Source organism: Caballeronia sp. LZ035 (genome assembly GCF_031451175.1).
Lineage (GTDB): Bacteria > Pseudomonadota > Gammaproteobacteria > Burkholderiales > Burkholderiaceae > Caballeronia.
Window position 1 is genome coordinate 1,329,405 of the sequence record NZ_JARUXS010000001.1, and the last position, 57,671, is coordinate 1,387,075.

Annotated in this window: 44 protein-coding genes and 1 pseudogene (1 of these 45 only partly in view); 21 read left to right on the forward strand and 24 right to left on the reverse strand. The window is 65.8% G+C overall.

Annotated elements, in window-relative coordinates:
* Positions 1-117: 117 nt before the first annotated feature.
* Positions 118-240 (forward strand): annotated as a pseudogene (locus QCE88_RS06290) (CorA family divalent cation transporter); the annotation flags it as partial.
* 29 nt (positions 241-269) lie between these two features.
* Here QCE88_RS06290 and QCE88_RS06295 read toward each other — a convergent pair.
* Together QCE88_RS06295 and QCE88_RS06300 are read right to left on the reverse strand one after the other, a co-directional pair.
* Entirely contained in the window at positions 270-4,013 is a 3,744-nt protein-coding gene (locus QCE88_RS06295) for a DNA translocase FtsK (protein WP_409018102.1), read from the reverse strand.
* A 198-nt stretch (positions 4,014-4,211) separates the two neighbouring features.
* A complete protein-coding gene (locus QCE88_RS06300) occupies positions 4,212-4,820 on the reverse strand; it encodes an META domain-containing protein (RefSeq protein ID WP_309900177.1) in 609 nt (202 codons plus the stop codon).
* Positions 4,821-5,157: 337 nt separating this feature from the next.
* Between QCE88_RS06300 and purT the strand changes: the two genes are divergently transcribed.
* From purT to QCE88_RS06320, 4 genes are all read left to right on the forward strand, one after another.
* Entirely contained in the window at positions 5,158-6,420 is a 1,263-nt protein-coding gene (gene purT / locus QCE88_RS06305; RefSeq protein ID WP_309900179.1) for a formate-dependent phosphoribosylglycinamide formyltransferase, read from the forward strand.
* A 56-nt stretch (positions 6,421-6,476) separates the two neighbouring features.
* On the forward strand, positions 6,477-6,635 hold the full coding sequence (locus QCE88_RS06310; protein ID WP_309903429.1) for a DUF6726 family protein: 159 nt from the start codon (positions 6,477-6,479) through the stop codon (positions 6,633-6,635).
* A gap of 92 nt (positions 6,636-6,727) precedes the next feature.
* Complete coding sequence (locus QCE88_RS06315) at positions 6,728-7,102, forward strand: MliC family protein (protein WP_309900181.1); 375 nt, start codon at positions 6,728-6,730, stop codon at positions 7,100-7,102.
* Positions 7,103-7,768: 666 nt separating this feature from the next.
* A complete protein-coding gene (locus QCE88_RS06320; RefSeq protein WP_309900183.1) occupies positions 7,769-9,268 on the forward strand; it encodes a DEAD/DEAH box helicase in 1,500 nt (499 codons plus the stop codon).
* 57 nt (positions 9,269-9,325) lie between these two features.
* Here the strand turns inward: QCE88_RS06320 and gluQRS are convergent, their stop codons facing one another.
* Positions 9,326-10,204 carry a tRNA glutamyl-Q(34) synthetase GluQRS gene (gene gluQRS / locus QCE88_RS06325; RefSeq protein WP_309900185.1) on the reverse strand — a complete coding sequence of 293 codons (879 nt, stop codon included), beginning with the start codon at positions 10,202-10,204 and terminating at the stop codon, positions 9,326-9,328.
* 9 nt (positions 10,205-10,213) lie between these two features.
* Positions 10,214-11,077 (reverse strand): sulfurtransferase, encoded by an 864-nt coding sequence (locus QCE88_RS06330; protein WP_309900187.1) that lies wholly within the window; start codon positions 11,075-11,077, stop codon positions 10,214-10,216.
* A 210-nt stretch (positions 11,078-11,287) separates the two neighbouring features.
* Here QCE88_RS06330 and dnaE point away from each other — a divergent pair, with 210 nt between their 5' ends.
* Positions 11,288-14,842 carry a DNA polymerase III subunit alpha gene (dnaE, locus tag QCE88_RS06335; protein WP_309900189.1) on the forward strand — a complete coding sequence of 1,185 codons (3,555 nt, stop codon included), beginning with the start codon at positions 11,288-11,290 and terminating at the stop codon, positions 14,840-14,842.
* On the forward strand, positions 14,842-15,915 hold the full coding sequence (locus QCE88_RS06340) for a glycosyltransferase family 4 protein (RefSeq protein ID WP_309900191.1): 1,074 nt from the start codon (positions 14,842-14,844) through the stop codon (positions 15,913-15,915). The genes dnaE and QCE88_RS06340 overlap by 1 nt, the downstream gene beginning before the upstream one ends.
* 15 nt (positions 15,916-15,930) lie before the next feature.
* Here QCE88_RS06340 and QCE88_RS06345 read toward each other — a convergent pair whose 3' ends face one another.
* Positions 15,931-16,692, reverse strand: coding sequence for a glycosyltransferase family 2 protein (locus tag QCE88_RS06345; RefSeq protein ID WP_309900193.1), 762 nt, complete (start codon positions 16,690-16,692; stop codon positions 15,931-15,933).
* Positions 16,693-16,746: 54 nt separating this feature from the next.
* Complete coding sequence (locus QCE88_RS06350; protein WP_309900195.1) at positions 16,747-17,742, reverse strand: glycosyltransferase; 996 nt, start codon at positions 17,740-17,742, stop codon at positions 16,747-16,749.
* 168 nt (positions 17,743-17,910) lie between these two features.
* Between QCE88_RS06350 and QCE88_RS06355 the strand changes: the two genes are divergently transcribed.
* The 4 genes from QCE88_RS06355 (at position 17,911) to QCE88_RS06370 (ending at position 21,891) form a co-directional block, all read left to right on the forward strand.
* Positions 17,911-19,188 carry an O-antigen ligase family protein gene (locus QCE88_RS06355; RefSeq protein WP_309900198.1) on the forward strand — a complete coding sequence of 426 codons (1,278 nt, stop codon included), beginning with the start codon at positions 17,911-17,913 and terminating at the stop codon, positions 19,186-19,188.
* Between the two features lie 177 nt (positions 19,189-19,365).
* Positions 19,366-21,084 carry a lipid A export permease/ATP-binding protein MsbA gene (gene msbA, locus QCE88_RS06360; protein ID WP_409018103.1) on the forward strand — a complete coding sequence of 573 codons (1,719 nt, stop codon included), beginning with the start codon at positions 19,366-19,368 and terminating at the stop codon, positions 21,082-21,084.
* A 112-nt stretch (positions 21,085-21,196) separates the two neighbouring features.
* A complete protein-coding gene (locus QCE88_RS06365) occupies positions 21,197-21,421 on the forward strand; it encodes a hypothetical protein (protein ID WP_309900202.1) in 225 nt (74 codons plus the stop codon).
* A 179-nt stretch (positions 21,422-21,600) separates the two neighbouring features.
* Positions 21,601-21,891 (forward strand): hypothetical protein, encoded by a 291-nt coding sequence (locus QCE88_RS06370; RefSeq protein ID WP_309900204.1) that lies wholly within the window; start codon positions 21,601-21,603, stop codon positions 21,889-21,891.
* A 120-nt stretch (positions 21,892-22,011) separates the two neighbouring features.
* Here the strand turns inward: QCE88_RS06370 and QCE88_RS06375 are convergent, their stop codons facing one another.
* From QCE88_RS06375 to upp, 10 genes are all read right to left on the reverse strand, one after another.
* On the reverse strand, positions 22,012-22,170 hold the full coding sequence (locus tag QCE88_RS06375; RefSeq protein ID WP_309900206.1) for a hypothetical protein: 159 nt from the start codon (positions 22,168-22,170) through the stop codon (positions 22,012-22,014).
* A 121-nt stretch (positions 22,171-22,291) separates the two neighbouring features.
* Complete coding sequence (rng, locus tag QCE88_RS06380) at positions 22,292-23,761, reverse strand: ribonuclease G (RefSeq protein WP_309900209.1); 1,470 nt, start codon at positions 23,759-23,761, stop codon at positions 22,292-22,294.
* Between the two features lie 7 nt (positions 23,762-23,768).
* Complete coding sequence (locus QCE88_RS06385) at positions 23,769-24,386, reverse strand: Maf family protein (RefSeq protein ID WP_309900210.1); 618 nt, start codon at positions 24,384-24,386, stop codon at positions 23,769-23,771.
* 66 nt (positions 24,387-24,452) lie between these two features.
* Positions 24,453-24,923: a 23S rRNA (pseudouridine(1915)-N(3))-methyltransferase RlmH gene (gene rlmH / locus QCE88_RS06390; RefSeq protein WP_309900212.1), complete on the reverse strand. Its 471-nt coding sequence runs from the start codon at positions 24,921-24,923 to the stop codon at positions 24,453-24,455.
* A gap of 40 nt (positions 24,924-24,963) precedes the next feature.
* Positions 24,964-25,413 (reverse strand): ribosome silencing factor, encoded by a 450-nt coding sequence (gene rsfS, locus QCE88_RS06395; RefSeq protein WP_309900214.1) that lies wholly within the window; start codon positions 25,411-25,413, stop codon positions 24,964-24,966.
* Positions 25,414-25,426: 13 nt separating this feature from the next.
* Positions 25,427-26,155 (reverse strand): nicotinate-nucleotide adenylyltransferase, encoded by a 729-nt coding sequence (locus QCE88_RS06400; protein ID WP_309900216.1) that lies wholly within the window; start codon positions 26,153-26,155, stop codon positions 25,427-25,429.
* Positions 26,146-27,105, reverse strand: coding sequence for an oxygen-dependent coproporphyrinogen oxidase (gene hemF / locus QCE88_RS06405; protein WP_309900218.1), 960 nt, complete (start codon positions 27,103-27,105; stop codon positions 26,146-26,148). Before hemF ends, QCE88_RS06400 begins: the two co-directional genes overlap by 10 nt.
* Positions 27,106-27,243: 138 nt before the next feature.
* Positions 27,244-28,530, reverse strand: coding sequence for a phosphoribosylamine--glycine ligase (gene purD / locus QCE88_RS06410; RefSeq protein WP_309900221.1), 1,287 nt, complete (start codon positions 28,528-28,530; stop codon positions 27,244-27,246).
* A 288-nt stretch (positions 28,531-28,818) separates the two neighbouring features.
* Entirely contained in the window at positions 28,819-29,547 is a 729-nt protein-coding gene (locus QCE88_RS06415; protein ID WP_309900223.1) for a YebC/PmpR family DNA-binding transcriptional regulator, read from the reverse strand.
* 351 nt (positions 29,548-29,898) lie between these two features.
* Positions 29,899-30,552, reverse strand: coding sequence for a uracil phosphoribosyltransferase (upp, locus tag QCE88_RS06420; protein ID WP_309831436.1), 654 nt, complete (start codon positions 30,550-30,552; stop codon positions 29,899-29,901).
* Positions 30,553-30,868: 316 nt separating this feature from the next.
* Between upp and QCE88_RS06425 the strand changes: the two genes are divergently transcribed.
* From QCE88_RS06425 to QCE88_RS06445, 5 genes are all read left to right on the forward strand, one after another.
* Positions 30,869-31,648 carry an SDR family oxidoreductase gene (locus tag QCE88_RS06425; protein ID WP_309900225.1) on the forward strand — a complete coding sequence of 260 codons (780 nt, stop codon included), beginning with the start codon at positions 30,869-30,871 and terminating at the stop codon, positions 31,646-31,648.
* 53 nt (positions 31,649-31,701) lie between these two features.
* Complete coding sequence (locus QCE88_RS06430) at positions 31,702-32,091, forward strand: methylglyoxal synthase (RefSeq protein ID WP_309807847.1); 390 nt, start codon at positions 31,702-31,704, stop codon at positions 32,089-32,091.
* 29 nt (positions 32,092-32,120) lie between these two features.
* Positions 32,121-33,095, forward strand: a complete 975-nt coding sequence (locus QCE88_RS06435) for a quinone oxidoreductase (protein WP_309900226.1) — start codon at positions 32,121-32,123, stop codon at positions 33,093-33,095.
* Positions 33,096-33,138: 43 nt separating this feature from the next.
* The gene (gene kdpE / locus QCE88_RS06440; RefSeq protein WP_309900228.1) at positions 33,139-33,837 is read left to right on the forward strand and encodes a two-component system response regulator KdpE; all 699 of its coding nucleotides are present in this window, start codon (positions 33,139-33,141) and stop codon (positions 33,835-33,837) included.
* Positions 33,838-33,999: 162 nt separating this feature from the next.
* A complete protein-coding gene (locus QCE88_RS06445; protein WP_309900230.1) occupies positions 34,000-38,058 on the forward strand; it encodes an enterotoxin A family protein in 4,059 nt (1,352 codons plus the stop codon).
* A gap of 63 nt (positions 38,059-38,121) precedes the next feature.
* On the opposite strand, the gene QCE88_RS06450 is transcribed toward QCE88_RS06445, so the two are convergent.
* From QCE88_RS06450 to QCE88_RS06470, 5 genes are all read right to left on the reverse strand, one after another.
* On the reverse strand, positions 38,122-41,457 hold the full coding sequence (locus QCE88_RS06450) for an efflux RND transporter permease subunit (RefSeq protein ID WP_309900233.1): 3,336 nt from the start codon (positions 41,455-41,457) through the stop codon (positions 38,122-38,124).
* A gap of 3 nt (positions 41,458-41,460) precedes the next feature.
* Positions 41,461-44,583, reverse strand: coding sequence for an MdtB/MuxB family multidrug efflux RND transporter permease subunit (locus tag QCE88_RS06455; RefSeq protein WP_309900235.1), 3,123 nt, complete (start codon positions 44,581-44,583; stop codon positions 41,461-41,463).
* A gap of 27 nt (positions 44,584-44,610) precedes the next feature.
* Positions 44,611-46,002: an MdtA/MuxA family multidrug efflux RND transporter periplasmic adaptor subunit gene (locus QCE88_RS06460; protein WP_309900237.1), complete on the reverse strand. Its 1,392-nt coding sequence runs from the start codon at positions 46,000-46,002 to the stop codon at positions 44,611-44,613.
* A 352-nt stretch (positions 46,003-46,354) separates the two neighbouring features.
* Positions 46,355-47,188 (reverse strand): IclR family transcriptional regulator, encoded by an 834-nt coding sequence (locus QCE88_RS06465; protein ID WP_309900239.1) that lies wholly within the window; start codon positions 47,186-47,188, stop codon positions 46,355-46,357.
* A 512-nt stretch (positions 47,189-47,700) separates the two neighbouring features.
* Positions 47,701-48,000 (reverse strand): hypothetical protein, encoded by a 300-nt coding sequence (locus QCE88_RS06470; protein ID WP_309900241.1) that lies wholly within the window; start codon positions 47,998-48,000, stop codon positions 47,701-47,703.
* A gap of 393 nt (positions 48,001-48,393) precedes the next feature.
* Between QCE88_RS06470 and QCE88_RS06475 the strand changes: the two genes are divergently transcribed.
* Together QCE88_RS06475 and QCE88_RS06480 are read left to right on the forward strand one after the other, a co-directional pair.
* Positions 48,394-48,870 carry a hypothetical protein gene (locus tag QCE88_RS06475; protein ID WP_309900243.1) on the forward strand — a complete coding sequence of 159 codons (477 nt, stop codon included), beginning with the start codon at positions 48,394-48,396 and terminating at the stop codon, positions 48,868-48,870.
* Between the two features lie 145 nt (positions 48,871-49,015).
* Positions 49,016-51,697 (forward strand): mechanosensitive ion channel family protein, encoded by a 2,682-nt coding sequence (locus QCE88_RS06480; protein WP_309900244.1) that lies wholly within the window; start codon positions 49,016-49,018, stop codon positions 51,695-51,697.
* Positions 51,698-51,727: 30 nt separating this feature from the next.
* Here QCE88_RS06480 and QCE88_RS06485 read toward each other — a convergent pair whose 3' ends face one another.
* A complete protein-coding gene (locus tag QCE88_RS06485; RefSeq protein WP_309900246.1) occupies positions 51,728-52,351 on the reverse strand; it encodes a cysteine dioxygenase family protein in 624 nt (207 codons plus the stop codon).
* Between the two features lie 92 nt (positions 52,352-52,443).
* On the opposite strand from QCE88_RS06485, the gene QCE88_RS06490 reads away from it, so the two are divergent.
* Positions 52,444-52,914, forward strand: coding sequence for an Lrp/AsnC family transcriptional regulator (locus QCE88_RS06490; protein ID WP_309900248.1), 471 nt, complete (start codon positions 52,444-52,446; stop codon positions 52,912-52,914).
* Positions 52,915-53,037: 123 nt separating this feature from the next.
* Positions 53,038-53,244 (forward strand): hypothetical protein, encoded by a 207-nt coding sequence (locus QCE88_RS06495; RefSeq protein ID WP_309807862.1) that lies wholly within the window; start codon positions 53,038-53,040, stop codon positions 53,242-53,244.
* A gap of 30 nt (positions 53,245-53,274) precedes the next feature.
* On the opposite strand, the gene QCE88_RS06500 is transcribed toward QCE88_RS06495, so the two are convergent.
* Complete coding sequence (locus QCE88_RS06500) at positions 53,275-55,815, reverse strand: FUSC family membrane protein (protein ID WP_309900250.1); 2,541 nt, start codon at positions 55,813-55,815, stop codon at positions 53,275-53,277.
* A 1,087-nt stretch (positions 55,816-56,902) separates the two neighbouring features.
* On the opposite strand from QCE88_RS06500, the gene arfB reads away from it, so the two are divergent.
* A complete protein-coding gene (gene arfB, locus QCE88_RS06505) occupies positions 56,903-57,316 on the forward strand; it encodes an alternative ribosome rescue aminoacyl-tRNA hydrolase ArfB (protein ID WP_309900252.1) in 414 nt (137 codons plus the stop codon).
* 26 nt (positions 57,317-57,342) lie between these two features.
* On the opposite strand, the gene QCE88_RS06510 is transcribed toward arfB, so the two are convergent.
* A protein-coding gene (locus tag QCE88_RS06510; RefSeq protein ID WP_309900254.1) for a hypothetical protein crosses the window boundary here: on the reverse strand, positions 57,343-57,671 show its 3' portion. 199 nt of this gene lie beyond the right edge of the window; only the last 329 of its 528 coding nucleotides appear in the window; its start codon lies beyond the right edge, outside the window; it ends in the stop codon at positions 57,343-57,345.

Below are 57,671 nucleotides of genomic sequence, written 5' to 3' on the forward strand. Positions count from 1 at the left end.
ACGGCATGCGCCGCCGTTACGATCTTCCTGCTGCGCCGGTTGCGGCTGTGGTGAGGGTTCAGGCCCGCGCCCGGATGCAGACCTTACTCGCCCGGCCCCAGCGGCGCGAGCAGTTTCGGCATGAACGTGGCGGGGCTGCCGGGCACGAAGGACCCGGCGTCGTTCTGGGTCGTGGTCGGCGTGATGACGGCATGCGCCGCCGTTACGATCTTCCTGCTGCGCCGGTTGCGGCTGTGGTGAGGGTTCAGGCCCGCGCCCGGATGCAGACCTTACTCGCCCGGCCCCGGCGGCGCGAGCACTTCGCGATTGCCGTTGCTGCCCATCGGCGAGACCAAACCGGCGCTTTCCATTTGCTCGACCAGCCGCGCCGCGCGGTTATAGCCGATGCGCAACTGCCGTTGCACCGACGAGATTGACGCGCGCCGCGTCCGCACGACGAAGGCCACGGCTTCGTCGTAGAGCGGATCGGCTTCGGCGTCCGGCGTCTCGCCGAACAGGTCCTGGTTGCCGCCGCCTTCCGAAGCGGGACCGGAGAGAATGCCTTCCTCGTACTCCGGCTCGCCGAACTGCTTCAGATACTCGACCACGCGATGCACTTCGTCGTCGGCGACGAACGCGCCATGCACACGCTGCGGATAGCCGGTGCCGGGCGGAAGGAACAGCATGTCGCCGGCGCCCAGCAGCGATTCCGCGCCCATCTGGTCGAGAATCGTGCGCGAATCGATCTTTGATGACACCTGGAACGCCACCCGCGTCGGAATGTTCGCCTTGATGAGGCCGGTGATGACATCGACGGACGGGCGCTGGGTGGCGAGAATCAGGTGGATGCCGGCCGCGCGCGCCTTCTGCGCGAGCCGCGCGATCAGCTGCTCGATCTGCTTGCCGGCGACCATCATCAGGTCGGCCAGCTCGTCGATGATGACGACGATGAGCGGCAGCGTCGAGAGCGGCTCGGGCGCGTCGGGCGTGAGCGAGAACGGGTTCGACAGCTTCTTGCCGGCGGCTTCGGTGTTGCGGATCTTCTGGTTGAAGCCCTGCAGGTTGCGCACGCCGACCGCCGACATCAGGCGATAGCGCTTCTCCATCTCGCCGACACACCAGTTGAGCGCGTTCGACGCGAGCTTCATGTCGGTCACGACGGGCGCGAGCAGATGCGGAATGCCTTCGTAGACCGAGAGCTCCAGCATCTTCGGATCGATCATGATGAGGCGCACGTCCTCGGGCTTCGCCTTGTAGAGCAGCGAGAGGATCATGGCGTTGACCGCGACCGACTTGCCCGAGCCGGTCGTGCCCGCGACCAGCATGTGCGGCGCCTTCGCGAGATCCGTGACGACCGGATTGCCGACGATGTCCTTGCCCATCGCAATGGTCAGGTTCGACTTCGACGCGCGATACACCTCGTCGCCGAGAATCTCCGAGAGGCGGATCATCTGGCGCTTCGGATTGGGCAGTTCGAGGCCCATGCAGGTCTTGCCGGGAATCGTCTCGACCACGCGGATCGACGTGAGGCCGAGGCCGCGCGACAAATCCTTCATCAAGCCGACGATCTGGCTGCCGCGCACGCCAAGCGCCGGCTCGACCTCGAAGCGCGTGATCACCGGCCCGGCCGATGCGCCGACCACCGTCACCGGCACCTTGAATTCCTGCAGGCGTTGCTCGATCAGCTGGCCGGTTTCGAGCAGACGCTCCTCGGACACGGGCTCGCTTTCGTCGGCGGCGGGTTCGAGCAGGTCGAGGCCCGGCAATTCGACGGGCGACGCGTGCGGTGCATGGAACTCGAATTCAGTCGACGTGAAGCCGCGCACGGGCGCACGCGGCCCGGCGGGGGAGGGCGGTGCGGCGGTTGCTGCCGCTGCTGCCGTTGCTGCCGTTGCTGCCGTTGCTGCCGTTGCTGCCGCCAGTGTGGTTGTCGTCGTGATGGGGAAGCGGACAACGTTCGAGCGCGACGCCCATTCGTCGCCCGCCACCTGGCGTTGATCCTCATCCTGCTCGTCTGCCAGCGCGTCCTCGCGCGGCGCGTCGTGCGTGTGCAAGCGCGGCGGCGCGGGCGGCTCGATGCTATCGACCGCGGTTTCGGGTAATTCCAGCCACGGCGGCGTCTGGTTGGCGTCGCGCAGGGTTTCGTCGACCGGCGCTTCGTCGAGCGGTGCCACGGACGGAGCAGGCTCGCTGATTTCGGGCAGCGGCGGTTCCGGCGGCAGGGCTGCTTCCGGCGGCAGTTCGACCGGCGGTGCGTCGATTTCAGGTTCCGGCGGCGCGGGCGGTTGGGTAACCAGCGGGGTGTCAAGCGAAGCATTGAGCGCAGGCGGCATGACGGGCAGCGCCGATGCCGGCGGCTCAGGCGTGCGCATCTCGAACAACGGCGCAGGTTCGACGAGCGCAGGCGCGATCAGATGCGCGTCGATCAGCGGCGTGTCGTTGAATCCGGCGTCTTCGCGATTCGTGTGCGGTTCCTCGGCAATTGTCACGTGCTCCAGATCAGGCTTGCGCGATCCGTACGGATCGGACTCGGCTTGAGCGGGCGAGACTGGGCCCGGCGCCGTGTCGGCGTATCCGAGGTCCCCGCGATGCGTGTGCGGTTCCTCGGCAAATCCCACGTGCTCTGTATCAGGCTTGCGCGATCCGTACGGTTCGAACGCGGCTTGAGCGGACGAGATTTCATCGTTCGACGGCTGTCCTGACTTCGCCATGGCCACGTGTCCGCGCGCGAGACTCGCGCCGGCGAGCGATGTCCACAGCGCGGTTTTCTCCTCGATGGAACGCAGCGTCGCCTGAATCGATTCGGGTGCGGGCGGCGGGCCGGCCGGTGCGGGTGGCGTCGCCGGGCGAGAAAAGGCGGGCGCGGTGAGCGGGGCGGCGGTGAATTCGCGTGCGGCAGGGGCAGCGCCCGGATTCAGCGGAGCGCGTCTGACGCCACCGGATGCAAGCTGCGAGCCCATGGCCGGGCCGCCTGCAGCGACGCGCGCGCCTGCGGCGGCCGTCGCCAATGCGCTCACCGATTTTGCAGCCGCCGCGGTGCGCTGTGCAGGCATCGACGTGGCTGTTCCGCGCGGGCGGTCGAGGCCAGGATTCACGCCCGGGTTCATGGGAGCGGGCTTCGGGCTGGCAGGCGCGTTGGCGGCAATGGATGCCCGCAACCCCGAACCCGACGCTGCGAACGCGGACGCCTGGCGCGCCGGATAAGGCGAACGGCCGTCGCGGGCGGCGGCTGACGACGGCGCACCGGGTTTCAGCCAGCCCGCGGGCGCGACCGGTTCGCTGGGCTGCGGCCGATGCACGACGTCGCCCGCGTCGAGGCCTGCGCGCGGCGCATGGCCTTCGGCGCCGCCGTTCGCGTGCCGCGTGGCGCTCTTGCCCACGGCGGGCGGGCGCCATGGCGTCGGCCGTTGATAGCGGCTGCCGCGCTTCGCCGTAGGCAGGCCGAGCGTCGGTTCGTCGGGCGCGACGCGCGACGTCGGCGCGTCGAAGCGCTCAGCGCGGACGCTGCGCTCCTGGACCTCGCGCGGGGGGCGCGCGCTGCGGGCCTGCGCGCGGCGCTCGAACCAGCCGGCCGACTTGTCGCGGGCCGATTGGGTGGGTTGACCGCGGCCTTCCCGGGGCCGCGCTTCGGCGGGACGTTCGCGGGGCGTGAGCCAGCCTTGCGGCAGGCCGAAGCCAAAGGCCTCGTCGGCCCAGGCGAGTACGCTACGCCAGCTGAACTCGACCAGCCATGGCAGGAAGATGGCCAGTACCAGCGCGGCCAGCGCGCCCGCGCCGGACGGATGAGCCAGCTCGCTCAGGGCCGACGCGAGCGCACGTCCGCCTCGATTGATGTTCCATTGCGTTTCGAGCGAACGCGCAAGCGTTCCTTCCAGGATGCTGCTTGCGAGCAGCACGGCGACGAAGCTGAGCCAGAGGCGGATCGTGCCGGGGCCGCGGCGCGCGTCGCCGCCCGGCAGCGCCAGCCTGACGAGGCGCCAGAGCAGGAAGCCGAACCAGATGACCGATGCACCGAACCAGCCGAGAACTACCATGTGCATGCCTGAGATTGAACCGATGTTGAATGAGACAGGGAGTGCTGCCTGGCCGTGTGTGTTGCGCGAGGAGGCCGGGCGGTTGGACCGAGCAGTTTAACGGGTGGCGCGTCTGCCCGACGCGCCTGCCGCAAGCACGCAACACATGCGTTCATGGCTTTGCCATGTGCGCTGCGTTCATTGCGTTCCTCATTGCAGTCATTTGGCGCGCGGCGCGAAGACCAGCACCTGGCCGTCCTCCAGCGTGAGCTGCAGCGACTGCGGCGGATTCATCTGCACGCCGCTTCGGGCGACATGCGCGAGTCCGTCGAGATAGGGCTGCTCGAGCGCGGCGCCCGTGCCACCGGCGCAGGCCATGCGCGTGCCCGCCAGCGGACCGAAGCTGAGCTTGCCGTCCTTCAGGTCGTACGTGCCTGCAAAGCGGTTGCAGCCCGCGAAGCCGCTCGCGCGCCTGCGGCCGCTGGCAGTCGAGAAGTCGAGTGTGAGCGGCTGACCGGCACTCGCGGCATCTGCTTGAGCCGTTCCTTGAGCCCCGCCTTGAGCGCCGCCCGGCAGCGCGCGCGTCTGGCCGTTCGGATCGGTCCAGCGCGCCAGTTGCCATTGGGTGTCGTCGAGCAATTGCGTGGCGGCGGGATTGTACGGATCGGTGGGCGGCGCGCTTGCATCCGTATGTTTCGGTATCGCGCAGCCGGAAACCAGGCTCGCGACAGCCAACGCAGCGCCCGCTCCGGCGGCCGTGCGTGTGATCCGCGAAAGAAAACGGGACGATGAGCGCAAAGCGGACGCGCGAAAGAGGGACGTGGGCATCGATGATCCTGGAGCGGGCGAAACCGTAAGCGTATCGCACTCGTCCTACGATTTGTCCAGCGACATCAGCAGCGAAACGATCGGCCGGGCGTAACGCTGACAGAATGGCCAGCGCGTGGCCAGCGCGTGGCCAGCGCAACGATTGCGAAACGCAGGGAATTCAATCGCGCAAATACAGGTCAACAGGCGAAATGCCCGGGCCGCCGGCGAACTTTCCTTTCTGTCCGCTGGCCAAACGGACGAGTCTCGCGGCGCGGACGCTGCGTGTTAACATCCCGCCCAATTCTGCGGCTTCCGCCGAGCATTCAACACTTCACGTTTCAATCCGGAGCACGTCATGTCCATCGTTTCACCCCGCACAGCAGCGACCGGCCCGCAAGCAGCCACCACGGGCGCAGCGCGCATCGGCACGCCGCTTTCGGCGCACGCCACGCGCGTCATGCTGCTGGGCGCGGGCGAGCTCGGCAAGGAAGTGATCATCGCGTTGCAGCGGCTGGGCGTGGAGGTGATCGCCGTGGACCGTTATGCGAACGCGCCGGGTCATCAGGTCGCGCATCGTGCGCACGTGATCGACATGACCGATGCCGCCGCGCTGCAAGCACTCGTCGAACAGGAGCAGCCGCATCTGATCGTGCCGGAAATCGAGGCCATCGCTACGGAAGCGCTCGCGGCGATCGAAGCCGCGGGCCAGGTCACGGTGATCCCGACCGCGCGCGCCACGCAGCTCACGATGAATCGCGAGGGCATTCGCCGGCTCGCTGCCGAAACGCTCGGCCTGCCCACCTCGCCCTACGCGTTCGCCAGTTCGCTCGACGAAATGAAGGCCGCGATCGGCCGGATCGGTTTTCCGTGCGTGGTGAAGCCGGTGATGTCGTCGTCGGGCAAGGGGCAGTCGGTGCTCAGGAGCGAAGCCGACGTCGAGCCCGCCTGGCAGTACGCGATGGCGGGCGGGCGCGTGAATCACGGACGCGTGATCGTCGAGGGGTTCGTCGATTTCGAGTACGAGATCACGCTGCTGACGGTGCGCGCGGCGGATCCTGCCAGCGGCGCGACACAGACGTATTTCTGCGAGCCGGTCGGTCACGTGCAGGTGGCGGGCGACTACGTCGAGTCGTGGCAGCCGCAGGCCATGAGTCCGGTCGCGCTCGAACGCGCGCGCGAGGTGGCCGCGCAGGTCACGACGGCGCTCGGCGGGCGCGGGCTGTTTGGCGTCGAGCTGTTCGTGCGCGGCGACGACGTGTGGTTCTCCGAAGTCAGCCCGCGGCCGCACGATACGGGGCTCGTGACGCTGGCCACGCAACGTTTCTCCGAGTTCGAACTGCACGCGCGGGCCATCCTCGGCTTGCCTGTCGATACGACCTTGCGCACGCCCGGCGCGTCGGCGGTGATCTATGGCGGGCTGGACGAGGCGGGCATCGCGTTCGAGGGCGTCGCCGAGGCGCTCGCGGTGCCGGGTGCGGACCTGCGTCTGTTCGGCAAGCCGGAGAGTTTCGTGAAGCGCCGCATGGGCGTCGCGCTGGCCACGGGCGCCGACAGCGCCGAAGCACGCGAACGCGCGCGCGAGGCGGCGTCGAAGGTGAGGCCAGTCAAGGTTGAATAAGCGGGCTGAATGAGCGGCGCGGCTGCGCCGGCGGGAGCAGACAAGTGAAAGCAAGCATGCTGGCCGCGCTGGTCGCGGCCACCCTGGGTCTCTCGGGATGCGGACTGGCAGCCGCGCCGTGCCGGATCGCTTCGGCGGGACTGAAGATCGTGCCGGTGGTCGGGCATGTGGCGGCTGCGCCCACCGATGCCTGCGCGGACGTCATCGATCCCTGACGGCGGGACATCTGCCGGATGCGCAACCGGCGGCGCGGCGCCGACCTTCAACGAATCCCGAAACGAATCCCGCAACAAACCCGAAACGAACGATGAAGACACTTCCCGCATTCGCACTCGCCTTGATGCTCGGGTCGCTGGGCGTCGAGGCCGCGCAGGCCATGCCGCTGACGGTGCCGCAAATCCAGACGCAATCTGCGCAAACCGTGCGCTACAACTGCAAGGACGGCAAGACCGTGTCCGTGCAGTACACCAACGCGCGGAATCATCAGAGCTTCGCGGCGCTGACCGTCGACGGGCGCAAACTGCTGTTCGTCCGTGTCATCGCGGCATCGGGCGTGAGGTACGTCGCCGATCAGTACACGTGGTGGACCAAGGGTCCGCAAGGCACCCTCTACGACGAAAACCCCGCGAATCCCCCGAAAGACTCGCCGCCGCTGCTGGCGGATTGCGTCGAGCGCAAATAGCACGGCCTGGCAGCAGGCTGTCAGAAGTTGCCCGGATGCGCGGCAGGCTGCGCACCACTCCGGGCAGGCGAGCCGACACCGCCGGAGCGCTTGTGCAGGCGGTGCTACAATATGCGGCTTTACGGCCTCGGTAAGCGCGTGGTCGGGGCAGTACACGGTGTGGTGGCGCTGCTTGCGGCCATGCCGTTGGAGCCAGACGCCAGCGGCCGAAGGATCATCACCCGCCAGACGTGGCCGCAGTCCGCTGCTGAAATGGCTGGCCGGCCGTACAGCGGAACGGCACATTCGCCCGCTGCACGACGTTCAACAGGGCGGCAACGCTTCTCCGTCCGGCGCTGACGCTGCCATGGAAACGTCACGGAAAGCGTGTTCCATCGACGCAGGTCTGCAAGCCGCCGACTCGCAAAGCGCAGATTCGCAATTGAACAGGGCGACCCGGGCTCGCTCACGAACACAGTGCCCGGCACCACGCGCCCGCGCGCGTCAGACGCGCCGCGAACGCACCGAAACACATCCGCGTAGGGGACCGGGCTGGACCCGGACTGGACCGAATGGCACTGAAGCCACCGAAGCCACCGGTCGCGCCAGATTGACCGGTTCCTTACGCTTTCCGCATCGAGCGTTTCCGCATCGAGCGGATTTTTAGCGATAGCCAATATAGTCACCATGTCCGATTCCGTCGCCACGAACCCGTCCACCGCCGAGGCCGCAGCGCCTACGTTCGACCAGTTCGGTTTGTCCGCCGACATCCTGAAAGCGGTGCGCGAGTCCGGCTACACCACGCCGACGCCCATCCAGGCACAGGCTATTCCGGTCGTGCTCGCCGGCCGCGACGTCATGGGCGCCGCCCAGACCGGCACCGGCAAGACCGCCAGCTTTTCGCTGCCCATCATTCAACGCCTGTTGCCGAACGCCAACACCAGCGCGTCGCCCGCGCGCCATCCCGTGCGCGCGCTGATGCTCACGCCGACGCGCGAACTCGCCGACCAGGTCGCCGCCAACGTGCAGACCTACTCGAAGCACACGCCTTTGCGCAGCACGGTGGTGTTCGGCGGCGTCGACATGAATCCGCAGTCGGACGCGCTGCGCCGCGGTGTCGAGATCCTGATCGCGACGCCGGGACGTCTGCTCGATCACGTGCAGCAGAAGACGGTGAATCTCGGCCAGGTGCAGATGCTCGTGCTCGACGAAGCCGACCGCATGCTCGACATGGGCTTCCTGCCGGACCTGCAGCGCATCCTGAACCTGCTGCCGAAGGAGCGCCAGACCTTGCTGTTCTCGGCAACCTTTTCGGGTGAAATCAAGAAGCTGGCGTCGACCTATCTGCGCGACCCGCAAACCATCGAGGTCGCGCGCAGCAACTCGACCAATGCGAACGTGCGGCAGATCGTCTATGAAGTCCATGAGAGCGACAAGTCGGGCGCGGTCGCGCAACTGATCCGCGACCGGGGACTCAAGCAGGTCATCGTGTTCTGCAACAGCAAGATCGGCGCGAGCCGTCTGGCGCGCGTGCTCGAACGCGACGGCATCATCGCCACCGCGATTCACGGCGACCGCTCGCAGAGCGAGCGCATGCAGGCGCTCGACGCGTTCAAGCGCGGCGAAGTCGAGGCGCTGGTCGCGACCGACGTGGCCGCGCGCGGGCTCGACATCGCCGAGCTGCCTGCCGTCATCAATTTCGATCTGCCGTTCAATGCCGAGGACTATGTGCACCGCATCGGCCGCACGGGGCGCGCGGGCGCATCGGGTGACGCGCTTTCGCTGTGCAGCGCCAATGAGCGCAAGCAACTGGCGGACATCGAGAAGCTGATCAAGCGTCCGCTCGAAGTCGAGCCGCTGGAAGTGAAAATGCCGGCGCGTCGTGATGGTTCGAGCGCGCCTTCGCCGCGTCGTGAGGAGCGCTTCGGCCGTTCGGAACGGAGCGAGCGCAGCGAGCATCGTCACGCGCCGCGCGAGGACGGTGCGCGCCGCCGCGGGCCGGCCGGGCATGATCGTCCGCGCGGCCGCCAGCAGCCGGTCGACGAGTTCTTCCTGAAGCCTTACGAGCCGTCGCCGTCAGCGATGAAACGTCAGGATGAAGCGGTCGAGCCCGAACGCAAGAGCACGCCGAAGCAGCCGCTTGCGGCGTTGCTCGGCGGATTGGGGATGCCGCGCAAGCCGTCGTGAAGTCCTGATTGCATTGCTGATTGAATGAACAAGGCAGCCCGCGTGGCTGCCTTTTTTCTAACGCGCGTCGGACCCGTAACGCTTCGCCCATTCGCTGGTCGCCGCGCGATGGAAGGCGTCCAGCGTATCCGCCGACACTTCGATGCCCAGATGCCGCGAAGCTTCGATCAGCGCGTGGAGCGGCGCGTGTGGGTCCAGCGGGGCCGCGCCCGTCTGCTTGCTGAGCTTCTCGCCGCTCGCGCTGTTGACCACTGGCACGTGCAGATAGTCCGGCGTCGGCACGCTGAGACACTGTTGCAGATAGATTTGCCGCGCGGTGGAGTCGAGCAAGTCGGCGCCGCGCACGACATGCGTAATGCCGGACTCGGCATCATCGACGACGACCGCCAGCTGATACGCCCACAGTCCGTCCGCGCGCCGCAGCGCGAAATCGCCGACTTCGGTCGCGAGATCCTGGGTCTGTGGACCCTGCCAGCGATCGACGAAACGAATGCGCGCCGCGTCGCCGTCCGGCACGCGCAGGCGCCACGCGCGCGCAGGCTTGCCGTGCAGGCCGTCACGGCATGTGCCGGGGTAGGCGAGCGTCGCGTGGCGCGCATGAGCCTGCACGAGCGAATCCGCGATCTCGCGCCGCGTGCAGCCGCACGGATAGACGAGCCCCGCTGCCTGCAAGCGCTCGAACGCGGCCTGATACGCGGCGTTGCGCGTGCTTTGCCAGACCGGCGGCGCGTCCGATTGCATGCCGAAATGCGCGAGCGTCGCGAGTATCTCGTCGGCGGCGCCGGCGACGGTGCGCGGTGCATCGACATCCTCGATCCGCACGATCCAGCTGCCGCCGTGTGCGCGCGCATCCAGGAAGCTCGCGAGCGCGCTCACGAGCGAGCCGGCATGCAGCGGACCGGTCGGCGAGGGCGCGAAGCGGCCGCGGTAGGTCATCGAGCGGATTCAGCCCGCGTGAGTTGGTTTTGCGTCCGGATGACACGCGGGACACGTCTTGCCCGGCGTGTAGTACGGCGACTTCTGCGCCTCGGCCGGCACCACCGCGCGGCAGCCGAAGCACTGCGCGGTGGCGGTCGGCTGGAGAGCAGGGTCGAGCGCGGTGCGATAGTCGAACACGAAGCACTCGCCCGTGTAGTGCGCACCGCCGACTTCCTCGAAGTATTTGAGAATGCCGCCTTCGAGCTGATACACGTGCTCGATGCCCACTTCCTTCATGTGGATCGCAGCCTTCTCGCAGCGAATGCCGCCGGTGCAGAACGACACGACCGTCTTGCCTTCGAGATCCGCGCGATTCTGCTCGATGACCTCGGGAAACTCGCTGAATTTCGTGATGCGGTAATCGAGCGCGTGCTCGAACGTGCCGACATCGACCTCAAATGCATTGCGCGTGTCGAGCATCACGACCGGGCGGCCTGCGTCGTCGTGACCGCGGTCGAGCCAGGCTTTCAGCGTGGGGGCATCGACGGAAGGCGCGCGGCCGAGTTCCGGCCGGATGGCGGGCTTCTTCATCGTGATGATTTCGCGCTTGAGCTTCACCAGCATGCGGCGGAACGGCTGCTTCTCGGAGAGGCTTTCCTTGAACTGCAGATCGGCGAACCGGCCGCCGAAGAGCGCGTCGCCGCGCAGGTAGTCGATGAAGGCGCGGACGTCGGCTACCGGTCCGGCGACGAAAAGATTGATGCCCTCCGGCGCCAGCAGGATCGTGCCCTTGAGCCCGAGCGCATTGCAGCGTTCGGTGACGAGCGGCCGCCAGGCCGGGCCGTCTTCGATGGTGACGAATTTATAGGCGGAGAGATTCAGGATGCTCATGATCGGACGACGCGCGAAACGGCTGTAACGGGTAAAAAGTGCGGCCGCAAGCAGCCGCGCAAAGGCCGTATTATCTCGCAAACGGCGCACGCGTTCGAAGGCTTGTCCGATTGGTCCACGCGGCCTTGCGTTCGCGCAAGCCGCCCTCGCCGCGAGGGCCTTGTCCGTTCGGCCAGCACGCCCGCCTGCCGGTTCGCGCCACCGACCCGCATGTACAATATCGCCATGTCAGATCCCCGCTTCGTTCATCTCCGCGTCCACTCCGAATTCTCGATTGCCGACGGCATCGTGCGGCTGGACGACGTCGTCAAAGCCGCCGCGAAAGACGGTCAGGGCGCGCTCGCGCTGACCGACCTCGGCAATGCCTTCGGGCTCGTGCGTTTCTATAAGGAAGCGCGTGGCAAGGGCGTCAAGCCCATCGCCGGTTGCGACGTCTGGATCACCAATCCCGCCGACCGCGACAAGCCCGCGCGCCTGCTCCTGCTCGTGCGTGACAAGCAGGGCTATCTCAACCTGTGCGAGCTGTTGAGCCGCGCATGGCTGACGAACCAGTATCGCGGCCGCGCCGAGGTGCTGACCGAGTGGCTCGAAGAGGGGCTCGCCGAAGGTCTGCTGGCGTTGTCCGGCGCGCAGACGGGGGATATCGGCATGGCGTTCGCAGCCGGCAATGCGGCCAGCGCACAACGTCACGCGGAACGCTGGGCCAAGCTGTTCCCGGGCGCGTTCTATATCGAACTGCAACGCGCCGGTCAGCCGGGCGAACAGGCCTATATCCAGGAAGCGGTCAGACTCGCGGCGAAACTCCGCCTGCCCGTGGTCGCCACGCATCCGATGCAGTTCATGACGCCCGACGACTTCACCGCGCACGAAGCGCGCGTGTGCATTTCGGAAGGCGACATCCTGGCGAATCCGCGCCGGCAGAAGCGCTTCACGCAGGACCAGTTTTTCCGCACGCAGGACGAGATGTGCGCGCTGTTCGCGGACATTCCGTCCGCGCTCGCGAACACGGTCGAGATCGCGCGGCGCTGCAACCTCACGCTCGAACTCGGCAAGCCGAAGCTGCCGCTGTTCCCGACACCGGACGGCATGTCGCTGGACGACTACCTCGTGCAGTTGTCGAAGGAAGGGCTCGAAGTCCGTCTGGAGCAGTTGTATCCGGACACAGCCGAACGCGACGCGCAGCGCGAAACCTACTACGCGCGGCTCGACTTCGAGTGCGGCACGATCATCAAGATGGGCTTTCCGGGCTACTTCCTGATCGTCGCCGACTTCATCATGTGGGCCAAGAACAATGGCGTGCCGGTCGGTCCGGGCCGCGGTTCGGGTGCCGGCTCGCTGGTCGCGTATGCGCTCGGCATCACGGACCTGGACCCGCTGCGCTACAACCTGCTGTTCGAGCGCTTCCTGAATCCGGAACGCGTGTCGATGCCCGACTTCGACATCGACTTCTGCCAGGAAGGCCGCGACCGCGTCATCCAGTACGTGAAGGGCAAGTACGGCGCGGACGCCGTGTCGCAGATCGCCACCTTCGGCACCATGGCCGCGAAAGCCGCGGTGCGCGACATCGGCCGTGTGCTCGATCTCGGCTACATGTTCACCGACGGCATCGCGAAGCTGATTCCGTTCAAGCCGGGCAAGCACGTGACCATCGCGGACGCGATGAAGGAAGAGCCCACGCTGCAGGAACGCTTCGACGCCGAAGACGAGGTGCACCAGCTGCTCGAACTCGCGCAGCGTGTGGAAGGGCTGACGCGCAACGTCGGCATGCACGCGGGCGGCGTGCTGATCGCGCCGGGCAAGCTCACCGACTTCTGCCCGCTCTATGCGCAGGGCGAGGACGGCGGCGTCGTCAGCCAGTATGACAAGGACGACGTGGAAGCCGTCGGCCTCGTCAAGTTCGACTTTCTGGGCCTGACCACACTCACCATCCTGGACTGGGCCGAACGCTATATCCGCCGCCTGGATCCTTCGAAGCAGGACTGGAATCTCGCGCAGGTGCCGCTCGACGATCCCGCTTCGTTCTCCATCCTGAAGAAGGCCAATACGGTCGCCGTGTTCCAGCTGGAAAGCCGCGGCATGCAGGGCATGCTGAAGGACGCGCAGCCGGACCGCTTCGAAGACATCATCGCGCTGGTGGCGCTGTATCGTCCGGGCCCGATGGACCTGATCCCGAGCTTCTGCGCGCGCAAGCACGGGCGCGAGATCGTCGAGTATCCGGACCCGCGCGTCGAACCTGTCCTGAAAGAGACCTACGGCATCATGGTCTACCAGGAGCAGGTGATGCAGATGGCGCAGATCATCGGCGGCTACTCGCTCGGCGGCGCGGACCTGCTGCGTCGTGCGATGGGCAAGAAGAAGGCCGAGGAAATGGCGCAGCATCGCGAGATCTTCGCGGAAGGCGCCGCGAAGAACGGCCTCGCGCGCGCCAAGTCCGACGAGATCTTCGACTTGATGGAGAAGTTCGCGGGCTACGGCTTCAACAAGTCGCACGCCGCGGCCTATGCGCTGCTCGCCTATTACACGGCGTGGCTCAAGGCGCATCATCCGGCGGAATTCATGGCGGCCAACATGTCGCTTGCCATGGACGACACCGACAAGGTCAAGATCCTTTTCGAAGACTGCGCGACCAACGGTCTCAAGGTGCTGCCGCCGGACATCAACCAGTCGGCTTACCGCTTCGAGCCGGTCGCGGAAGCCAATGGCGCGCGCTCGAAGACCATCCGCTACGGCCTCGGCGCGATCAAGGGCAGCGGACAGAACGCCATCGAGGAAATCCTGCGCGCGCGCGAGGACGGGCCGTTCACCGACCTGTTCGACTTTTGCGAGCGCATCGACCGCCGCGTGGTGAACCGCCGCACGGTGGAAGCGCTGATCCGCGCGGGCGCATTCGACACCATGCACGCGAACCGCGCGCAACTGCTCGCCTCCGTGCCCATGGCAATGGAAGCCGCAGACCAGGCCGCCGCCAATGCCATGCAGGCCGGACTCTTCGACATGGGCGACGCGCCGCTCGCGAAGCACGAGTACGTCGAGGAAGCGCAGTGGTCGGACAAGAAGCGCCTGCAGGAAGAGAAAACCGCGCTCGGCTTCTATCTGTCGGGCCATCTGTTCGACGCCTATAAGGGCGAAGTGCGGCGCTTCGTGCGCCAGAAGGTCGGCGAGCTGAAGGAAGGGCGCGACAAGCTGATCGCGGGCGTGATTTCCTCGATGCGTACGCAGATGACCCAGCGCGGCAAGATGCTGATCGTCAATCTCGACGACGGCAGCGGCCAGTGCGAAGTCACCGTGTTCAACGAACAGTTCGAGGCAAACAAGGCGCTGTTCAAGGAAGACGAACTGCTCGTCGTGCAGGGCATGGCGCGCAACGACGCCTTCACGGGCGGCATCCGCTTCACGGTCGACACCGCGATGGATCTGGAGCGCGCCCGCAGCCGCTATGCGCAGTCCGTGAAGGTCGAGATGAACGGCAACGCAGATTCGTTGCGTCTGCGCCGCGTGCTCGAAGCGCATGCGGCGGGCGCGCAGAGCGAAGCGCCGCCGCCCGCTCCCGCACGCAACAATGGACGTGACGGCGGACGTGACAACGGCCGCTCGCGGCAGTCCGCGCCCATCCCGAACGGCCTGAACGTGAGCGTCGTGTATCGCAGCGAGCATGCGGAAGGCGAAGTGCGTCTCGGTGACGCCTGGCGCGTCAAGCCCACCGACGAACTCATCCTGGCGCTGCGCGGCGAGTTCGCAGGCAGCGCGATCGAGATCGTCTACTGATGCCGCTTCGTCTCGGCATTTCGGCGAATGCGCTGAAGCATTCCGGCGGCCTCGAACGCTACGCGATGGATCTCGTGCGCGGCCTCGCCGCCGCCGGCTTCGAGGGTCGCCACAAGCCCGCGTTCTTTGCACGCAAGATCGATACTTCGCTGCCGGAAAGCAAGCTGGTGGAGGCGCATCGCATCAAGGTGTCGTTCCTGCCGGGCAAGCTGCGCGACGCCTATTTCTCGTGGGCATTGAAGCGCGCGCGCAAGAAGGCGAAGGTGGACGTGCTGATCGGCTGCAATCGCGTCGAAGGATCGGAGATTGCGATTTGCGGCGGCACGCATATCGGCTTCCTGCGCGCCACCGGGCGGCGCGAGAAAAAGTCCGATACGCGGCAGATCGCGCTGGAGCGCCGTCAATACGCGCGGGCCAGGGTGATCGTGGCCCATTCGGACATGATGGCCGACGAACTGCGCACGCTCTATCACATCGATTCCGCGAAGATTCGCGTGTTGTATCCGCCGGTCGATCGCACGCGCTTCGCACCCGTGGACTCCACCGCGCGCGCGCGTCTGCGCGAACAGTTCGGCTTCCGGGAAGACGAGACGGTGCTGCTGTTTCCGTCGAGCAGTCACGAGCGCAAGGGCCTGCCGCTGATCGAGAAGGCGCTGGCCGGCATGAATGTCGTGGTGGCCGTTGCGGGCCGCGCGCCGGATTCGCCCGCCGCGAACGTGCGCTATATCGGCTACGTGAAGAACATCGAGGACGCCTACCGCGCCGCGGATTTCACCATCCTCGCGTCGAGCTACGAGCCGTTCGGGCTGGTCGGCATCGAATCGGTCATGTGCGGGACGCCGGTGATTTTCCCGGCGTGCATCGGCTGCTGCGACGCCATTGCGGATCACGCCAAGCACGTCTTCCAGTCCGGCAACGCGGACGATCTGCGGCGCGCCGTGCAGGCCGCCCTCGAGTCACGCCGCCCCGGCGAACGCGTGGGCGCCGACGCCGTGCGCTACAACGCGGAAGTGGCGTCGCACGTCGGCGCGCTGGTCGAACTGGCGCGCGGCATCGCGGGCAACGCGCGCTGAGTTTCAGGCTCGGACTCAGCGGAACTCGTTCATGTGCGCGAGCTTCAGGAACCGGTAATACACCGTCTGCGCGTTGAAGAGCGCGATCATGAAGCCGGTGCGGCCGTCGAGAAAACCGCGCCGCAGCACATACGTCCGCACGAACGCCCACGCCCCGCGCGTCAGCGCAATGCTGAAGCTGCCGCGCTTGCCGGCGGCGTGGCGCTGCTCGGCGCCGGCGGTCGAATACGCGTCGAGCTTGCGCAGCACGGCTTCGAAATCCTCGTAGGAGTAGTGCATCAGCCGGCCGGACAGGCGCACCACCGGCTTGCTCGTCGAGAGCACGAGCCGTTCATGGACCAGATCCGGCGAAAAGCGCGCCGTGCCGCGCCGGAACAGGCGCGGAATCCAGTCGGGATACCAGCCGCTGTGCTTCACCCACACACCGCAGAAACTCGACAGCCGGTCCACCGCGTACACGTCCGCTTGCGGATCCGTGATGGCCGCGCGGACCGCGGCGGCGAGTTCCGGCGTCACGATCTCGTCGGCGTCGATGGAGAGCACCCAGTCGGTCGACAGAGCGTCGAGCGCGCGGTTCTTCTGCGGGCCGAAGCCGGGCCAGTCGCGCGCGACGATCACGCGCGCCCGATGCGCCTCGGCGATGCCTACGGTCGCGTCGCTGCTGCCGCCGTCCACGACGACGATTTCATCGGCGAAAGAGACGGCCTGCAGGCACTGCGCGAGCCGGGCGGCGGCATTGTGCGTGATGATGGCGATGCCGAGCGTCGGAAGATTCATGGGGCTGTAGGAAGGCGGCGCGCGCCGGAAGAGGCTGTGAGCGGACCCGCGCGATTATCCGCGCAAGTGCCACTTCAGGAAAAAGAATGGCGAGAACAGCCACGGACAGGTGGCGTAGACGAACATCCTGACGCGAAAGCCGAAGCTGACTTCCGTGGCCCGCGCGAACAGCATCAGCTTGCTGCCCACCGAGCCGCTGCCGAACATCGCGCTCACGTAGGACTCGCGCGCGGACTTGGTCGCGAGCAGCGCGCGCATCTGGGCGCCGACGCCCACCTTGTCGGCATCGCTCAGCAGCTGGCGGGTCTCGCCCGAGCCGTTCAGGTTCGCGAGCCGGATGCGCGCGACGAAATCCGCCGGCGTCCGGAAGCGCCGCTTGCTGGAGAGTCCGCCGCGCCGGTACAGCACGAGCGGTTCGTGCAGCGTGTGCGCGCCCTGGCTCATGATGGCGCGGAACGCCATGATCTGGTCCTCGCCGTAGATGCCGGGCGCGATCGGCCCGAACGCGTCGAACAGCCGCCGCGCCCAGGCGTGCGCCGCACCGACCAGATGCGGCCGCTTGCCCGACCACGCCTCGAAGCTGCGATAGTCGTCGAGATCGGTGACGCGCAGCACGTCATGCGTCTGGCCGCTGGCGTCGAGATCCTGCAGGTCGGTGGCGATCAGGTCGTAGCGCCGGCCGCTGTCGAGCCACACGCGCATCACGCGCTCGACCCGCTCGGGCCGCGAGATGTCGTCGCCGGCCGCGATGAACAGCATGTCGCCCGAGGCGCGCGCGGCCAGCGCGCTCAGATGCGCGCTGATGCCGAGATTTTTCTCGTTGCGATACAGCCGCACGACGTGCGGGCCGCGATAATCGCGCACGCATGCCTCGGCGGCGGCGAAGGTGGCGTCGCTGGAGGCGTCGTCGGAGATGAGGATTTCGAGCGGCGACCAGGTTTGCGCGAGGGCGCCGCGGATCGCATCGGCGACGGTATTCTGCTGATTGAAGGTGATGAGCAGGAAACTTGCGAGCGGCGCGCCCGGCGTGTCTTGAGGTGTCGCTGGCATTTCAGTTTCACAACGCGTGGATGGCTGGAGCGCCTTGCCGGCTATGGCTTCAAAGTTCCTCGAGCAGTCTCTGAGCGAAGAGCGTGCCAGGCGCCAGCGGCTATAATAACGCGGGTTTTTGGGATGCGCGACCGCCGCCGGCCGGTCCACCCCTGTCAGGTTCACGATTTGGAAAAAAATCTTCGTTACGTCATTGCCAGCATGGTGTTGCTGGCGCCCGCGAGCACGCTCGTCGTACGGGGTGGAACCGGTTATTGCTTTTTCGTGCTGCTTGCCATCGCGCTTTTCGCGGGCTTCAGCCGCGCGTTCCGGCTCAAGGGCAGCCTGCTCGTCAGCGCCTATCCCTGGTACACCGTGGCCATGCTGGGTTTCATGATCTACCTGCCGCTGCAGCAAGCAACGGACGGCTACTTCCTGCCGCGCGAATTCGACGGCATGTCGCGCTTCACGCTGAGCCTGCCCATCTTTCTCCTGTTGGTGAACCTGCCCATCCGGCATCTGAAGGCGCTCGGCTGGGGCTGCGCGCTGGGTGCGATCGGCGCGGGCGTGTGGGCCGTGGACAGCAGCATCCACATGACGGTCAACGATATCAACCGGCTCGGCAACACCTTCACCAATCCGATTCCCTACGGCAACACCGCGCTGCTGCTCGGCTTTCTTTCCGTGATGACGATCCGCTGGGACGATTATCCGAATGCGCTCGCCCGGCGCGTGGGGCTGGCGGTAAAGATGCTGGGACTGGCGGGCGGCGTCTACGCGTCCTATCTGTCGGGCACGCGCGGCGGCTGGCTGGCGATTCCGCTGTTTCTCGCACTGTGTTCGCTGAATTTCGGCTGGGTCAGGCAGGCGCGGCACTGGCTCGTCGCGCTGCTGGTCGTGGTGCTGGCGATGGCCGCGCTGTTTGCGTCGCCGCTCGGCCGCGAGCGTGTTCTCGCGACCCAGTCGGATGTCACGCAACTGGCGGAGGGCTCGACCGCCTACAGCTCGATCGGTGCGCGTTTGCTGCTGTGGCGTGCGTCGATTCACCTGTTCGAGGCGCATCCGCTGACGGGCGTCGGCAAGGGGCATTTGGAGTCGTCCTTGCGCGATCTGGCGAAGCAGGGCGAGGTGCCGGCCTATATCGTCAACCAGCGGGCCCACAGCGAGTTCTTCTCGACCATCGCGGAACTGGGCGCGCTGGGCGTCGTGTGCCTGGGCTTGCTGTATGCCGGGCCGCTGGTGTACTTCGTGCGCTACCGGCGCTCGCCGCACCGCGATGTATCGACGGCCGCGTACTGCGGAATCGCGGTGTCGGGGTCGGTTATGATCTTCGGTTTGAGCATCGACGTGTTCACGGTGGTGATGAGCACCGCGCTCATCGCGCTCATCTGGGCCGTGCTGCTCGCGGTCATCACGCACGACACGCGCGAGCCGCTGGGCAAGCCGGGGCGCGGTCCGATCGGTTGAACGGTTGAGCGGCATCTGGCCAGGCGCCGCGGCCGCTGACAAACACCAACGACACCAACACGCGCCGCGCGGCAGGACAACTCAGCCGCCGGGCGAAGTGGAGATACGCTCTTGAACAAGCAAGCAAGTTTGCGCAAGCCGATCGGCGGCACGGAAAGTTCGTCGCCGACGGCGGTCATGAAGCGGCTATGGCCGTATATCCGCCCGCTGATGGGCATGGTGCTGCTGGGCCTGCTGACCATGGGCATCGTCGCGGCGAGCGAGGCCGGCATTCCGATGCTGCTCAAGCCGCTGCTCGATCACGGCTTCGGCTCGAAAGGCAGCGACCACGCGAAATGGCTCGTGCCGGCCGCCGTGATCGGTCTCGCGCTGGTGCGCGGCGCGGCGCAGTATGCGTCGGGCTACTTCCTCTCCTACGTGACGAACAAGATCCTGCTGCAACTGCGGCTCGAAATGTTCCACCGCATGATCCACACCAGCGCGGGCTTCTTCCAGCGCGAGACGGCAAGCACGATCATCAACGCGGTCGTCTTCGAGGTGAACCAGATCCTGAGCGTGCTGTCGAGCGTCGTCGTGACCCTGGTGCGCGATTCGCTCACGGTCGTGTTCCTGCTCGGCTATCTGTTCATCCTGAACTGGCGTCTGACGCTGATCGTCGCGGTGATCCTGCCGGCCATCGGCTGGCTCGTCAGCAAGATCAACCGGCGTCTGCGCCGCCTGAATCGCGAGCATCAGACGCTGACCAACGAACTGTCGTATATCGTCGAGGAAACCGTCGGCGGCTACAAGGTCGTGAAGGTGCACAACGGCGAGCCGTATGAGATGGGCCGCTTCACGGAGATGAGTCACCGTCTGCGCGGCTATGCCATGCGCATGCAGGTCTCGGGCGGACTCGCGCAGCCGCTGACGCAGTTCCTCGCGTCGATCGCGCTCGCCATCGTCATCACCATCGCGGTGGTGCAGTCGGCGAGCGACCAGACGACGGTGGGCGGTTTCGTGGCCTTCGTCACGTCGATGCTGCTCGTCATTTCTCCGCTCAAGCATCTGATCGACATCAACCAGCCGATGCAGCGCGGCATGACCGCGGCGGAGCTGATTTTCGGACTGATCGACGAACCTGCCGAGCCGGCGGGCGGCGGCAAGCCGCTCGAGCGCGCGCGCGGCGAAGTGGAGTTCCGCGACGTGACCTTCGCGTATGGTTCGGCGGACCGGCCGACGCTCGACCGCGTGTCGTTCAAGGTCGCGCCGGGCGAGATGGTCGCGCTGGCGGGTCCGTCGGGCAGCGGCAAGACGACGCTCGTGAACCTGCTGCCGCGCTTCTTCGATCCGCGCGGCGGAGAGGTGCTCGTCGACGGCGTGCCGCTCTCCGATTACAACCTGCACGACCTGCGCGGCCAGCTCGCGATGGTGAGTCAGGATGTCGTGCTCTTCAACGACACGATCGCGGCGAACGTCGCGTACGGCCAGACGCCGGATCGCGACCGGGTGATGTCGGCGCTGACGGCGGCGAATCTCGCGGACGTGGTGAATGGGTTGCCGGAAGGAATCGATACCTTGATCGGCGGCAATGGCATGAGGTTGTCGGGTGGGCAGCGTCAGCGTCTGGCCATCGCGCGCGCGATCTACAAGGACGCGCCGATCCTGATTCTCGACGAGGCGACGTCGGCGCTGGACTCGGAGTCGGAGCGCTATGTGCAGTCGGCGCTCGAGACGCTGATGAAGGGGCGCACGACGCTGGTGATCGCGCATCGGCTGTCGACCATCGAGCGCGCAGACCGTATTCTCGTGATGGAGGCGGGGCGCATTGCCGAGCAGGGCAGCCATGCTGAATTGCTGCGCAAGGATGGCTTATATGCGCATTTGCATCGGATCCAGTATCAGCAGCAGGCGGCTTGATTGGGTGGGGTTCGCATGGAAGTTTGCTGCGTAGAAACATAAGAAATATCGCGTTCACACGCGGCGCGGCAAACGGGATGATGGCGGCTTTGAAACGAGCCGGATCATTCCAATGGCTTACTACCGGTTTTCACAGTATCTCGATCAGAGCGATCACGCGGCATTCGGCGCGCTTTACGATCCCGGACACGCGACGCCGTTTTCCGGCATCTACCGATGCGAAACCTGCGGTCACAATGCCGTGTCCACCGAAGGACATCCGCTGCCGCCGCAGAATCATCATCAGCATCCGAGCTGGGAGGCGATTCGCTGGCGGTTGATCGTGGCGGCGCATTGAGGGGCAGGCGCGTTGGAACCAGGACCTGGGGTTGGGAACTGGCGACGAACGCCGAGGCGTTGGTGACGCATCTGGGCGGCTATTCGTCTTTTCATGATTCGGCCGTGCGTTCCTTGTGCATGAGAAGGGGGCGCAAGACTCGCATGGGGTTCGATGGCTCAGACCTTCCTCACGAGTCCATGCGGACCATGGTGGACGTGCGGCTCGAAGTGCTGCACAACTGCTACGGGCCGCCGCCCACGGACGGACAAGTGGATCGAATCGTCGTGATCGATTGCCTCGATGTCCGGCAATCGGAGATTGATCTCGATGCCATGCTCGAAGAAGCGACGATCATGGAGATGACATTGTCGCGCGTGGACGGTTTGATCAAGCTCGATCTGCTGCCGAACGTCGGGCTCGATGTGAGGCTGACATGCGTTCAGGTTGTCATTGGCGACATGCTGCCTTATGTCCGCTCGTCTGTTTGAAGGGCTGAGTCGTGATGCGTCATGCATGGACGCATCGAGCTTTTCCGATTGAGTTCGCCGCAATTCGACGCCGTTGACGGGGCACCAAAACCCCATCACACGGCGCCCCATCTCAGGCTCTTACCGCCGCTTCTCGTAGTGATTACCCGTGCGCGAGTTCTTGTACTGGCCGCCCTTGTGCGACGAACCATGGCCGCCGGCGTAATGACCGCCGCGCGCCTCAGCAATGAAAGGAACGATCAGGGAAGCGCTGATCAGCGCGGTGATGATTGTCTTCATGGAGTCTCCGTTATGTATGCGATCGCGTTCGTCGTTACTGAGCATGCGCGACGGCATCATGAGTATCTTGCGGAGAGGCCCACTGAACAACGCAAAGAGCTTTACATCGACAGAATGTCACTCACATCAACACAATGTCATACTGCTCCTGCGACAGATTACTCTCGACCTGCAACGACACCGGCTTGCCGATAAAGTCCATCAGCATCGCCAGGTGCTGCGATTCTTCCTCGAGAAACAGATCGATAACCTGTTGCGACGCCACCACCCGAAACTCTCTCGGATTGAACTGCCGCGACTCGCGCATGATCTCGCGCAGCACGTCGTAACACACCGTGCGCGGCGTCTTGACCTGTCCCTTGCCCTGACACACCGGACACGGCTCGCACAGCACATGCGCGAGCGATTCGCGCGTACGCTTGCGCGTCATCTCCACCAGCCCAAGCTGCGAAAAGCCGTTCACCGTCACCCGCGTGCGATCGCGCGACAACGCCTTTTTCAGCTCGCCCAGCACCTGATCCCGATGCTCGACATTCTCCATGTCGATGAAGTCGATGATGATGATCCCGCCGAGATTTCTCAACCGCAACTGCCGCGCGATCGTATGTGCGGCTTCGAGATTGGTCTTGAAGATGGTGTCGTCGAAATTGCGCGCGCCGACATAACCGCCCGTGTTGACGTCGATGGTCGTCATCGCCTCGGTCTGATCGATCATCAGATAGCCGCCCGACTTGAGATCCACGCGCCGCGACAACGCGCGCTGAATTTCAGCCTCGATGTTGTACAGATCGAAGAGCGGCCGCTCGCCCGTGTAGTGATGCACCCGCGAAGCCACCGCCGGCGTGAACTCGGCCGCGAAGTCGGCGAGCATCTGATAGGTTTCGCGTGAATCGACCTGGATGCGCGAGGTTTCGTCGTTGACGAAATCGCGCAGCACGCGCTGGGACAGATTCAGATCCTGATACAACAGCGTGGTCGGCGGCACGCGCTGCGCCTGCGCGACGATGGTCGCCCAGGTCTTGCGCAGATAGGCGACGTCGGCGGCCAGTTCCTCGCTCGTCGCATCCTCGGCGATGGTCCGCACGATATAGCCGCCTTTCTCGTCGGCGGGCAACACGGCCGTGAGACGCGCGCGCACGGCTTCGCGTTCCGCTTCGCTCTCGATCTTCTGCGAGATGCCGATATGCGGCTCCTGCGGCAGATAAACCAGCGTGCGCCCCGCGATGCTCACCTGCGTGGAGAGCCGCGCGCCCTTGGTGCCGATCGGGTCTTTCACGACCTGCACCATCAGCGACTGGCCTTCGAAGACGATCTTCTCGATCGGCACATGCGGCGCGGATGCATGCGATTCGCCCGCGATGCGCGGATGCCAGATATCGGCGACATGAAGAAACGCGGCGCGTTCGAGACCGATGTCGATGAACGCCGACTGCATGCCCGGCAGCACACGCACGACGCGTCCCAGATAGACGTTGCCGACGCGCCCGCGCGACAGCGTGCGCTCGACGTGAAGTTCCTGAACCGCACCTTGCTGAACCAGTGCGACGCGGCATTCCTGCGGTGTGACGTTGATCAGGATTTCTTCGTTCATGGCCTGTTTAGAATTCGACGCGCGCCACGCGCAAGAGTGCTGCGGTTTCGAAAAGGGGCAGACCCATGATACCCGAATAGGATCCGTCGATTCGCTCGATGAACTCCGCCGCGCGGCCCTGGATGCCGTAGGCGCCGGCCTTGCCGAGCGGCTCGCCGGTGGCGGCGTAGCGTTGCAGCGCAGCACGGCTCGCGGGCGCGAAGCGCACCGTCGAGCGTGACAGCGCCGGTGCGAGCAGCGTGCCGTGCGCATCGACGACGGCAAGCGCCGTCAGCACTGCATGCTCGCGCCCGGCCAGGCGTTCGAGCATCGCCACGGCGTCGTCCTCGTGCAACGGCTTGCCGAGAATCAGACCGTCGATGGTCACGGTCGTATCGGCGACCAGGATCGGCGCTTCATGATGACTGCCCGCAAGCAGGCGTGCACGCGCCGCCTGCGCCTTCAGCGTACACACACGCACGACATAGGCCGCAGCGTCTTCGCCGGGCAACTCGGCTTCGAGTGCTTCGGCATCTTCATCGGGGCGGGGCAGCAGCAATTCGCAACGCACGCCGAGCTGAGCAAGCAGCTCCTTGCGGCGCGGGCTTTGGGAGGCGAGATAAACGAAGGGAAAAGAGGTGGGCATCGTCGAGTGAGATCAGGAGTGCGCACGCGAGACTGCGCGGCCTCGAGATGCAACCGCCGACCTGCCTCACGCGCGATGATAAGGATGATTCTGCGTGATGCTCCACGCGCGGTAAAGCTGTTCGGCGAGCAGCACGCGCACCATGCCGTGCGGCAAGGTCAGGCTCGACACGCGCAACAGCAGTTCGGCGCGCGACTTCACGGCGGGATCGAGCCCGTCCGCGCCGCCGATCACGAACGCGACATCGCGGCCCTCCTGCTGCCAGCCGGGCAGGGCGTTCGCCAGCTGCATCGTGGTCCAGTCGCGGCCGTGTTCGTCCAGCGCAACGATCCGCGCGTTCTTCGGCAATGCGGCCTCGATACGCTGCTTCTCCGCCGCCATCACGCTCTCGGCATTGCGTCCCGACGAACGTTGCTCAGGCTTGATTTCCTTGAGCTCGATGCGCAGTTCGGGCGGCATGCGCTTCGCATACTCGTCGAAGCCCTTCGTGATCCAGTCGGGCATCTTGTGTCCGACGGCCAGGATGACGAGCTTCATGAAACGGCGCGGTTCACGCGGCTTAAGTGACTCACGCGGCTCAGGACGTGCGCTTGCGGGCGACGCGCTTGACGGCCGGCTTCGCGTCTTCCTCGTCCTCGTCTTCGTCGTCGGCGGTGACGTTCGCGCCGCCGAACATGTTCGGCTTCTGCAGCTTCACGCGCACCGGCTTGTCGCCCCAGACTTCCTCGAGGTTGTAGTACTGGCGCAGCGCCGGTTGCAGGATGTGCACGACGGCGTCGCCGCAGTCCACCAGCACCCATTCACCAACCTCTTCGCCTTCCGTGCTGATGATCTCGCCACCGGATTCCTTGACCTTCTCGCGCACGCTGTTGGCGAGCGCCTTGGTCTGCCGGTTCGACGTGCCGCTCGCCACGACCACGCGGTCGAACAGCGAGGTCAGGTGAGTGGTGTTGAAGACCTTGATGTCTTGCGCCTTGACGTCTTCCAGACCGTCGATGATCGCGCGTTGCAGCTTCTGAATTTCCATGATTGGGGTGTCTTTACCGTGTCCGGTACAAATGATGTTGAACAATATAGTCCCATACTGCCGCCGGGACTTCGGCGCGGGCGCGGGCGTGCTGTTCCGGTGACTCGTCCGGCGCCTGCGCTTCACGCATCGTGCGGGCTGCTTCGCGGATGGCCGTGGCGGACACATCGAGCAGCAGGATTTCGTCGATGAGCATGTGACCGTGCGTGCTCGTCTGCAATGTTTCAGGCGAGGCGCGGCGCAGTTCGAGTTCCGCCGCGACTTCGGCGGGCAGGGTGGCCACGTCGAAGCCGGCGCGCGTTTCCACGCACACGTGCGCATGCTCGAACAGCTCGCGCCACCGATGCCACGAGTTCAGCTTGACCAGCTGATCCGCGCCCATCAGGAGCGAGATGGACGCGTCGGCGCCTTCGCGTTCGCGCCAGCGTGCCAGGGTATCGACGGTATAGGTGTCACCCTGGCGATCGATCTCGTCGGTCGCGACGGTCACGGTCGCGCCCGGTATCGACAGCGAACGGGCCGCCGCGCGGGTCATGGCGAGGCGATGCTCGGGCGCCGACACGCCTTCCTTCTGCCACGGCTGACCCGCGGGCAACAGCACCAGTTCGGTCAGCCGCAGCACCTCGGCGAAGCGTCGCGCCAGCGCCAGATGCCCGTTGTGGATGGGATCGAAGGTGCCGCCGAGCAGTCCGATACGCTTCGCGCACAGCGTGCCATCGCTCATGGCCGGGGTCACAGCCATTCTCGCCGCACCAGGAAGTCCTCCACCAGCCGTGCTTCAGGTGTGCCCGGCTCCGCGTTCCAGTCGTAGCGCCAGTGCGCCTCGGGCGGCATCGACAGCAGGATCGACTCGGTCCGGCCGCCGCTCTGCAGGCCGAAGTGCGTGCCGCGGTCGAACACGAGATTGAATTCGACATAGCGGCCGCGCCGGTACGCCTGGAACTCGCGCTCGCGTTCGGTGTAGGGCGTGTCGCGGCGGCGCTCGATGATCGGCAGATAGGCGGCCAGGAACGCGTCGCCGACGCTGCGCATCATCGCGAAGGACGCGTCGAAACCGGGTTCGGAGAAGTCGTCGAAGAAGATTCCGCCGATGCCGCGCTGTTCGTTGCGATGCTTCAGATAGAAGTATTCGTCGCACCAGGTCTTGAAGCGCGGATACAGCTGCGTGCCGAACGGATCGAGCGCGTCGCGGCAGGTCTCGTGAAAATGCCGCGCGTCGTCTTCGTAGCCGTACACCGGCGTCAGGTCCATGCCGCCGCCGAACCAGAAGATGGGCGCTTCGCCCGCCTTCAGCGCCGTCAGCATGCGCACGTTCATGTGCACGGTCGGGCAGTGCGGATTGCGCGGATGCATCACCAGCGAGACGCCCAGCGCCTCGAAGCCGCGTCCGGCCAGTTGCGGGCGCGCGGCGCTCGCGGAGGGCGGCAGGGCGTCGCCTTGCACGTCCGAAAAGCCGATGCCGCCGCGCTCGAAGAATCCGCCGCCTTCCAGGATGCGGGTCACGCCGCCGCCGCGCAGATGCGCGCCGGGTTCGCGGGTCCAGGCATCGGTGCCGAAAGGCGTGCCGTCGAACGCGCCGAGCGCGTCGGCGATGCGCGTCTGCAAGCCCGTCAGGTAGGCGCGCACGGCCGCGATGTCGCAGGCTGTGCCGGATTCGCCGTGGGTCTGTGCGGTGCGGTTCGTTTCACTCATCGATTGCTGGATTACGCCGTTTCAGCGGCCATGAAAGGACGGGGTTCAGCCTCCGTCGCGCAACTCTCAAAAGCACGCTGCCGGACGCGAGGTCCGGCAGCGTGCGTACTCGTGCGGCACAGCCGCGCCAGGCCCGGTTCAGCCGTGCTTGTCGTGCTTGCGGTTCAGCGCGCGATAGCCGATGTCCCGCCGGTACTGCATGCCGTCGAAGGAGATCTGGTTGACTGTATCGTAGACCACGGATTGCGCGCCGCGCACGGAATCCGCCAGTCCGACCACGCACAGCACGCGTCCGCCGGAGGTGGTCAGTTTGCCGTCGGTGAGCGTGGTACCCGCGTGGAAAGTCACGGATTGCTCGCTTTCCGCCGGAATGCCGTTGATGCGGTCGCCCTTGCGCGGCGTCTCCGGATAGTTGTGCGCTGCCAGCACCACGCCCAGCGCCGTGCGCCGGTCCCAGTCGAGTTCCACGGTATCGAGCTTGCCGTCGATCGCCATTTCCACGACCTTCGAGAAGTCGCCCTTGAGGCGCGCCATGATCGGCTGCGTCTCGGGGTCACCCATGCGGCAGTTGAATTCGAGCGTCTTCGGGTTGCCGTTGGCGTCGATCATCAAGCCCGCGTACAGGAAACCCGTGAAGCGGATGCCTTCGCTCTCCATGCCGCGCACCGTCGGCTGGATGATTTCGCGCATCACGCGCGCATGCAGTTGCGGGGTGACGATGGGCGCGGGCGAATAGGCGCCCATGCCGCCCGTGTTGGGGCCGCGATCGCCGTCGGACAGGCGCTTGTGGTCCTGGCTGGAGGCGAGCGGCAGCACGTGCTTGCCGTCCACCATCACGATGAAGCTGGCTTCCTCGCCGGCCAGGAATTCCTCGATCACGACGCGCGCGCCGGCATCGCCCAGCTTGTTGTCGGCGAGCATGGAATCGACGGCGCCGTGCGCTTCTTCCAGCGTCAGCGCCACGACCACGCCCTTGCCGGCGGCGAGGCCGTCGGCCTTGATGACGATCGGCGCGCCCTTGGTGTCGATATAGGCGTGAGCAGCGGCGGCGTCGGAGAAGGTTTCGTACTCGGCCGTGGGGATGCTGTGGCGCTTCATGAACGCCTTGGCGAAGTCCTTCGAGCTTTCGAGCTGCGCGGCTTCCTTGCTCGGCCCGAAGATCTTCAGTCCGCGCGAGCGGAACAGGTTGACGATGCCCGCCGCGAGCGGCTGCTCCGGACCGACGAGCGTGAACGCGACATGTTCCCGCTCGACGAAATCGGCGAGTTCCGCCGGGTCCGTGATGTCGATGTTGCGCAGACGCTCGTCCTGCGCGGTGCCGCCGTTGCCCGGCGCCACATAGACGATCTGTACGCGCGGCGATTGCGCAAGCTTCCATGCGAGTGCATGTTCGCGACCGCCGGAACCGACGACGAGTAACTTCATGTGAATCCCCGAAATCCTGACTAAAGGCGTTAAAGCGTAAAAGCGGCGTAAAAGCGAGCGGTAAAGCGGCTTGAGAAAAGGGCGGCGGGCGCGCCGGCTGCGTCATCGGATGGCGCGCATCCCGCGAAGAAGGCGGCTCGCGCGGACCACGGCTGCGTCACGCGCCCTCCTCGGGGCAATGCCGCGCCGCGTGGATCCGGCGGCGCTGCTCCGGCCATCATGCCGAAGCGAAAGGCGTTCCATGCGTGGGCGAGGGCGCGTTCACCCCGGCCCCAGGCGATCCGAAGCTCAGTCCTCGTTGATCGCCGCGTTGGTATGGACTTCCTGCACGTCGTCGAGATTTTCGAGCGCGTCGAGCAGTTTCTGCATCTTCACCGCGTCGTCGCCGCTGAACTCGACTTCGGTCTGCGGTTTCATCGTCACTTCGGCGAGTTCCGCCTTGAAGCCGGCAGCTTCGAGCGCGTCCTTCACCTTCTGGAAATCGTTCGGCGGGCAGACGACCTCGATGCTGCCGTCGTCGTTCGTGACGACGTCGTCGGCGCCGGCTTCGAGCGCGGCGTCCATCAGCGCGTCTTCCGCCGTGCCGGGCGCGAACAGGAACTGGCCGACGTGATCGAACATGAACGACACCGAGCCGTCCGTGCCCATGTTGCCGCCGAATTTCGAGAACGCGTGGCGCACTTCCGCGACGGTGCGGGTGCGGTTGTCCGTCATCGTGTCGACGATGATCGCCGCGCCGCCGATACCATAGCCTTCGTAACGGATTTCTTCGTAGTTGGCGCCATCCACGCCGCCGACGCCGCGCTGGATGGCGCGGTTGATGTTGTCCTTCGGCATGTTGGCGTCATAGGCCTTGTCGATGGCCAGACGCAGGCGCGGGTTGGAATCGACATCGCCGCCGCCCATGCGCGCTGCAACCTGGATTTCCTTGATGAGGCGTGTCCAGACCTTGCCTTTCTTTGCGTCGGCCGCGGCTTTCTTATGCTTGATGTTGGCCCATTTCGAATGACCCGCCATTACCTTTCTCCATCGCGCGCGGGCTTGGCTCCGGCGCCTAGTGTGCTGTCGTGCTGAATGTGTGGTTCCGTGCCGTTGGCCGCCGCGTTCCGGCGTGGGCGTGTGGCGGGATGGCGTGCCGAGCGCCGAGGCGCTGTCCGGTGCGGCCGACCCGATCGGGAACAGACCGAAATTTTAGCATGGAGGCACCCGTCTTCAGTACCCACGCGCGCGAAGCGGACGGGCAAAGCGGCGCGAAAGCGCACGAAATTTCGTCGATTCGACGCAAAAACACGCAAACGCGGTCGCAAATGCAAACCGCCGCGCGAAGGGCGCGGCGGTTTGCGAGATTGGAAGCGAACGGGGAAAAACTCAGTTCTTCGTGCCGAACAGGCGATCCCCGGCGTCGCCCAGACCCGGAACGATGTACGCATGATCGTTCAGATGCGAATCGAGCGAGGCAACGTAGAGCTTGACGTCCGGATGCGCGTCCTGGAACACCTTGACGCCTTCGGGCGCGGCGACCAGCGCGACGAACACGATATTCTCGCTCTGCACCTTGCGGCGCTTCATCACGTCGACGGCATGGACCGCCGAATAACCGGTCGCGACCATCGGATCGCACAGGATGAAAACGCGCTCCTCCAAATCCGGCGGCAGGCGTACGAGGTATTCGACCGGACGGTGATCGTCCGCGCGATACACGCCGATATGGCCGACGCGCGCCGACGGCACCAGGTCCAGCAAGCCGTCCGACATGCCGATGCCCGCCCGCAGCACGGGCACGATCGCGAGCTTCTTGCCGGCGATCACGGGCGCGTCGATCTCGACCAGCGGCGTGGCCACGCGCTTGGTCGTCAGCGGCAGGTTGCGGGTGATCTCATAGCCCATCAGCAGCGTGATTTCCCGCAGCAGCTCGCGGAACGTGCGCGTGGACGTGTCCTTGTCGCGCATGTGCGTGAGCTTGTGCTGGATCAGCGGGTGATCGAGGATGAAGAGATTGGGAAAGCGGCTGTCGTGTGTCATGGGTCTCGCGCGCGGCGCGTCCTGCTCGTGTGATGGGCTGCCGGGTGGCGCCTGGGGCGCAACGCAACGGCGGGTCCGGCGCGATTTCGAAGCGTTCTGACGCCGGGTGCGTCTCGCGCGGACAGTGGCGACAGTTTACCGAAAAGGCTGCCCGCGCCTAAGAAGAATTGCGCGTCGTCGAAGGCCTGCGCCGAGGCAGGCGCCGACGTTGCCGCCCCGATTCTTCTAGAATTGCGCGATGGATGAACCCGGGCAGCGAGAGCCGGGCGCGAGCAGCGCCCGCTTCGCCTGCCGAACGAACACGGAGAACAGCACGATGGACATGGGAATCGCAGGGCGCACGGCGCTCGTGTGCGCGGCAAGCAAGGGACTGGGACGCGGCTGCGCGGAAGCGCTCGCCGCCGAAGGCGTCAACCTGGTGATCACCGCGCGTACCGCGGAGACGCTCGAAGCGACGGCGGCGCACATTCGCGCGCAATACGGCGTGGACGTGAAGACCGTCGCGGGCGACATCACGACGCCCGCCGGCCACGCCGCCGCGCTCGCCGCCTGTCCCGCGCCGGACATTCTGGTGAACAACGCGGGCGGGCCGCCGCCGGGCGACTTCCGCACCTTCACGCACGAGATGTGGATCAAGGCGCTGGAAGGCAACATGCTGACGCCGATCGAACTGATGAAGGCAACCATCGACGGCATGATCGAGCGCGGTTTCGGGCGTGTGGTGAACATCACGAGTTCGTCAGTGAAGGCGCCGATCGATGTGCTCGGTCTGTCGAACGGCGCGCGCTCGGGACTGACGGGCTTCGTCGCCGGGGTCGCGCGCAAGGTCGCCGCGACGGGCGTCACCATCAACAACCTGCTGCCGGGTACGTTCGACACGGACCGCATCGGCGTGACGATGGAAGCGCAGGCGAAGGCGCAGAACGTCTCCATCGACGACATCCGCGCGCGCCGCGCACAGAGCCTGCCGGCGGGACGCTTCGGCACGCCGGAGGAATTCGGCCGCGCCTGCGCGTTCCTGTGCAGCGTGCATGCGGGCTACATCACCGGACAGAACCTGCTGATCGACGGCGGCGCCTATCCGGGCACGTATTAAAACAGCAGAAACATCAGAACCACCATAACGACAACGACAGGAGGACAAAGCACATGAGCACACGCGTCGCGCTGATCGCGCACGACATGAAGAAGGACGACATCGTCACGCTGGCGGGCGAGTTCGCCGCCACGCTCGCGCAATGCAGTCTCGTGGCCACGGGCACGACGGGCGGCCGCATCGCGGCGGCGCACGGGCTGGAGGTCGAGCGCAAGCTGTCGGGCCCGCATGGCGGCGACCTGCAGATCGGCGCGGAGCTGGCCGAAGGGCGCGTCGACATGGTGATCTTCCTGCGCGACCCGATGACGCCGCAGCCGCACGAGCCGGACATCAACGCGCTGGTGCGCGCCTGCGACGTGCACAACGTGCCGTGCGCGACCAACATCGCGACGGCGCGCATGCTGCTCGACGACTTGCGCCTGCGCTTCGCGCGGGCGTCCTGAAACCAATCCGTGATGGAGGTGAACGAGCGATGACCAAGGCAATCCGATTCGACAAGGCAGGCGGCCCGGAAGTGATGAAATGGGTCGACGTGGAAGTGGGCGCGCCGGGCAAGGGCGAGATTCGCGTCAAGCATCATGCGGTGGGGCTGAACTTCATCGACGTGTATTTCCGCACCGGCCTCTATCCGATGCCGCTGCCCGGCGGGCTCGGCATGGAAGGCGCGGGCGAGGTCACGGCGGTGGGCGAGGGCGTCACGCAGTTCAAGCCGGGCGACCGCGTGGCCTACGCGTCGCGTCCGCCGGGCGCGTATGCCGAAGAGCGCGTGATGGCGGCGGATTATGTCGTCAAGCTGCCGGACGCGATCGGCTATGAAGACGCGGCGTCCATCATGCTGCAGGGTCTGACCGCGCAGTATCTGCTGCGCCGGACCTATCGCGTCAAGGCGGGCGATACCGTGCTGATCCACGCGGCGGCGGGCGGTGTCGGCATGATTGCGTGCCAGTGGGCCAAGGCGCTGGGCGCGACCGTGATCGGCACCGTGGGTTCGGACGAGAAAGCCGAACTCGCGAAGGCGCACGGCTGCGACCATCCGATCGTCTACACCCGCGACAACTTCACCCAGCGCGTGCGCGAGATCACCAATGGCGCGGGCGTGCCGGTGGTCTACGACTCGATCGGCAAGGACACGTATATCGCCTCGCTCGACTGCCTCGCGCCGCTGGGCCTGTTCGTGAGCTTCGGCAATTCGTCGGGGCCGCTGCCGCCGATCGATTCGTCCGAGTTCGCCGGACGCGGTTCGCTGTTCTTCACGCGTCCGACGCTCTTCAGCTATATCGCCAAACGCGGCGATCTCGACACCATGGCGGCGGAACTGTTCGACGTGGTCGCCTCGGGCAAGGTCAAGACCAACGTGCGCCAGCGTTATGCGCTGTCGGAGGCGGGCCGCGCGCACGAAGACCTCGAAGCGCGCCGGACCACCGGTTCGACCATCCTGCTGCCCTGATGAGAGAGCGGGACGGTTCGTGAACAATATCAACGAATAGAACATGAACGAGCCGTCCCCGACTGTCGTCCTGATCGAAGACGACAAGCAGATTCGCCGCTTCGTGCGCGTGTCGCTGGAAGCGCAAGGCATGACCGTGCACGAGGCGCTCAGCGGGCAGCAGGGCCTCGTCGAGGCGGCGACGCGCAAGCCCGACCTCGTGATCGTCGATCTCGGCCTGCCGGATGTCGACGGTATCGACGTGATCCGCGAACTGCGCGGCTGGAGCGGGCTGCCGGTGATCGTGCTGTCGGCGCGCACGCAGGAAGAGCAGAAGGTCGCCGCGCTCGATGCCGGCGCCGACGATTACCTCACCAAGCCCTTCGGCGTCTCCGAATTGCTGGCGCGGATCCGTGCCCATCTGCGGCGGCGCAATCAGGCGCCGGCCAGCGAAACGCCTGCCGTGAGCTTCGGCGACGTGAGCGTCGATCTCGCCTTGCGGCGCGTGACCCGGCACGGCGAAAGTGTGCATCTGACGCCGCTCGAATATCGTCTGCTCGCGGCGCTGGTGCGGCATGCGGGCCGCGTGCTCACGCACCGGCAACTGCTGCTGGACGTGTGGGGGCCGTCGCACGTGGAGAGTCCGCATTATCTGCGCATCTACATGGCGCATCTGCGTCAGAAGCTCGAACGCGACCCGGCGCAGCCGGAGCACATCGTGACCGAAACGGGCGTCGGCTACCGGCTCGTGGGTGTGCAGTGAAGCGGCCCTGACGTCGAGTCGCCGCTGGGTGATGCAGGGTTAGTGCATGCGGCGGGCGCGCGGCGTCTACACTCGGCCGGCAGTCCCCTGAGCGCTGTCGGCCCCGTTGCACAACCTGCCGAATGATCCCAAGCGCTCCCTCGCGTTGCCTGGGAGAAAGTGATGGACGTTTCCCGTGTCAGCGGCGCCCGCCCGGGCGCCGGGTCGTTTGCCGTTGCCGATGCGGATGCTGCTCTGTCCGTGGAGGCGTCGGATGCGCAAGGCGCGGGGCAGGAGCCGCACGATAGCCTTCCGGGCGCGACGGACCCGGACGATGCGCGGGCGTCTTCGGATACCGACTCGGCTGCGTCGGCAAACGACACAGGGACGCTGCCGGAGGATACGGGCGGAACACACCAGGCGGGCAAGACGGACCAGCCGGTCCAGTCGACCGCGTCCCTGATCCAGGCACGCGAGCGCGAGGACGATGTTGCGCCGTCCGCCGCGTCGCCACCGCTTTCGCATGCAGACGTCGCGCCGCGCATCGCGTCGCCGCGGCTTCAGCGTGCCGATGTCGCGCCGTCCGCCGCATCGCCGCTTGCGCGTGCCGATGTCACGCCGTCCGCCGCATCGCCGCTTGCGCGTGCCGATGTCACGCCGTCCGCCGCATTGCCGCTTGCGCGTGCCGATGTCACACCGTCCGCCGCATCGCCGCTTGCGCGTGCCGATGTCGCGCCGTCCGCCGCATCGCCGCTTGCGCGTGCCGATGTCGCGCCGTCCGCCGCATTGCCGCTTGCGCGTGCCGATGTCACGCCGTCCGCCGCATCGCCGCTTGCCCGTGCCGACGTCACGCCGTCCGCCGCATCGCCGCTTGCGCGTGCCGATGTCACACCGTCCGCCACGTCGCCGCTTCCGCGTGTCGACGTCACGCCGTCCGCTACACCGCCGCTCCCACGCGCCGACGTCACACCTCCGCTCCCGCGTACCGACGTCACACCGTCCGCCCCACCTCCACTCCCACGCGCCGACATCACCGCCGCGTCCCTGCCTTCCCACTCCACCGCAACCGAAGATCCGCTCACGCGCGTGAAGCGCGGGGCTTGCCAGGGCGCGCCCACGAACGCAGAGATCTTCCGCGAGCGGCGCGGCGGTGACCGACTGCGGGCGAGAGCGGCCGATTGCGTCAAGTTCGATCAATTCGACTACCAGAAGAAGTGCCGCTATCCGGAGACGGGCGCGTGCGACGGCATCGTTCTCGAAGCGATGCGGCGCATCGACCGAAGTGCGCAACTGCCCGATCGGACCTTGTTCTCGGAAGTCCAGGGCATGCGCAACGACGCCGATGCCGATTCGACCTCGGTCGCGCACCGGGACTTCTGCGAGCATGTCGACAACTTCCAGACCAACGCGTACAGGCTCGGATTCAGCCACTACACGCCGCTTGTGTCCAATCATCTCAAAGCGCGGTACGCGGCGCCCGCCGAGCGGTTGCGCGCCATGCGAGACGAATTCGCGCTGATGCAACCGGCCGACATGGCGTACCTTCAGATCGGCATGGAGGCGTCCGGGACCCTGCAGGAACGGGGGCATGCGCTGCTCGTGCAACGCGAGGAAAGCGACCGCTGGACGATCTTCGACCCCAACAACGGCGCCTTCCAGTACGGCAGCCGGACCGATATGCAGCGATCGCTCGAAAGCTATCTCGATGTCGCGTTCTCCGGCACCGAGTGGCAAGCCTCGCCGGTGCAGATGCAGGTCTATTCGCGGCACGGGCTGGAAGGCTACCCGCCCGCGCCCGTGCTCGCTTCCCGTGCGGGCACGCCGGGCTCCAATCCACCGGAGTCGGACTACGACTACCAACTGTACGCGGACACCGCGCTGCGGCCCTATCCGCTGACGCCCGCAGCGATCTTCGAAGGTGCAAACCAGCCGCTTGCGGGCGTCGATCGCAACGAGGCGCTGGCGAGCCATGCGTTGCGGATGGTCGGCGACTACGGGATGCCGGATTTTCGCAGCGCCCTCGAGCCGCTCGATCCGCGCGCGCCCGACCAGGCGCGCCGCCTGCAACTGGTCGACAGCCTGCGCCGCCAGCACGGCAGCACGCCGACCGCATCGTCCGTCGACGTGGCGCGCTTCATCCGGCACGCCGGCGAAAGCGCCATCGGCAGCGCGGAACACTTGATCAACAACCTGGCGACGAACTTCGGCTCGAACTACTTTGGCGACAGCGCGACGCGCGGTTCACCAAACACCATGGTCGTCATCGATCTCGCGCGCCAGACGCCGCCCGCGGACGAGTCGGCCAGCGGCTTCGCACGCAGCGACCCGCTCCTGATCCGCAGGATCACGCCGGGCGATGACTACCGCCGCGACCGGTACGAGCTCCTTGCACCGGACTACGGCGTGTTCGACTACGCCGACTTCGAGCACATGACGTCCGCCGTGAGGCGGGCGTTTCTTTCAGGCCGTCATACGGAAGGCGGCGTGAGGGATGCCGCGACGACGTGGTACGCGGAGGACAGCGACAGCGCCGCGGCCGGTCGCGCCGCGCTGTTCAACGCGCGTGCGGCGCTCAATCTCTCCTTTCCCGTCGTGCCCGTGGCCGATCTGCCACCTCCGGTCGCAACTGCGCTTCCCTTGCCGTCCGGCGCCTATCCGCACGCCGATTTCAAGCGCACGGCACAACAGGCGCAGGCGCCTGCGGAACCACGATTTCTGCTCAGGCCGTCCACGACGTCGCCTCAGGAGATGAGCGCGGATGGCGGATTTGCCGTGCCTGCGACTTCCCTGAAGGACGTCAATCTGGTCACTCACAATTTCGATGTCGGCTCCGGCACGCGTGATCCGGACAGCGCCGGCTTTCTTTCCACGTTCGCGAATCCTGCGGTCGCGCTTGACCGTCTCAAGTCCCAGTCGCGTGAGGGCTACGTCTACGCGATATCGCCCGGCCCCAATCTGGTGGACGTCAATGCCAGCCTGGGGCGTTTCGCGTTGGCGCCGAACAATCGCGAGTTCGCCGCGATGGGAACCATCGACGCCACTCAGGTGATCGGCTGGTGGGAGGTCAAGAGCGCGGGCGTGTCGCGTTTCACTTCGAATCCCGCGTATCGATGGGACGTGTACGGAACTCAGACTACCGCGGGCGCGCAACCGCAGCTCGCGCGTTTCCCGCTGGATTCCGCAGCATGGCGGGACGCCGCCTACAGCCCTCGGGTCATGACCGTCCGCGACGGAGGGGCGTTCAGCCATACGCCGAAGGTGAATCCGAACTTGACGCAGCTCGCGTTTTATAGCGATGCCATCCAGACGCTCGCCGAGGCCGATCGCCGGCAGGCCGCGCACGAGGAGTATCGAGGACCGATGACGCTCCACGCCTATGGCGGCGGCGTGGACCACCCGGCCATCCTCTATGCGGACGCGTCGGACAACGTGTATGTGAACTGGACTTATCGCGCAAGTACGCGGTACGCGAGCAACATCAAGCAGTTCGTGATGGGTTCGGATGGGCGGTTTCATTATCCGCGCGAGTGGAACAAGAGCTTGCGGGTCGGCTCGGACGGCTACCTCTACGTGGGCCCGGTCCCGTCGACGCCCAGCCTCAACGGCGTCTTCCGCTATTTCAACGGGCGCCTGGTGCATGTCGAAGATGGCAAGTTCCTGACGGTCGGTCACTCGGTCTATGTTCCGTTCGTCAGCGCGACCTCTGACTGGAGCCGGTCAGCCTGGAAATTGACCGACGAGCGCGGGAACAAGGTGACGCCGCCCCTTTCGAACCTGAATACGTATGGCTATGCGAGCGAGATCGGAACGAGCGCCCAGCTGTATCGTTTCGACCAGCGTCCGGAGTCGGCCTTGCCGGCGGGCGCGACGCATTTCGTCACCCAGCTTCCGGATCGCGGCCTCGAGGGCACGTTTCTCGACTGGATCCGCGGTACGCATCGCGAGGTGGCCGACACCATCCCGTGGCTGGAACGAAACAATGTCGCCTTTCTCTTCAGGGACGGTTTCTACGCTGTCAGCGTTCCGCCTGACGCGACCGGTAACAGCGCCGATACGCTGCAAGTGCGCACGCTGGGCGGAAGACTGGTCTACTCGACCAGGCGCAACCCTGTTACCGGCAACATGGACGAACGGCAGCACTCCCCCGTCGCGTCCAACTATTCCATTCGCGATGACGTCTGGGCGGACATTCAGGCCCGCGAGCGACAACGCGAGCGGCTGCGTGCCTTGCTGAAGGTCTGAGCGCCGTCCCGCAGGCGCTCATTGCTTCGGCGTGCAAGGCACATCAGCGCCGCCGCCCGTACCTCATTCCGCCGCCCCGGCCGGACGCGCGCGGCCCTGACGACGCGCACGCCGGGCTTCCGCGCGGATGCGGAAGCGGTCCATGTAGAGATAGACGACCGGCGTGGTGTAGAGCGTGAGCATCTGGCTGACGATCAGCCCGCCGACAATCGCGATGCCGAGCGGCGCGCGCATCTCCGATCCTTCGCCAGTGCCGAAGGCGAGCGGCAACGCGCCGAGCAGGGCGGCGGCGGTCGTCATCATGATCGGGCGGAAGCGCAGCAGGCACGCCTCGCGGATCGCGTCGCGCGGCGTGGCCGCGCCATGACGCGTGGCCTCGATCGCGAAATCGACCATCATGATCGCGTTCTTCTTCACGATGCCGATCAGCAGGATCACCGCGATGAAGGCGATGATGCTGAACTCGGTCTTGAAGAGCAGCAGGGCGAGCAGCGCGCCGATGCCCGCCGAAGGCAGCGTCGAGAGAATCGTGATCGGATGGATATAGCTCTCGTACAGCATGCCGAGCACGATGTACACGGCCGCAAGCGCCGTGAGGATCAGGATCGGCAAGGTGCTGACCGACTGCTGGAAGGCCTGCGCGGTGCCCTGGAAGCTGCCGTGGATCGTCTGCGGCATGCCGATCTCGGCCATGGTTTCGTAGATCGCGGCGGTGGCGTCGGAGAGCGACTTGCCCGGCGGCAGGTTGAAGGAGATGGTCGAGGCGACGAACTGGCTCTGGTGATTCACCGACAACGGCGTGTTGCCCGGTCCGAACTTCGCGATGGCCGACAGCGGCACCATGGTTTCCTTCGAGGTGGACACCGCCGCGCCCGACGACGAGCCGCTCTTGCCTGTGGCGGCAATCGCGTTGGTGGCCGAGTTCTTCACCGCGGCGAGCGCGAGCGCCGCGCTGGTATCCGTCGCGCTGGTGGAGGCGCCGCCCGCGCCGGTCGAGCCGGTGGCCGAGGTCGACGCGGTCGAGGTGGTGCCGGACGTGGTGGTGGATTGCGTCGAGGACGAACCGCTCGCCGTGCCGCCCGAGGTGCTGATCCAGATCTGCTTGAGCATCTCCGGGTCCTGCCAGTATTTCGGCGCGAGCTCCATGACGACGTGGTACTGCGACAGCGGGTTGTAGATGGTCGAGACCTGGCGCTGGCCGAATGCATCGTAGAGCGTGTTGTCGATCTGCGCGGGCTTGATGCCGAGCCGCGCGGCCGTGGAGCGGTCGAACGTGACCATCGATTCCAGTCCGCCCTGCTGCTGGTCGGAGTTGACGTCGGCGAGTTCGGGGCGCTTTTGCAGTGCGTCGGTGAGAATCGGCCCCCACTTGTAGAGATCGGACGTGGTGTCCGACAGCAGCGTGAACTGGTACTGCGCGTTGGATTGCCGGCCGCCCACGCGAATGTCCTGCACCGCCTGCAGGAAGGTGCGCGCGCCGGCGACATCGCCCAGCGGCGCACGCAGACGGTTGATGACCTGATCGGCCGAGACCTTGCGCTCGCCCTTCGGCTTGAGCGAGATGAACATGAAGCCGCTGTTGGTCGAGCGCCCGCCCGTGAAGCCGGCCACGCTGTCCACCGCCGGATCGGCTTCGACGATCTTCATCATCTGCGAGAACTTGCCTTTCATCGCCTGGAACGACGTGCTCTGGTCAGCCTGGATGCCGCCGATGATGCGTCCCGTGTCCTGCTGCGGAAAGAAGCCCTTCGGCACGATCACGTAGAGGAACACGTTCAGGAGGATGGTGGCGAACAGCGTCATCAGGATCAGCAGCGGATGCGCGAGCGACCAGTCCAGCGTGCGCGTGTAGCCGCCCTGCAGGCGCTGGAACTGGCGTTCGAGCCATTGCGCGATGCGGCCTTCTTCCCGGCGCTCGCCCGGTTCCTGGAGCAGGCGCGAGCACATCATCGGCGTGACGGTGAGCGACACCACCAGCGACACCGCAATGGCAAGCGACAGCGTCAGCGCGAACTCGCGGAACAGCCGCCCGATGATGCCGCCCATCAGCAGGATGGGCAGGAACACCGCCACCAGCGACACGCTGATCGACACCACCGTGAAGCCGACTTCGCGCGCGCCGATGATCGCGGCCTGCATGCGCGGTACGCCTTTCTCGACGTGCCGGGTGATGTTTTCCAGCACGACGATGGCGTCGTCGACGACGAAGCCCGTCGCGATGGTCAGCGCCATCAGCGAGAGGTTGTCGAGCGAAAAGCCCAGCAGGTACATGGCCGCGAACGTGCCGATGATCGAGATGGGCACGGCCACGCTCGGGATCAGCGTGGCGCGCCAGTTGCGCAGGAACAGGAACACGACCATCACGACCAGCGCCACCGCAATCGCGAGTGTGGCCTCGGTATCGTGCAGCGACGCGCGGATGGTGGTGGAGCGGTCGGCGGTCGGCGTGATCTGCACGTCGGCGGGCAGCGCGGCCTGTAGTTGCGGCAGCATCGACTTGACGCGGTCGATGGTTTCGATGATGTTCGCGCCCGGCTGGCGATAGAGAATCACCAGCACCGCGCGCTTGTTGTTGATGAGGCCGAGATTGCGCAGGTCTTCCACGGAATCGACCACTTCGCCGACGTCCGAGAGCTTCACCGCCGAACCGTTGCGGTACGCGACCACGAGGTCCTTGTACTGCGCGGCCTTGCTTGCCTGGTCGTTGGTGTAGAGCTGGATGCGCGTGCCCTTGAACTCGATCGCGCCTTTCGGGCTGTTCGCGTTCGCCGACGCCAGCGCGGCGCGCACGTCTTCGAGCCCGATGCCGTAGTGGAACAGCGCGCCCGGCTCCAGTTCGACCCGCACCGCCGGATTCGCCGAGCCGCTGACGTCCACTTCGCCGACGCCCGGCACCGTGGACAGCGTTTGTTGCAGCACCGTCGCGGCGGAGTCATAGAGCGCGCCCGGCGTGCGCGTGGGCGAGGACAGCGCGAGCACCAGAATGGGCGCGTCAGCCGGGTTCACCTTGTGGTAGGTCGGGTTGCTGCGCAGTGCCGTAGGAAGATCGGCGCGCGCCGCGTTGATGGCGGCCTGCACGTCGCGCGCGGCGCCGTCGATGTCGCGGTTCAGACCGAACTGGAGCGTGATGCGCGTCGTGCCGACCGCGCTCATCGAGGTCATTTCGCTGACGTCGGCGATGGTGCCGAGATGCCGTTCGAGCGGACTGGCCACGCTCGTTGCGACCGTCTCCGGACTTGCGCCAGGCAACTGCGCCTGCACCGAGATGGTCGGGAAATCGACCTGCGGCAGCGGCGCGACCGGCAGCCGCACGAACGCGAACATGCCCGCGAGCGCAATGCCGATCGCGAGCAGCGTGGTCGCGACGGGCCGGTCGATGAAGATGCGCGACAGGTTCATGGCTCAGCGTCCCTCGCCGGCAGCGGGCGTGCCCGGACTGCTGCGGTGAAAGCGCGCGCGCAGCTTGCGGGCGAGTGAATCGAAGCCGAGATAGATCACCGGCGTCGTGAACAGCGTCAACAGCTGCGACACGATCAGGCCGCCGACGATCGCGATGCCGAGCGGATGGCGCAGCTCCGAGCCCGCGCCCCAGCCGAGCATCAACGGCAGCGCGCCGAGCAGCGCGGCCATGGTGGTCATCAGGATCGGCCGGAAGCGCAGCAGACAGGCCTGGAAAATGGCCTCGCGCGGCGGCTTGCCTTCCTCGCGTTCGGCTTCGAGCGCGAAGTCGATCATCATGATCGCGTTCTTCTTCACGATACCGATCAACAGCACGATGCCGATGATGCCGATGATGTCCAGGTCGTGCCCGGTGATCATCAGCGAGAGCAGCGCGCCGACACCTGCCGAGGGCAGCGTCGAGAGAATGGTGATCGGATGGATGAAGCTCTCGTACAGCACGCCGAGCACGATGTACATCGTGACGATGGCCGCGAGGATCAGGAACAGTTCGTTCGAGAGCGACGCCTGGAACGCGAGCGCCGCGCCCTGGAAGCGGATCTGGAACGAAGCCGGCAGCCCGACGTCCTGCTTGGCTTGCTCGATGGCCTTCACGGCCTCGCCGAGCGACGCGCCCTTGGCGAGATTGAAGGACACGGTCGTGGCTGGGAACTGGCCGAGGTGCGTGACGAGCAGCGGAGCCGCGCGTTCGTGGAACTTGGCGATGGCCGACAGCGGCACCTGGCCGTTGGTCGCAGTGGAGGAGGGCAGGTAGATGCCGTTGAGCGTGTCGCTGTAGTGCGCGTCGCTGGGCTCGGCCTCCAGGATCACGCGGTACTGGTTCGACTGCGTGAAGATGGTCGAGATGATGCGCTGGCCGAAGGCGTCGTACAGCGCGTTGTCGACGGTGGCCGGCGTGATGCCGAAGCGCGCCGCCGTCGCCCGGTCGATCTCGATATACACCGACTGGCCGTTCTGCTGCAGGTCGGTTGCGACATCGGTCAGCACCGAGGTGCCTTGCAGGCGCGCGACGAGCTTCGGCACCCACTCCGCGAATTCGGACGGATTCGGGTCGGTCAGCATGAACTGGTATTGCGTCGGGCTGACCGTGGAGTCGATCGTCAGGTCCTGCACCGGCTGCATGTACAGCTTGATGCCCGGAATGTCCGCCACTTCGCCCTGGATGGCGCGGATCACGTCGCTCGAATTATTGCTGCGGTCGTCGCGCGGCTTCAGGTTGATGAGCATGCGGCCGCTGTTCAGCGTGATGTTGGTGCCGTCCACGCCGATGAACGACGTCAGGCTTTCCACGTCCGGATTCTGCAGGATCTTCTTCGCGAGCGCCTGCTGCTGGTCCGCCACGGCCTGGTAGGACGCGGCCTGCGGCGCCTGCGTGATGGCCTGGATCACGCCGGTGTCCTGCACCGGAAAGAAGCCCTTCGGAATGTAGATATAAAGCACCGCCGTGAAGACCAGCGTGAGCACGAACACGAACAAGGTGGCGTGCTGGCGGGCCAGCACCCAGTTCAGCGCCACCGCATAGCGTCCGATCACGTAGTCGATGAAGCGGTGCGCGCGCGCCTCGAAGCGCTTGCTGTCCTTCGGCGGCGTATGGCGCAGCAGCTTGGCGCACATCATCGGCACGAGGGTCAGCGACACGATGGCCGAAATCACGATGGTCACCGCCAGCGTGATCGCGAATTCGTGGAACAGGCGGCCCACGACATCGCCCATGAAGAGCAGCGGGATCAGCACGGCGATCAGCGAAACCGTCAGCGAGATGATGGTGAAGCCGATCTGCTTGCTGCCCTTGAGCGCGGCTTCGAGCGGCGACTCGCCTTCTTCCACATAGCGCGCGATGTTCTCGATCATCACGATGGCGTCATCGACGACGAAGCCGGTCGCGATCGTCAGCGCCATCAGCGAGAGATTGTCCAGCGAGAAGCCGCACAGGTACATGACCGCGAGCGTGCCGACCAGCGAGAGCGGCACCGAGAGGCTCGGGATGATGGTCGCGTAGACGTTGGCGAGGAACAGGTAGATGACCAGCACGACCAGCACGACGGAGAGCAGGAGCTCGAACTGCACGTCGCGCACGGACGCGCGGATGGTCGTCGTGCGGTCGGTGACCACGCGCACGTCGAGCGCCGCGGGCAGCGACTGCTGCAATTGCGGCAGGATCTGCTTGATGCTGTCCACCACCGCGATCACGTTCGCGCCCGGCTGGCGCTGCACGTTCAGGATAATGGCGGGTGTCGCGTCGACCCACGCGCCGAGCTTGGTGTTCTCCGCGCCCTGGACGATGGTCGCGACGTCGGTGAGCATCACCGGGCGGCCGTTGCGGTACGCGATCACCGCGCTCTTGTAGGCCTCGGCGTCGGTCAGCTGGTCGTTGGCGTTGATGGTGTAGGCGCGCGTCGGACCGTCGAAGTTGCCCTTCGGCGTGTTGACGTTGAGATTGGCGATGGTCGTGCGCAAGTCATCGATATTGAGCCCGTACGACGCCAGCGCGCGCGTGTTCGCCTGGATGCGCACCGCCGGGCGATTGCCGCCGCTGACCGACACCAGGCCCACGCCCGCCACTTGCGAAATCTTCTGCGCGAGACGCGTGTCGGCGAGATCCTGCACCTGCGTGAGCGGCAGGGTTTTCGAACTGACGGCGAGCGTCATGATGGGGGCGTCGGCGGGATTCACCTTCGCGTAGATCGGCGGCGCGGGCAGGTCGGAGGGCAGCAGGTTGCCCGCCGCGTTGATCGCCGCCTGCACTTCCTGCTCGGCGATGTCGAGCGGCAGGTCCAGGCTGAATTGCAGCGTGATGACCGAGGCGCCTGCCGAACTCTGCGACGACATCTGGTTCAGGCTCGCCATCTGGCCGAACTGCTTCTCCAGCGGCGCGGTGACGCTCGACGTCATCACGTCGGGCGAGGCGCCGGGATAGAAGGTCTGCACCTGGATGGTGGGATAGTCGACGGCGGGCAGCGCGGACAGCGGCAGGAAGCGCAGCGCGACCAGTCCGACCAGCATGATTGCCGCCATCAGGAGCGCCGTGCCAACCGGGCGCAGAATAAAAAGACGAGATGGGTTCATGCGGGATTCGTGACCTGAAGCTCGGGGTTACTGCTGCGATTGCGTCTGCTGACGCCGATGTCCGCCGTGATGCGCGCCCGAGGCGCCCGAGGCCGCAGCGGCGCTGGAAGCAGCCGATGCGCCCGAAGCACCCGAAGCACCCGAAGCACCCGACGCCGCGTTCGCCTTCTCCGCCGGGATCGTGATCTTCGCGCCTTCCTTGAGGCGGTCGGAGCCGTCGATCACCACGCGCTCGCCCACCTGCAGGCCGGACTTGATGCTGGTGCGCTCGCCGTCCACCGGGCCGATCTTCACGTTGCGCACGGTCACGGTGTTGTCCGGCTTCACGACATACACGAACGCGCCCGACGAACCGTTCAGCACCGCCGGCGTCGGCACGATGATCGCGTTCTTGATGACATCGACGAGCAGCTTCGTGTTCACGAACTGATTCGGAAACAGCATGCCGCCCTTGTTGTCGAAGGTGCCGCGCAGCTTGACCGTGCCGGTCGTGGTGTCGATCTGGTTGTCGACCGTCTCCAGATAGCCGGATTCGAGCGCCGTGGTGTTGGCGCGGTCGTAGGCCGTGACCGACATCTTCGTGCCCGCATGCAGCGGCTTCAGGATGGCGGCGAGGTTGTCCTCGGACGTGGTGAAGATGACGCTGATCGGCTGCAGCTGCGTAATGACGACCACGCCATTGGTGTCGCCGGTCGTCACGTAGTTGCCCGGATCGACCTGGCGCAGACCCACGCGCCCCGACACCGGCGCGGTGATGCGCGCGTAGGTCAGGTCGAGCTTGTAGGTATCGACGTTGGCCTGGTCGGACTTGACCGTGCCTTCGTATTGCTTCACGAGCGACGCCTGCGTGTCCACCTGCTGCTTCGCGATGGAGTCCTGCGACAGCAGGGTCTGGTAACGCTGCAGGTCGAGGCGCGCGGTTTGCAGCAGCGCTTCGTCGCGCGCGAGCTGGCCTTGCGCGTTGCGCAGCGAGATCTCGTACGGACGCGGGTCGATCTGTGCGAGCACGTCGCCCCTCTTGACCATCTGGCCTTCCTGGAACGCGACGTCCATCAGCGTGCCGTTCAGCTGCGTCTTCACCGTGACGTTGGCGAGCGGCGTGACGGTTCCGAGCGAATTGATGACCACGGGCATCTCGCCTTGCGTGACGCTCGCGACATGCACCGGCTGCGGCTGGTTCGTCGCGTTCGCGGCGCCGCGCCGGCCGCCTTGCCGCGCTTCATGCTGGGCGCCCGGAGCGCTCGTGCCATTGCGGTTCCACGGATGCCACCAGGCCAGCGCGCCCGCCACGATCAGCACCGCGATGATCAGCGGCACGATTCTGCGACGGCGGGTGGGTGCATAAGGGTGGGCAGCCGGCGAAGCGGGCGAGGGAGGCGTCGGGCGCGGTTGCCCTGAAGGATTCTTGTGGTCGTCCATCTGTTCGGTGGCTGGGTCTTTCGATTCTGTCTTGCGAGGACGCGGATGAGGAACCCATCACGGTTCGGGGAAGCGCGAACCGCCGGGCAGCGTGGGCTCGGGCACGTGGCGGGACCATCGGGAAGCGGTTGAAAAGCCGTCGCATGAAGCAAGCCGCAAGCCCGGCGGGGCGCCGCCACCGGCGAAGCATGATGCTACGTCCCGCGTTCGGACCCGTCCACCGGTCATTCTTTCGGCTGATTACGACTGTTACACGGACAGGCCGGGGAGCTTTCGACAGCTTTCGACGCGCCTGCGCCGGGCGCCAGGCGTCAGGGCCTGGCGGGGCGCTAGTTTAACCGGCCCGTGTGACTCAGCTTGCGGCGTGGGTGGCGGGCGCCGGATGGGTGCCGCCGATCTCGCGCACGATATGCCCGACACAGTCGAGCAGCGCGGGCGCGACCGTATCGATCAGCTTGTCGCGCGGGCATTGGTAGGCGGCGCCGCCGCAATTGACCGCATAGCGTTCCTCGGACGGGCCCACGAAGCCGGCCGCGACCGCGTTCAGCCCGTCGTGCCATTCGCCGATCGACATGGCGAAGCCGCGCCGCAGCGCGTCGTCGAGGCCAAGTTGCAGGCTGCTTGCGATGGACGGCCATTCGTCGCCCGAGGCGGTCTGCAGGCTGCCGATGAGCGCGCGCCGGTCGGTTTCGGAAAGCGCCGCGAGGTAGGCGCGCCCAACCGAGGTGCGGGTGAGGTCCATCCGGCCGCCTACTTCGAGCCGCGACACCAGCACGGCGGAGCGCGGACGAATGGCGTCGATGACGACCATCTCCAGGCGGTCGCGCACGGCGAGATGCACCGAGAGTCCGGTGCGCTCGGCAAGCTGAATCAGAAAAGGCCGCGCCCGAGCACGAATATCGAAATTGCGTAAGAATCCGTTGCTCAGTTCCAGCACGGACGCGGTCAGGACGAAGCGTTCGCTGTCCGGAAGCCGATACAGCAGGCCGGCGCCGACGAGTGTCGCCGTGATGCGCGACACGGTCGGCTTCGGAATGCCCGTCCAGTCGGTCAGTTCCCGGTTGCTGACGGGTGCATCGGCGGCGGCGATGCGGCGCAATACGTCGAGGCCGCGCGCGAGCGCGGTGACTTCCTCGCCATCTTTTTCTCGGGTTCTCTCTTTACCCGTTGGCTGGTCATTTTGCATGTAAGCCTGTTTTTTATGAAACATTGTTCCGAAGGTCGGGGGCGCGACATTCTACCGGGACAGATCACAAAGCTTGCAAGCGATGCAAGTCATGACGATAAGCTGCATCAAAGATGAACTTTTTAGTACAGAGTTCTTTTTTCGGTAATAAAGTTGGGCAGTTGCCCAGAGTCAGAAATTTTGCTTGACTTGGGCAACGTTCCCATAAAAAATGGAATTGAATTTCGAAACTCGATAGCGACGTGCGCTTTTGCGCTTCCCGTTCTCAGACTTCGGGATACGGTCTCTCAGGTTCTAGCACGGCCCTCGGAATGGCTAGAACTTTTAAGGCGCTGCGGAAACGTAGCGCCTTTTTTTTCGCCCATCGAAACCTGATGCTTTGACCCGAATATACCTGCAAAGCGGTCCGGCAAGTGGAATGAAATGCCTGCTTCCATACGCCTGGCGCCGTCCGGAACGCAAGCCTGGCTGACGTAAGGCCGATGACAGGACCCTCTGCTGTCCGCGCGCTTTCAGCCTCGATGGTTGAAGACGCGGCGCTGCTTCAGGATGCGTCTGCCACGAAGCAGCCAGTAAATGCTCGCGAGCATCAGGAGCACGGCGACGCACATGACGAACAGCGGCGAGATGCGTTCGGGCGCCGGCGGACTGGTCGCCACGAGCAATGCCGTGAAAAGTGCAACGCCGGCCTGGAAGAAGGAGCGGGCGGCCACGCTGCGGCGTAGACGGGGCGTGGTGAAACGCGAAACGGGTGGCCGTGCGAAAGGTTCGAACAGCATCATCCCTGCGGTAAGGGCGATGGCGGTACTCATGAAAAACATGGCGGGAGACTTTCGTGGAAGGCGGGACGCGAGGAAATATATGCGAACCGGCTAGCCTGCCAGAACTGGAAGTCTCCTAAATGTAGAAGTATTCCTCTAGCTGAAACAGTGCGTCTGATTTTTTCGGAATTTTGATCAGAACCCGCGTCTTGGGCCACTGCCAAGGTTTTCCTCTGATGCAAGGTTGGTTCAAGTCGCCGGCGCAAAGGCTTTTGCCCGCAGCGAGCAGGGCGTGGTTGACGAAGGCTGGACACGAGCAGCGTATGATGTGCGCCAGTTTTGACCCGGATCCGGCCCGCGAAGGTCGGCGCCTTGACGGGTTTTCAGCACTGCGCGCCGACGCGCACGCATTGCGACAGACGACACACGACGGAAGGCAACACCATGCAGATGACTCCCTTGACCCGCGTCGCGGTTGCGCTCGGAGCGCTCGCCCTTCTTGCGGCCTGCGAAAAGCACGACGCTACGGCCGGACAGGCGGCGGGCGCATTCAATAACCTGGCGAGCCAGACGGGCCAGAAGTTTGATCAGGCGGCGAGTTACGTCGGCCAGAAGGTCGATGCGGCGAAACAGTCGGCACAGCAGAATTTCGATAACGCCGGTTCGATGCCCGATATCTCCGCGAGCGGAGTGGCAGCTTCGGCGCGCGCCAACCTGGACAATGCGGCGAGCGCCACCCAGGCCGCGATCAACAACGCGGCAAGCGCGACCGGCGCGGGCCTGCAATCGGCGGGACGCAAACTGCAGGACTGGTCGTCGCGTCCGGACGGCACCCAGGCCGGAAGCCAGACCGGCGCTCAGCCGTCCGGCGCGACGGCCAGTTCGGATCCGGGCAATGCGCGCGCGGAAATGGATAAATAAGCTTTCTCCCGCACGGCAAGCGGCTCCATACGAACAGTCAGACGAATCGGCATGCAGCCGATGGCTAACATTCGGTTACGTCCGCATCGGACGGCCGGCAGTTCGCAGCCGCTAAACTGGCGGTCTTTTGAAAATCGGTAACGTCATGAAGTCATGCAAACGCGCGCGTGACGGCGCGTGGGCGTACGTCGCGATCTTCTGGCTGGCGACGTGCGCGCGCGTGCGGCGGGCGTCGCCGGCACTGGTGTTCGCTGTCCTGCTGTCCACCGTTTCCTTCGCGCATGCCGCAGCCGCGCTCACGCTGCCTTCCTTCGAAGAGCTGATCAAGCCCGCGACGCCCGCCTCGGCGCCGGACGCGGCGTCGAACGCAGCGACTCCGACGGCGTCCGACGCCGACATGGTGCGCTCGCTCGACACCCTCATCGGCACGCTCGACAGCGACCGGCAACGCACCGCACTGGTCGCGCAACTCAAGCGGCTGCGCGATGCGAAGCGCGCGGCGCTCGCCGGCGTCCCCGCGCCGGGCGTCGCGGCCGCGCCGGCCAGCGCCGACGCAGCGGACGCCAGCCCCGGCAGCGCTGCCGCGAACGCCGCGAGCGGCGCAAGCGATGCGTCGACGGCGGCGGTCGCGCCGGCATCGTCGGCGGCGTCGGTGGTCGCGAAGATGGCGCAGAACGCCGGCCTGCTCGGCGCGATTGCCTCGGCGGTCACCAACATCGAAGCGGACGTCAGGCGCGGCAAGACGCCGCTCGCCTACTGGATCGGCCGCTTCAACGCGGCCGGCAACGAGCTTTTCACGATCGTCACGAGCCAGAGCCGCGAGTCCTTCGGCCGCACGCTGTTCAATTACTTCGCGACGCTCGCCGGCTGGGGCCTGTGCGCCTTCGTGCTGGTCTATCTCCAGCGCCGCGTCCAGGCGCGCTACGGCATCGACATGGGGCTGCATTCGAACCCGACGACGGGAGAACTGCTGCGCTTCACGCTGCGCCGCGTCGCGCCCTATCTGTTCGCATTCCTCGCGGCGCTGAGCTTCACCCACTACATGCCGCTGTCGCTCGGCCGCACGCTGGCGATGGTCACCGCCTACGCGATCGTTGCGGGCGCGGTGTTCTCGGCCATCTGCCTGATCATGTTCTCGCTGTTCGGCTCGGCGCACCGGCGCGTGGCGGTCAACCTGCTGATCGTGCAGGCGCGCCGGCTGTTGTTCGTGATCGGCACGCTCGGCGCGCTCGGCGATGCCGCCGCGAATTACGACGTCGCCCAGCAACTCGGCACCAATCTCTCGGCGCTCATCTCGACCTTCGCGAACATGGGCGCGGCCGGCCTGACCGCGTATTTCGCGCTGGCGTTCCAGCGGCCCGTCGCGCACCTGATCCGCAGCCGCAGCTACGAGCAGCGCAACACGCGCAAGGCCGCGACCGAAACCTTCGAGGTGGTCGCGTCGCTGTGGCAACTGCCGCTGCTGCTGCTGGCGTCGGCCTCGGTGGTGGCGACGCTGATGGGCATCGGCACGTCCGAGAACGTGCTGCAGATGGCCATCGCGACCGCCGGACTGCTGGTCGTCGGCTTCTTCCTGTCGGCGATCGTCGTGCGCATCACGCGGCCGAAGTCGCGCAAGCCGCGCCGGCAGTCGGCGTATGTACGCAGGCTCGTGAAGTTCGTCGGCACGATGATCGTGGTCGGCGTGTGGCTCGTGTTCCTCGAACTGTCGTCGCGCTTCTGGGGCTTCTCGCTCGCGCACATGGCGGAGGAGAGCGTGGCCGCGCGCGGCATCACGCACGCGGTCGCGATGATCGTGCTGACCTTCTTCGTCGTGTGGCTCGTGTGGATCCTGATCGACACCGGCATCCAGGAAGCGCTCAAGCCGGATTCGACGCGGCGCGGCGGACGCGGCCCGAGCATGCGCGCACGCACGATGCTGCCGCTCGTGCGCAATGTCGTGTTCGTGTTCCTGCTGACGGTGGCGGCCATCGTCACGGCTGCGAACCTCGGACTGAACGTGACGCCGCTGCTGGCGGGCGCGGGCGTGATCGGCCTGGCGGTGGGCTTCGGCGCGCAGTCGCTGGTGGCCGACCTCATCACCGGACTGTTCATCATCATCGAGGACACCATTTCGGTGGGCGATTCGATCGAAGTGGAAGGCGGTCACGCGGGCATCGTGGAGAGCCTGACGATCCGCACCGTGCGCCTGCGCGACGGCCAGGGCGCGGTTCATGCCATTCCGTTTTCGCAGATCAAGACGGTGAAGAACCTGTCGCGCGATTTCGCGTATGCGGTGTTCGAAGTGCGCGTGCCGTTTTCGGCCGATGTCGATGAAGTCACGCAGATGATCCGCGAAGTCGGCGCGGACCTGATGTCCGACTTCCGCTACCGGCTGGAGATGCTGGGTCCGGTGGAAGTCTGGGGACTCGACCGTTTCGATCCGAACTGGATGGTCGTGAAAGGCCAGATCAAGACGCGGCCCCTGCAGCAGTGGAGCGTCGCGCGCGCGTTCAATCTGCGCATCAAGCGCAAGATGGACGAGGCCGGCATGGAGATTCCGGTGCCGCAGATGCATGTGCAGATGACGCGCGACACGCTCGCAGGCGAAGCGGCGGCGTTTGGACACGAGCGCGCGCGGCGCATCTGGACGGGCGAGGCGCCGCCCGCGGAAGAGCCCGAGGAGGCGATGGCGGGTCCGGCACCCGCGCGTCACAGTCAGATGAAGAACGAGGCAGCCGCGCTGCGCGACATTTCGCACGATCCGCAGGCCGCGCCGCCGCCGACGGATCAGTCCGTGCAGATTCCGCCGCAGATTCCCACGGCGCCGGAGCCGGGGAAGGGCTGAGCGGCGTGTGTCCTCGGCTGTGCGACGGGTTCAGGCAGCCAGCAGATCGTTGACGTGCGTGGCGATCTCCGCGCCCGCGACGCCGTAGACGTGCAGCGAGATGGCGCGGGTGGCGGCATCGGCGGGATTGCCGAGGCGATGGATCGCACCGCGTCCCGCTTCGACGCAGGACACCGCACCGGCAGGACGCGCATGACGGCGCACCGGCACCGCGTCTTGCGTGTGCATGTCCCAGCGATACAGCGTTTCCTCCAGCGTGCCTTCGATGACCGCGTAGCCGCACCAGGTCAGATGCCCATGCACCGGGCTGGCTTGCCCCGGTGCCCAGACCAGCGCGGCGATGGCGTAACGGTTGAGCGGATCAGCGGCGAGCAGATGGCGGCAATAGCGTTGTGCCTCGGCGGCGCGCTGCTCCGGGCGCAGCAGATCCGGTGCGGCGATCGCGCGCCGCAATGCCGCGCGCACGTGTTCTCCGAAGGCGTGGCGCGGGTCGGTTGACGCGGCATCGAAGGCGGCATCGAGTTCCTCGCACAAGGTGGCGAGCGCGTCGGCCGGCGGGGTGGGCGTCGCTGCGAAGGGCCGCGCCGGGCGGCTGACATGTTCGGATTGCATGGTCTTGGAACCGTGATATTCGTTGAAAAAGGCACGCTTCATTTATACCGGCTTGCCTCCAGAATTGGTTTCCATATAATTCCGCTCGGACATCCAGAAATAGAATAATTTCCTACCGGGGGTGCAGCATGGGAATGGACCTCATCGACCGCAAACTGCTCGAACTGCTGCAGAACGACGTCACCATGCCCATCGCCGAGCTGGCGCAGCGGGTCAACCTGTCGCAGACGCCGTGCTGGAAGCGCGTGCAGCGTCTAAAGGAAACCGGCGTGATTCGCGCGCAGGTGGCGCTGTGCGATCCGAAGAAGCTGGGCGTGGGCACGACGGTGTTCGTCGCGGTCCGCACCAACCAGCACACGCAGACCTGGGCGGAAGATTTCACCCGTGCGGTGCGCGACATTCCGGAAGTGGTCGAGGTCTACCGGATGAGCGGCGAGACCGACTATCTGCTGCGCGTCGTGGTGTCCGATATCGACGACTACGACCGCGTCTACAAGACCCTGATTCGCGCGGTGCCGCTGTACGACGTCAGTTCGAGCTTCGCGATGGAGCAGATCAAGTATTCGACAGCGCTGCCGGTGCGGCCCATCGCCGAGTTTCCCTGACTCTGAATCCGCTGAAGCACGGCGCCGGCATGGCCCGTGCGACATCGTCCCGCAATCCAACTGAAAACCATCGCGGGTACCATGTCGGGTCTCTCCGAAACCGCGTCACGAAGCGCATTGCCCATGATCGACGATCCCCGCCGCCCCGCCGGCAAGCCCAGAAAGAATCCGACGCGCGCCATCAGCGTGTTCATCGTGGTGGTGGTGCTGATCGTCATCGGCACGGTGCTGTTCAATGCGATCCGCGAGAAGCGCGAGTTCGACCAGCAGAACACGCCCGCCGCGAGCGACGTGCGTCCCGCGTTGCCCGCCACGGGCGCATCGCAATAGCCGACGCAGCCACGCGCCCGCTAGCGGACCTCACACCGGCAGGCGGATCTGCGTCGCGTCCTTGCTGATCAGCGCCGACGCGCTCAGCATCTGCTTGCATTGATGCGCCAGCAGCTTCAGGTCGTGGAGCGCATCGGGCGGCAGCGCCTGCGCGCGTTCGGCTTGAATGACCATGGCGTCGAGTTCGCGGCGCAACTCCTTCAGCGCGTCGCTCTGTGCGGGCGTTGCGTCGGCCCGAGGCGCAGCGGGCAGTTCATCCTGCGCGTCGGCCAGATGCTCGCGAACCATGCCGAAGGTGCGCTGCACCGGCTCGAAGCGCTGACCGTCCTGGCCAGACGTCTCGTTGAGCGATTGCAGCAGCGGCGCGGCCGCCGTGATCTGCGAGGCGAGCACATGGCTCTGCACGAGCAGGTCGTTCAACTCCGCTACATAACGCTGCTGCGCCTTCGGTTCGAGCATCATGCGCTGGAAGGCCTGCGCCAGATTGGCGAAGGCGATGTGCACGTTCTTGCGCGCCAGCCGATAGCGGAAATCCCGGTCCAGCGCGGTGGCGGCGACCGTCGCGGCGGCGGACGCGCCCTTGCTGGCGGTGGCCGCCGTGCTCTCGCCGATGCTCACCGCCGCCAGCTTCTGCGCCGTCGCGTTCGCGGCCTTCACGGCCGAGTCCGCGACGACTTCGGGATCGAGCGGCGCGGTGGCGGCAAGCGGCTCGTTCGCTGCTTCGGCGCTGGCGGGCGCGGCGACCGGCTGCTCCGCGGGTGACGCTGCGGCGCCTGCGTTGGCATCGGCGAACACGGCGGGGTTGACGTTCGCCTCCGGCGCGGCGGCGCGCGTCTTGTCCGGTTGCGCGGATGCCTTCGCCTTCCACCACCAGCTCGCTTCCAGATAGTTGCGCGTGGCGGATAGCAGATCCTTCACGAGCTTGCCCATCAGCCGGTATTCCCAATAGGGGAACAGATGGCTGGCCGCGATGGCGATCGCGCAGCCCACTACCGTATCGATCGCGCGCTCGCCGATCAACCGGAGACTGCCCGGCGCGAGCAGATGGAACATCAAGAGCACATACGACGACGTGAACACGACGCTCGCCGCATAGTTGAAGAGCAGCAGGCTGTAGCTCATCACCATCGACGCGAACATCACGATGAGCAGGATATGCGGCTCCTTCACGAACAGAATGAGCGCGATGGTCACGCCGCAGCCGATTGCCGTGCCGATGATCCGCTGTGTGTTGCGCTGCTTGGTCAGCGAGTAGCCGGGCTTCAGGATGATGACGGTGGTCATCACGATCCAGTAGGCGTTGGTGAGCGGCAGCAGCCGGCCGAGCCAGAAGCCCGCGCCGACCGCGATCGTCACGCGCAGCGCGTGTCTGAAGCTGGGCGACGACATCGTCAGGTTCGAGAAGATCTGCATGTACGGCACGCGCCGGCTCGAGATGAAGCGTGACAGCGCGTGGTCGATCTGCACTTCGGTTTCGGTCGCGCCGGCGTCATCGCGGGTGCGGCGGCGCATCTTGTCGATCAGGCGCGTCGCGCTCCAGAGCCGGCGGAACACGGCGGCGGCCGCCGCGTAGGCTTCCGGATTCTTCTCGGGCAGGCCGTTCTTGCGCATCAGTTCGAGTTCATATTCGATCGCGCGCAGTTCGGCCTTCATGCTGATCTGCCGGCCAGCGGCACTGTTCTGCAGCACGGCGAGGCCGATTTCCTCGAGATCGGCGCTGGCCTTGCGCATGAGGTCGCGATAGAAAATCAGCACGTCCGAGCCTGCGAAGGTCTTGCGCACCAGCGGATAGTCGGTATGGGCGCCGACGAAAAACTCGTGCAGGTCCACCACGTTGATGAACAGATTGAAGAGGCGGGCGCGGCGCGCGTCGAGCCGGCCGCTCTTCAGCTTGGGCAGGTTGCGCAGCACGATGTCGCGGGCGGCTTCCTGACGCTCGACCGCGGCAATCTGTTTTTCGATCAGCTTGCGATAGCACTCGTCGAGATCGGCGTCCCCGTCGTAGAAATCGGCGCGCGCGAGCAGGTATTCGGCGCAGCTGAAGATGCTTTCGGCGAGCGCCTGCTGCTCGATGCGATAGACCAGCAGCCGGCTCACGAGCGTGGCCCAGTAGGTGTACCAGAGACCGCCGAGCAGGATCCAGGAAGAGTTGATGAGCGCCTGGAGCGGCGTGAAATGGTCTTCGAGCGTGACGACCATCATGAACAATGTCGCGAAGCTGATCTGCGGCCAGCGGTTGCCGTAGACGACGATCAGCGAGAGCACGAAGGTCAGCGGCACGATGGTGAGCCAGAGCGTCAATGGATGCGCGGTGGCGATGCCGGTGGCGAGCGAAGAGAAGAAGCCGATGAAGGTGCAGGCGAGCATCTCGTTGTGCTTGTGCCTGAGCGGGCCGGGCATGTCGACGACGCAGGCGCCGAGGGCGCCGGTGGCGATCGTGAAACCGAGTTCGCGATTGTGGAACACGATGAGCATCAGGACCGCGGGGAGCGACACGCCGAGCGCGATGCGCAAGCCGCCGAAGAAGTATTGGCTGTAGATGAACTTCCTGATTTCGAACGAATAGCGCATCGAGGTTTTTGGGTTTGACGGCTCGGCGGGGGAAGGGGTTCGACGGGGTCGGGTGAGTCTAACCCATGCGGGTGGGGAGGCAGGTTACATGCCTGGGGGGCGCTCGGGGGCCTTCGCTTTGGGTTGTTTGTGCTTGCCTGCGCTTTCATGGAATACCTGTGTTCGCGTCGGTCTATTTGCACTGCCCCTCCCCGGGGCGGGGTTCTGCGCTCTCGACCCTTCGCGTAGGTTGCTTGTGTTCGCCTGCGCTTCCATGGACTTCCCGTTATCACGTCGGTCTATTAGCACTGCCCCTCCCCGGGGCGGGGGTAACTTTCTTTGCGGCTGCAAAGAAAGTCACCAAAGAAAGCAGCTTTCTTACCGCCCAAGGACCACCCAGCGGCGCGACACAGAAACACCTCACTGGCCCTGCACTAGCGAGTGCCCTCATAGGCCCCGCCGGGCGTGGACCGCGGACCCACTGTGAAATCGCACCACTGAACAGACTGGTGCAGCCATTGAAAGCGCCGGCCCAGCGCTACGCGCTGCCGAAGGGTATGCAAGGGAAACCAACGAGGGAGCGGGGCGGGCCGGGGCGGTGAGACGGATGCGTTAGCAACGAAGCACCAGCCGACCCGAATGACCGGTCGGCGGCGCGTAGCGCAGCGCCGGAGCATGCAGGCGCTGCACCAGTCAGTTCAATGGTGCGATGTCACAGTGGGTCCGCGATCCAAGCCCGGTGAGGCCTGTGAGGGCACTCGCTACTGCCGGGCCAGAAACAAGGTTCTGTGCTGCGCCCGTAACTTGACCTTGGGCGGTAAGAAAGCTGCTTTCTTTGGTGACTTTCTTTGCAGCGGCAAAGAAAGTTACCCCCGCCCCGGGGAGGGGCAGTGCTAATAAACCGACGCGAAAACGGGAAGTCCATGAAAGCGCAGGCAAACACAAGCAAACCCACGCGAAGACCCAGAGCGACACCCCCCGCTTTGCTATGCTGGCGCCTGAACTGCAAAATCAACTGAACGCGCGATCCGAACCATCCCAACCCCGCGCCGGCAGGCATGAACCGCACCCACCCCCGCATGAAGAACCGCACGCCAGGAGCGGATCGATGACGATCACCCGAACCCTCGCCGTGCCGCCCAACGAAGTCGAACTGACCGCCGTGCGCGCACAGGGCGCGGGCGGCCAGAACGTCAACAAGGTGTCGAGCGCGATTCACTTGCGCTTCGATATCCGCGCGTCATCGCTGCCTGAACACATCAAGGCGCGCCTGCTCGCGCTCTCCGACAGCCGCATCACGCGCGATGGAGTCATCGTCATCAAGTCGCAGGAACATCGCACGCAGGACATGAATCGCGCAGCGGCGCTCGCCCGGCTCGACGAACTCATCCACAGCGTCAGCGTCACGCGGCGCACACGCATCGCCACGAAGCCGACGCGCGGGTCGCAACTGCGCCGCGTCGAAGGCAAGGTCAAGCGCGGCGCCATCAAGGCGGGCCGTGGTCCCGTACGCGGCGAATAAGATCGCCGATGCGGCCCAGGCCCGTCTCAGCCCTGTCGTAACCCAGGCGGCTGCCCAACGCGCGGACCCAGAAAATAGCGCTTCATCGTGTCGCCGCCCATCACACGCGCAAGCTCGGCAAAGACACAGTAATTGCCGATCATCAGCACGAGCAGGATTTGCACCGCCCAGAACTGCGGCCAGTTGATCTGCCCGATCAATTCATGATGCGCGGCACTCAGACTGTGTGTTTCCTTCCAGAACTCGAACAGACGTTCGAGGTAATGCAGCAGCCCCGCGACGATCGTATAAATGAGCGTCTTCCACGCAGCGTTCCAGATCAAGGGCCGCTCCGGATAGCGATTGATGAACGGCA

Bases quoted from the DNA above. Each gene is read 5' to 3' on its own strand.
- QCE88_RS06295 (WP_409018102.1), bottom strand. From the start codon at position 4,013: ATGGTAGTTCTCGGCTGGTTCGGTGCATCGGTCATCTGGTTCGGCTTC.
- QCE88_RS06300 (WP_309900177.1), bottom strand. From the start codon at position 4,820: ATGCCCACGTCCCTCTTTCGCGCGTCCGCTTTGCGCTCATCGTCCCGT.
- purT (WP_309900179.1), top strand. From the start codon at position 5,158: ATGTCCATCGTTTCACCCCGCACAGCAGCGACCGGCCCGCAAGCAGCC.
- QCE88_RS06310 (WP_309903429.1), top strand. From the start codon at position 6,477: ATGCTGGCCGCGCTGGTCGCGGCCACCCTGGGTCTCTCGGGATGCGGA.
- QCE88_RS06315 (WP_309900181.1), top strand. From the start codon at position 6,728: ATGAAGACACTTCCCGCATTCGCACTCGCCTTGATGCTCGGGTCGCTG.
- QCE88_RS06320 (WP_309900183.1), top strand. From the start codon at position 7,769: ATGTCCGATTCCGTCGCCACGAACCCGTCCACCGCCGAGGCCGCAGCG.
- gluQRS (WP_309900185.1), bottom strand. From the start codon at position 10,204: ATGACCTACCGCGGCCGCTTCGCGCCCTCGCCGACCGGTCCGCTGCAT.
- QCE88_RS06330 (WP_309900187.1), bottom strand. From the start codon at position 11,077: ATGAGCATCCTGAATCTCTCCGCCTATAAATTCGTCACCATCGAAGAC.
- dnaE (WP_309900189.1), top strand. From the start codon at position 11,288: ATGTACAATATCGCCATGTCAGATCCCCGCTTCGTTCATCTCCGCGTC.
- QCE88_RS06340 (WP_309900191.1), top strand. From the start codon at position 14,842: ATGCCGCTTCGTCTCGGCATTTCGGCGAATGCGCTGAAGCATTCCGGC.
- QCE88_RS06345 (WP_309900193.1), bottom strand. From the start codon at position 16,692: ATGAATCTTCCGACGCTCGGCATCGCCATCATCACGCACAATGCCGCC.
- QCE88_RS06350 (WP_309900195.1), bottom strand. From the start codon at position 17,742: ATGCCAGCGACACCTCAAGACACGCCGGGCGCGCCGCTCGCAAGTTTC.
- msbA (WP_409018103.1), top strand. From the start codon at position 19,366: ATGAAGCGGCTATGGCCGTATATCCGCCCGCTGATGGGCATGGTGCTG.
- QCE88_RS06365 (WP_309900202.1), top strand. From the start codon at position 21,197: ATGGCTTACTACCGGTTTTCACAGTATCTCGATCAGAGCGATCACGCG.
- QCE88_RS06370 (WP_309900204.1), top strand. From the start codon at position 21,601: ATGCGGACCATGGTGGACGTGCGGCTCGAAGTGCTGCACAACTGCTAC.
- QCE88_RS06375 (WP_309900206.1), bottom strand. From the start codon at position 22,170: ATGAAGACAATCATCACCGCGCTGATCAGCGCTTCCCTGATCGTTCCT.
- rng (WP_309900209.1), bottom strand. From the start codon at position 23,761: ATGAACGAAGAAATCCTGATCAACGTCACACCGCAGGAATGCCGCGTC.
- QCE88_RS06385 (WP_309900210.1), bottom strand. From the start codon at position 24,386: ATGCCCACCTCTTTTCCCTTCGTTTATCTCGCCTCCCAAAGCCCGCGC.
- rlmH (WP_309900212.1), bottom strand. From the start codon at position 24,923: ATGAAGCTCGTCATCCTGGCCGTCGGACACAAGATGCCCGACTGGATC.
- rsfS (WP_309900214.1), bottom strand. From the start codon at position 25,413: ATGGAAATTCAGAAGCTGCAACGCGCGATCATCGACGGTCTGGAAGAC.
- QCE88_RS06400 (WP_309900216.1), bottom strand. From the start codon at position 26,155: ATGGCTGTGACCCCGGCCATGAGCGATGGCACGCTGTGCGCGAAGCGT.
- hemF (WP_309900218.1), bottom strand. From the start codon at position 27,105: ATGAGTGAAACGAACCGCACCGCACAGACCCACGGCGAATCCGGCACA.
- purD (WP_309900221.1), bottom strand. From the start codon at position 28,530: ATGAAGTTACTCGTCGTCGGTTCCGGCGGTCGCGAACATGCACTCGCA.
- QCE88_RS06415 (WP_309900223.1), bottom strand. From the start codon at position 29,547: ATGGCGGGTCATTCGAAATGGGCCAACATCAAGCATAAGAAAGCCGCG.
- upp (WP_309831436.1), bottom strand. From the start codon at position 30,552: ATGACACACGACAGCCGCTTTCCCAATCTCTTCATCCTCGATCACCCG.
- QCE88_RS06425 (WP_309900225.1), top strand. From the start codon at position 30,869: ATGGACATGGGAATCGCAGGGCGCACGGCGCTCGTGTGCGCGGCAAGC.
- QCE88_RS06430 (WP_309807847.1), top strand. From the start codon at position 31,702: ATGAGCACACGCGTCGCGCTGATCGCGCACGACATGAAGAAGGACGAC.
- QCE88_RS06435 (WP_309900226.1), top strand. From the start codon at position 32,121: ATGACCAAGGCAATCCGATTCGACAAGGCAGGCGGCCCGGAAGTGATG.
- kdpE (WP_309900228.1), top strand. From the start codon at position 33,139: ATGAACGAGCCGTCCCCGACTGTCGTCCTGATCGAAGACGACAAGCAG.
- QCE88_RS06445 (WP_309900230.1), top strand. From the start codon at position 34,000: ATGGACGTTTCCCGTGTCAGCGGCGCCCGCCCGGGCGCCGGGTCGTTT.
- QCE88_RS06450 (WP_309900233.1), bottom strand. From the start codon at position 41,457: ATGAACCTGTCGCGCATCTTCATCGACCGGCCCGTCGCGACCACGCTG.
- QCE88_RS06455 (WP_309900235.1), bottom strand. From the start codon at position 44,583: ATGAACCCATCTCGTCTTTTTATTCTGCGCCCGGTTGGCACGGCGCTC.
- QCE88_RS06460 (WP_309900237.1), bottom strand. From the start codon at position 46,002: ATGGACGACCACAAGAATCCTTCAGGGCAACCGCGCCCGACGCCTCCC.
- QCE88_RS06465 (WP_309900239.1), bottom strand. From the start codon at position 47,188: ATGCAAAATGACCAGCCAACGGGTAAAGAGAGAACCCGAGAAAAAGAT.
- QCE88_RS06470 (WP_309900241.1), bottom strand. From the start codon at position 48,000: ATGAGTACCGCCATCGCCCTTACCGCAGGGATGATGCTGTTCGAACCT.
- QCE88_RS06475 (WP_309900243.1), top strand. From the start codon at position 48,394: ATGCAGATGACTCCCTTGACCCGCGTCGCGGTTGCGCTCGGAGCGCTC.
- QCE88_RS06480 (WP_309900244.1), top strand. From the start codon at position 49,016: ATGAAGTCATGCAAACGCGCGCGTGACGGCGCGTGGGCGTACGTCGCG.
- QCE88_RS06485 (WP_309900246.1), bottom strand. From the start codon at position 52,351: ATGAAGCGTGCCTTTTTCAACGAATATCACGGTTCCAAGACCATGCAA.
- QCE88_RS06490 (WP_309900248.1), top strand. From the start codon at position 52,444: ATGGACCTCATCGACCGCAAACTGCTCGAACTGCTGCAGAACGACGTC.
- QCE88_RS06495 (WP_309807862.1), top strand. From the start codon at position 53,038: ATGATCGACGATCCCCGCCGCCCCGCCGGCAAGCCCAGAAAGAATCCG.
- QCE88_RS06500 (WP_309900250.1), bottom strand. From the start codon at position 55,815: ATGCGCTATTCGTTCGAAATCAGGAAGTTCATCTACAGCCAATACTTC.
- arfB (WP_309900252.1), top strand. From the start codon at position 56,903: ATGACGATCACCCGAACCCTCGCCGTGCCGCCCAACGAAGTCGAACTG.